55 protein-coding genes and 5 pseudogenes (1 of these 60 only partly in view) are annotated in these 55059 nt (G+C 70.5%); 30 read left to right on the forward strand and 30 right to left on the reverse strand.

All coding sequences use genetic code 11. The features are described 5' to 3' along the window. Window positions 1-89 precede the first annotated feature (89 nt). The gene (locus LJ657_RS38765; RefSeq protein WP_232654321.1) at window positions 90-380 is read right to left on the reverse strand and encodes a transposase; all 291 of its coding nucleotides are present in this window, start codon (window positions 378-380) and stop codon (window positions 90-92) included. Between the two features lie 37 nt (window positions 381-417). Here LJ657_RS38765 and LJ657_RS38770 point away from each other — a divergent pair, with 37 nt between their 5' ends. Next, window positions 418-609 (forward strand): hypothetical protein, encoded by a 192-nt coding sequence (locus LJ657_RS38770; protein ID WP_232654323.1) that lies wholly within the window; start codon window positions 418-420, stop codon window positions 607-609. Between the two features lie 60 nt (window positions 610-669). On the opposite strand, the gene LJ657_RS38775 is transcribed toward LJ657_RS38770, so the two are convergent. The 3 genes from LJ657_RS38775 to LJ657_RS38785 form a co-directional block, all read right to left on the reverse strand. Continuing rightward, entirely contained in the window at window positions 670-1032 is a 363-nt protein-coding gene (locus tag LJ657_RS38775) for a hypothetical protein (protein ID WP_232654334.1), read from the reverse strand. Between the two features lie 68 nt (window positions 1033-1100). Further along, on the reverse strand, window positions 1101-1499 hold the full coding sequence (locus LJ657_RS38780) for a hypothetical protein (RefSeq protein ID WP_232654336.1): 399 nt from the start codon (window positions 1497-1499) through the stop codon (window positions 1101-1103). Continuing rightward, on the reverse strand, window positions 1496-2350 hold the full coding sequence (locus LJ657_RS38785) for an IS5 family transposase (protein WP_269787443.1): 855 nt from the start codon (window positions 2348-2350) through the stop codon (window positions 1496-1498). The genes LJ657_RS38780 and LJ657_RS38785 overlap by 4 nt, the downstream gene beginning before the upstream one ends. Window positions 2351-2543: 193 nt before the next feature. Here LJ657_RS38785 and LJ657_RS38790 point away from each other — a divergent pair, with 193 nt between their 5' ends. The 7 genes and pseudogenes from LJ657_RS38790 (at window position 2544) to LJ657_RS38830 (ending at window position 7318) form a co-directional block, all read left to right on the forward strand. Continuing rightward, the gene (locus LJ657_RS38790) at window positions 2544-2681 is read left to right on the forward strand and encodes a DnaJ C-terminal domain-containing protein (protein ID WP_232654492.1); all 138 of its coding nucleotides are present in this window, start codon (window positions 2544-2546) and stop codon (window positions 2679-2681) included. A gap of 576 nt (window positions 2682-3257) precedes the next feature. Next, window positions 3258-4153 (forward strand): annotated as a pseudogene (locus tag LJ657_RS38795) (alpha/beta fold hydrolase). Window positions 4154-4518: 365 nt separating this feature from the next. After that, window positions 4519-4689: pseudogene (locus tag LJ657_RS48375) on the forward strand (recombinase family protein); the annotation flags it as partial. Between the two features lie 130 nt (window positions 4690-4819). Continuing rightward, entirely contained in the window at window positions 4820-5122 is a 303-nt protein-coding gene (locus tag LJ657_RS38805) for a helix-turn-helix domain-containing protein (protein ID WP_269787444.1), read from the forward strand. A gap of 320 nt (window positions 5123-5442) precedes the next feature. Next, window positions 5443-5823: a hypothetical protein gene (locus LJ657_RS38810; protein WP_232654340.1), complete on the forward strand. Its 381-nt coding sequence runs from the start codon at window positions 5443-5445 to the stop codon at window positions 5821-5823. Further along, window positions 5807-6739, forward strand: a complete 933-nt coding sequence (locus tag LJ657_RS38815) for a pentapeptide repeat-containing protein (RefSeq protein ID WP_232654342.1) — start codon at window positions 5807-5809, stop codon at window positions 6737-6739. Before LJ657_RS38810 ends, LJ657_RS38815 begins: the two co-directional genes overlap by 17 nt. A 402-nt stretch (window positions 6740-7141) precedes the next feature. Further along, window positions 7142-7318, forward strand: coding sequence for a class II aldolase/adducin head domain-containing protein (locus tag LJ657_RS38830; RefSeq protein WP_232654496.1), 177 nt, complete (start codon window positions 7142-7144; stop codon window positions 7316-7318). Window positions 7319-7449: 131 nt separating this feature from the next. Here the strand turns inward: LJ657_RS38830 and LJ657_RS38835 are convergent, their stop codons facing one another. Continuing rightward, a complete protein-coding gene (locus LJ657_RS38835) occupies window positions 7450-8040 on the reverse strand; it encodes a TetR/AcrR family transcriptional regulator (protein ID WP_232654344.1) in 591 nt (196 codons plus the stop codon). 536 nt (window positions 8041-8576) lie between these two features. Here LJ657_RS38835 and LJ657_RS38840 point away from each other — a divergent pair. Beyond that, window positions 8577-11939: a galactose-binding domain-containing protein gene (locus LJ657_RS38840; protein ID WP_232654346.1), complete on the forward strand. Its 3363-nt coding sequence runs from the start codon at window positions 8577-8579 to the stop codon at window positions 11937-11939. Window positions 11940-12176: 237 nt separating this feature from the next. Here LJ657_RS38840 and LJ657_RS38845 read toward each other — a convergent pair. Both LJ657_RS38845 and LJ657_RS38850 read right to left on the reverse strand, forming a co-directional pair. After that, window positions 12177-12278: pseudogene (locus LJ657_RS38845) on the reverse strand (substrate-binding domain-containing protein); the annotation flags it as partial. Between the two features lie 245 nt (window positions 12279-12523). Beyond that, on the reverse strand, window positions 12524-13489 hold the full coding sequence (locus LJ657_RS38850) for a pirin family protein (RefSeq protein WP_232654348.1): 966 nt from the start codon (window positions 13487-13489) through the stop codon (window positions 12524-12526). A gap of 128 nt (window positions 13490-13617) precedes the next feature. On the opposite strand from LJ657_RS38850, the gene LJ657_RS38855 reads away from it, so the two are divergent. From LJ657_RS38855 to LJ657_RS38865, 3 genes are all read left to right on the forward strand, one after another. Continuing rightward, window positions 13618-14106 carry a MarR family winged helix-turn-helix transcriptional regulator gene (locus tag LJ657_RS38855; protein WP_232654350.1) on the forward strand — a complete coding sequence of 163 codons (489 nt, stop codon included), beginning with the start codon at window positions 13618-13620 and terminating at the stop codon, window positions 14104-14106. Continuing rightward, window positions 14103-14546, forward strand: coding sequence for a winged helix DNA-binding protein (locus LJ657_RS38860; RefSeq protein WP_232654352.1), 444 nt, complete (start codon window positions 14103-14105; stop codon window positions 14544-14546). The genes LJ657_RS38855 and LJ657_RS38860 overlap by 4 nt, the downstream gene beginning before the upstream one ends. A gap of 69 nt (window positions 14547-14615) precedes the next feature. Then, window positions 14616-14963, forward strand: a complete 348-nt coding sequence (locus tag LJ657_RS38865) for a tetratricopeptide repeat protein (RefSeq protein ID WP_232654354.1) — start codon at window positions 14616-14618, stop codon at window positions 14961-14963. An 86-nt stretch (window positions 14964-15049) separates the two neighbouring features. On the opposite strand, the gene LJ657_RS38870 is transcribed toward LJ657_RS38865, so the two are convergent. Next, the gene (locus tag LJ657_RS38870; RefSeq protein WP_232654356.1) at window positions 15050-16459 is read right to left on the reverse strand and encodes a PepSY-associated TM helix domain-containing protein; all 1410 of its coding nucleotides are present in this window, start codon (window positions 16457-16459) and stop codon (window positions 15050-15052) included. Between the two features lie 146 nt (window positions 16460-16605). Between LJ657_RS38870 and LJ657_RS38875 the strand changes: the two genes are divergently transcribed. Then, window positions 16606-17250, forward strand: coding sequence for a peptide deformylase (locus tag LJ657_RS38875; protein WP_232654358.1), 645 nt, complete (start codon window positions 16606-16608; stop codon window positions 17248-17250). A gap of 166 nt (window positions 17251-17416) precedes the next feature. After that, complete coding sequence (locus tag LJ657_RS38880; protein ID WP_232654369.1) at window positions 17417-19003, forward strand: ABC-F family ATP-binding cassette domain-containing protein; 1587 nt, start codon at window positions 17417-17419, stop codon at window positions 19001-19003. Between the two features lie 18 nt (window positions 19004-19021). Here LJ657_RS38880 and LJ657_RS38885 read toward each other — a convergent pair whose 3' ends face one another. Then, window positions 19022-20455 carry a dihydrolipoyl dehydrogenase family protein gene (locus LJ657_RS38885; RefSeq protein ID WP_232654371.1) on the reverse strand — a complete coding sequence of 478 codons (1434 nt, stop codon included), beginning with the start codon at window positions 20453-20455 and terminating at the stop codon, window positions 19022-19024. A 53-nt stretch (window positions 20456-20508) separates the two neighbouring features. On the opposite strand from LJ657_RS38885, the gene trxA reads away from it, so the two are divergent. Beyond that, window positions 20509-20964: a thioredoxin gene (trxA, locus tag LJ657_RS38890; protein ID WP_308117118.1), complete on the forward strand. Its 456-nt coding sequence runs from the start codon at window positions 20509-20511 to the stop codon at window positions 20962-20964. 6 nt (window positions 20965-20970) lie between these two features. Here trxA and LJ657_RS38895 read toward each other — a convergent pair whose 3' ends face one another. The 4 genes from LJ657_RS38895 to LJ657_RS38910 all read right to left on the reverse strand — a co-directional run bounded on the left by LJ657_RS38895 (window position 20971) and on the right by LJ657_RS38910 (window position 25424). Continuing rightward, the gene (locus tag LJ657_RS38895) at window positions 20971-22407 is read right to left on the reverse strand and encodes a benzaldehyde dehydrogenase (RefSeq protein ID WP_232654373.1); all 1437 of its coding nucleotides are present in this window, start codon (window positions 22405-22407) and stop codon (window positions 20971-20973) included. Between the two features lie 30 nt (window positions 22408-22437). Next, complete coding sequence (locus tag LJ657_RS38900) at window positions 22438-23616, reverse strand: 4-hydroxybenzoate 3-monooxygenase (RefSeq protein ID WP_232654375.1); 1179 nt, start codon at window positions 23614-23616, stop codon at window positions 22438-22440. 16 nt (window positions 23617-23632) lie between these two features. Continuing rightward, entirely contained in the window at window positions 23633-24682 is a 1050-nt protein-coding gene (locus tag LJ657_RS38905; RefSeq protein WP_232654377.1) for a LacI family DNA-binding transcriptional regulator, read from the reverse strand. A gap of 61 nt (window positions 24683-24743) precedes the next feature. Beyond that, window positions 24744-25424 carry a TetR/AcrR family transcriptional regulator gene (locus tag LJ657_RS38910; RefSeq protein ID WP_232654379.1) on the reverse strand — a complete coding sequence of 227 codons (681 nt, stop codon included), beginning with the start codon at window positions 25422-25424 and terminating at the stop codon, window positions 24744-24746. A gap of 102 nt (window positions 25425-25526) precedes the next feature. On the opposite strand from LJ657_RS38910, the gene LJ657_RS38915 reads away from it, so the two are divergent. Then, entirely contained in the window at window positions 25527-26090 is a 564-nt protein-coding gene (locus LJ657_RS38915; RefSeq protein WP_232654381.1) for an NAD(P)H-dependent oxidoreductase, read from the forward strand. An 80-nt stretch (window positions 26091-26170) separates the two neighbouring features. Here LJ657_RS38915 and LJ657_RS38920 read toward each other — a convergent pair whose 3' ends face one another. Next, on the reverse strand, window positions 26171-27103 hold the full coding sequence (locus tag LJ657_RS38920) for a LysR family transcriptional regulator (RefSeq protein WP_232654383.1): 933 nt from the start codon (window positions 27101-27103) through the stop codon (window positions 26171-26173). Between the two features lie 114 nt (window positions 27104-27217). Here LJ657_RS38920 and LJ657_RS38925 point away from each other — a divergent pair, with 114 nt between their 5' ends. Beyond that, entirely contained in the window at window positions 27218-27436 is a 219-nt protein-coding gene (locus LJ657_RS38925) for a hypothetical protein (RefSeq protein ID WP_232654385.1), read from the forward strand. Window positions 27437-27529: 93 nt separating this feature from the next. On the opposite strand, the gene LJ657_RS38930 is transcribed toward LJ657_RS38925, so the two are convergent. Beyond that, entirely contained in the window at window positions 27530-28525 is a 996-nt protein-coding gene (locus LJ657_RS38930) for a TerC family protein (protein WP_232654387.1), read from the reverse strand. Between the two features lie 214 nt (window positions 28526-28739). Between LJ657_RS38930 and LJ657_RS38935 the strand changes: the two genes are divergently transcribed. Further along, window positions 28740-29714, forward strand: coding sequence for an alpha/beta hydrolase (locus LJ657_RS38935; RefSeq protein ID WP_232654389.1), 975 nt, complete (start codon window positions 28740-28742; stop codon window positions 29712-29714). 16 nt (window positions 29715-29730) lie between these two features. Here LJ657_RS38935 and LJ657_RS38940 read toward each other — a convergent pair whose 3' ends face one another. After that, a complete protein-coding gene (locus LJ657_RS38940; RefSeq protein ID WP_232654391.1) occupies window positions 29731-30048 on the reverse strand; it encodes a hypothetical protein in 318 nt (105 codons plus the stop codon). 108 nt (window positions 30049-30156) lie between these two features. Here LJ657_RS38940 and LJ657_RS38945 point away from each other — a divergent pair, with 108 nt between their 5' ends. Further along, window positions 30157-31179, forward strand: coding sequence for a helix-turn-helix domain-containing protein (locus LJ657_RS38945; protein ID WP_232654395.1), 1023 nt, complete (start codon window positions 30157-30159; stop codon window positions 31177-31179). An 18-nt stretch (window positions 31180-31197) separates the two neighbouring features. Here LJ657_RS38945 and LJ657_RS38950 read toward each other — a convergent pair. Both LJ657_RS38950 and LJ657_RS38955 read right to left on the reverse strand, forming a co-directional pair. Next, window positions 31198-31526, reverse strand: a pseudogene (locus LJ657_RS38950) (hypothetical protein). Between the two features lie 144 nt (window positions 31527-31670). Then, complete coding sequence (locus LJ657_RS38955) at window positions 31671-32204, reverse strand: 2'-5' RNA ligase family protein (protein ID WP_232654397.1); 534 nt, start codon at window positions 32202-32204, stop codon at window positions 31671-31673. Between the two features lie 135 nt (window positions 32205-32339). Here LJ657_RS38955 and LJ657_RS38960 point away from each other — a divergent pair, with 135 nt between their 5' ends. Together LJ657_RS38960 and LJ657_RS38965 are read left to right on the forward strand one after the other, a co-directional pair. Next, a complete protein-coding gene (locus LJ657_RS38960; RefSeq protein ID WP_232654408.1) occupies window positions 32340-32798 on the forward strand; it encodes a MarR family winged helix-turn-helix transcriptional regulator in 459 nt (152 codons plus the stop codon). A 172-nt stretch (window positions 32799-32970) separates the two neighbouring features. Next, window positions 32971-34182, forward strand: coding sequence for an MFS transporter (locus LJ657_RS38965; protein ID WP_232654410.1), 1212 nt, complete (start codon window positions 32971-32973; stop codon window positions 34180-34182). A gap of 329 nt (window positions 34183-34511) precedes the next feature. Here the strand turns inward: LJ657_RS38965 and LJ657_RS38975 are convergent, their stop codons facing one another. Further along, complete coding sequence (locus LJ657_RS38975) at window positions 34512-35432, reverse strand: LysR family transcriptional regulator (RefSeq protein WP_232654412.1); 921 nt, start codon at window positions 35430-35432, stop codon at window positions 34512-34514. Window positions 35433-35597: 165 nt separating this feature from the next. Between LJ657_RS38975 and LJ657_RS38980 the strand changes: the two genes are divergently transcribed. From LJ657_RS38980 to LJ657_RS39000, 5 genes and pseudogenes are all read left to right on the forward strand, one after another. Next, complete coding sequence (locus LJ657_RS38980) at window positions 35598-36839, forward strand: MFS transporter (RefSeq protein ID WP_232654414.1); 1242 nt, start codon at window positions 35598-35600, stop codon at window positions 36837-36839. 144 nt (window positions 36840-36983) lie between these two features. Next, on the forward strand, window positions 36984-37280 hold the full coding sequence (locus LJ657_RS38985; protein ID WP_232654417.1) for a hypothetical protein: 297 nt from the start codon (window positions 36984-36986) through the stop codon (window positions 37278-37280). Window positions 37281-37387: 107 nt separating this feature from the next. Beyond that, window positions 37388-38572 carry a CaiB/BaiF CoA transferase family protein gene (locus LJ657_RS38990; protein WP_232654419.1) on the forward strand — a complete coding sequence of 395 codons (1185 nt, stop codon included), beginning with the start codon at window positions 37388-37390 and terminating at the stop codon, window positions 38570-38572. Window positions 38573-38598: 26 nt separating this feature from the next. Continuing rightward, a pseudogene (locus LJ657_RS38995) lies at window positions 38599-39381 on the forward strand (acyl-CoA dehydrogenase family protein); the annotation flags it as partial. 22 nt (window positions 39382-39403) lie between these two features. Further along, window positions 39404-39724, forward strand: coding sequence for a UTRA domain-containing protein (locus tag LJ657_RS39000; protein ID WP_232654494.1), 321 nt, complete (start codon window positions 39404-39406; stop codon window positions 39722-39724). On the opposite strand, the gene LJ657_RS39005 is transcribed toward LJ657_RS39000, so the two are convergent. After that, window positions 39702-40409, reverse strand: coding sequence for an SDR family NAD(P)-dependent oxidoreductase (locus LJ657_RS39005; protein WP_232654421.1), 708 nt, complete (start codon window positions 40407-40409; stop codon window positions 39702-39704). The genes LJ657_RS39000 and LJ657_RS39005 overlap by 23 nt on opposite strands. Before the next feature lie 101 nt (window positions 40410-40510). On the opposite strand from LJ657_RS39005, the gene LJ657_RS39010 reads away from it, so the two are divergent. After that, a complete protein-coding gene (locus LJ657_RS39010) occupies window positions 40511-41356 on the forward strand; it encodes a helix-turn-helix transcriptional regulator (protein ID WP_232654424.1) in 846 nt (281 codons plus the stop codon). A 159-nt stretch (window positions 41357-41515) separates the two neighbouring features. On the opposite strand, the gene LJ657_RS39015 is transcribed toward LJ657_RS39010, so the two are convergent. From LJ657_RS39015 to LJ657_RS39025, 3 genes are all read right to left on the reverse strand, one after another. Beyond that, window positions 41516-42475: a class I SAM-dependent methyltransferase gene (locus LJ657_RS39015; protein ID WP_232654426.1), complete on the reverse strand. Its 960-nt coding sequence runs from the start codon at window positions 42473-42475 to the stop codon at window positions 41516-41518. 75 nt (window positions 42476-42550) lie between these two features. Beyond that, the gene (locus LJ657_RS39020) at window positions 42551-43339 is read right to left on the reverse strand and encodes a hypothetical protein (RefSeq protein ID WP_232654428.1); all 789 of its coding nucleotides are present in this window, start codon (window positions 43337-43339) and stop codon (window positions 42551-42553) included. A 309-nt stretch (window positions 43340-43648) separates the two neighbouring features. Next, window positions 43649-44341: a type 1 glutamine amidotransferase domain-containing protein gene (locus LJ657_RS39025; protein WP_232654430.1), complete on the reverse strand. Its 693-nt coding sequence runs from the start codon at window positions 44339-44341 to the stop codon at window positions 43649-43651. Window positions 44342-44424: 83 nt separating this feature from the next. Here LJ657_RS39025 and LJ657_RS39030 point away from each other — a divergent pair, with 83 nt between their 5' ends. After that, a complete protein-coding gene (locus LJ657_RS39030; protein WP_232654431.1) occupies window positions 44425-45384 on the forward strand; it encodes a LysR family transcriptional regulator in 960 nt (319 codons plus the stop codon). Between the two features lie 88 nt (window positions 45385-45472). Here the strand turns inward: LJ657_RS39030 and LJ657_RS39035 are convergent, their stop codons facing one another. The 4 genes from LJ657_RS39035 to LJ657_RS39050 form a co-directional block, all read right to left on the reverse strand. Next, complete coding sequence (locus tag LJ657_RS39035) at window positions 45473-45973, reverse strand: (2Fe-2S)-binding protein (RefSeq protein ID WP_232654432.1); 501 nt, start codon at window positions 45971-45973, stop codon at window positions 45473-45475. A gap of 18 nt (window positions 45974-45991) precedes the next feature. Next, window positions 45992-48328, reverse strand: coding sequence for a molybdopterin cofactor-binding domain-containing protein (locus LJ657_RS39040; protein WP_232654433.1), 2337 nt, complete (start codon window positions 48326-48328; stop codon window positions 45992-45994). A 582-nt stretch (window positions 48329-48910) separates the two neighbouring features. Continuing rightward, window positions 48911-49813, reverse strand: a complete 903-nt coding sequence (locus tag LJ657_RS39045; RefSeq protein WP_232654434.1) for a fructosamine kinase family protein — start codon at window positions 49811-49813, stop codon at window positions 48911-48913. A gap of 52 nt (window positions 49814-49865) precedes the next feature. Continuing rightward, window positions 49866-50957, reverse strand: a complete 1092-nt coding sequence (locus LJ657_RS39050) for a hypothetical protein (RefSeq protein ID WP_232654435.1) — start codon at window positions 50955-50957, stop codon at window positions 49866-49868. A 108-nt stretch (window positions 50958-51065) separates the two neighbouring features. On the opposite strand from LJ657_RS39050, the gene argG reads away from it, so the two are divergent. Then, a complete protein-coding gene (gene argG, locus LJ657_RS39055) occupies window positions 51066-52520 on the forward strand; it encodes an argininosuccinate synthase (protein WP_232654436.1) in 1455 nt (484 codons plus the stop codon). Between the two features lie 105 nt (window positions 52521-52625). Here argG and LJ657_RS39060 read toward each other — a convergent pair whose 3' ends face one another. Together LJ657_RS39060 and LJ657_RS39065 are read right to left on the reverse strand one after the other, a co-directional pair. Continuing rightward, window positions 52626-53273 (reverse strand): phosphoribosyltransferase, encoded by a 648-nt coding sequence (locus LJ657_RS39060; protein ID WP_232654437.1) that lies wholly within the window; start codon window positions 53271-53273, stop codon window positions 52626-52628. Between the two features lie 124 nt (window positions 53274-53397). Beyond that, a complete protein-coding gene (locus LJ657_RS39065) occupies window positions 53398-54069 on the reverse strand; it encodes a dienelactone hydrolase family protein (protein WP_232654495.1) in 672 nt (223 codons plus the stop codon). Between the two features lie 105 nt (window positions 54070-54174). Between LJ657_RS39065 and LJ657_RS39070 the strand changes: the two genes are divergently transcribed. Further along, window positions 54175-54483, forward strand: coding sequence for a hypothetical protein (locus tag LJ657_RS39070; protein ID WP_232654438.1), 309 nt, complete (start codon window positions 54175-54177; stop codon window positions 54481-54483). A gap of 6 nt (window positions 54484-54489) precedes the next feature. Here LJ657_RS39070 and LJ657_RS39075 read toward each other — a convergent pair whose 3' ends face one another. Then, a protein-coding gene (locus LJ657_RS39075; RefSeq protein WP_232654439.1) for a hypothetical protein crosses the window boundary here: on the reverse strand, window positions 54490-55059 show its 3' portion. The gene runs 192 nt beyond the window's last position; only the last 570 of its 762 coding nucleotides appear in the window; its start codon lies off the right edge, out of view; its stop codon occupies window positions 54490-54492.

Raw genomic sequence — 55059 nt, forward strand, 5'->3', positions numbered from 1 at the left:
GACGCCGAGTCGGCCGCACATGAACTCGACGCTGTATGCGTACTTCTCGGTGCCGAGCCGCATCTCGTCGATGAACTCGTACTTGCTTGCTACCGCGGATCCTTCGCGAAGTACGCTGCGGCTTTTTTCAGGAAGGTAACTTCCATCTCCAGCTCGCGGTTGCGTCGTTCGAGTTCCTTCAGGCGCGCCCGCTCGTTCACCGTCAGTTCCGCATCGGGGGCCGGTTCCTGCTGCTTCTGGTACTTTTTCACCCAGCCGCGTAGTGTCTCTGAGTTCAGCTCAAGTTCCCGGGCGACTTCGGAGATCGTCTTGCTTGACCTCAATGCGATCTGGACGGCTTCCTCACGGAACTCCGGCGAGTACTTACTGGGTGGCGCCACTTCTTCCTCGTTTCCTTGTCCAAGACAACCCTATTGGGTGCCTGTCCGGAAACTTGGTGGCCCCTCATACGTCCTGGACGGCACCCAGCCGCACCTGATCAGGCCGCGACGCCGCAACGGCGTGCTCCGGTTCGTGGTCGACGGGCAGGTGGTGTACTCCGCCTACGCCAGACATCCCGGCACACGCCCCAACAACTTCCTGGCGAGGGCCCTGCGCCTGGGGCGCTGAGAAAGAGGGACGATGGCCGATGTGCAGCCGCGCCCCTCTTCACAGCTCCGTTGACGCCACTCAGCAGTTCCTCACCCAGTGGACCCAGTACCAGGGCGCGTCGCGGTCATAGCTGTAGGCACCTGCGTCGTGCCAGCGCGAGACGCCACCGTCGTCCAGGAAGTTGGCAACGGTGCCTCTGGTTTGGTTGTTGATCCACGACCCGTCATCCGTCCACGGGATCGGGTAGCGGGCGCAGCTGTACATGGGGATCGACGTGCCCAAGAAGCCCTTTTCGCTGAAGGCGCAGAAGTATCCGTAGGGAATAACATCGTCGCAGACGTTATCCAGCGCCCCCTTGGTCATGTCGCGGGGGTGAGCTTCGCCAGGGACAGCCACGAACATGAGGTTCTTGCCGCCCAGGTCGATCACGTTGGCGGCCACTTGCTTTCCGCCCATCTGGGCGAGATACCGGTCCACTTCGTGCTGGAGTGCCGAAGTCTGAGTGGACGTTAAGTCCGTTTCTGGTAGCGGCCTCGTCCGGGCTGGGTGAGGAAGCCTTGATGGAGGAGGCGTCCGAGGCGAGCGCGGGTGACGTTGACCGATGCCTCGTCGGTGGGCATGCCGAGGAGTTCGTGCAGCTCACGGGCTCGGAACTCCTGGTCGGGGTGCTGGTTGAAGGCGTTCACTATGGCCTGGTAAGCGCTGTTCGTCTCGGGCGCTTCGGAGTCTTCTTGGGTCGGTGCGAGTTCGGCGATGACTTTCCGGGTGGTCGCCAGGTCCGCCAGTCGTGCTTCGAGCTCAGCCAAGGCGGCGCTCAAGTGCTCTATCTGGTCGCGTAGTTCACCGGCCCGGGCCGTGGCCTTCTCGTGCTGCGTCTGGAGGTCTGCCAGGAGCTCGAGGATGTTCACGCAGCCAGCTCGAGGGTGTCGCGCCAGGCCGGACTCGGGGTGGTGAGGCGGCGGGTCATGTTCGCGATGGAGGCCCAGTAGACGCGCGAGGCAGAGGTGTCGGGCCGGTGGTCGTACTCACGGGCCAGACGCCGGTGCAGCATCAACGTGCCGTTGACCTGCTCCACGATCCACCTTTTCGGTTGCGGGACGAAGCCTTTGCCCTGGTCATCGGGGTTGCGGCGGACGATCTCGACGTCGATGTCCAACAACGCGCCATGGATGAGGACTTCGTCCTTGAAGCCCTGATCCACCAGGGCCTTCTCCAGCCGCGTCCCGCACCGCTCGGCGGCCTGGTCGAGCAGGGCGGTGCCGGCGGTGTTGTCGTGGGCGGATGCGGCCAGCACCACGACGCCGATGATCAGCCCCAGCACGTCCACGGCCAGTCCCCGCTTGCGGCCCGACACATTCTTGTTGGCGTCCAGCCCCGTCGTGGTCTTCGGGACACCCGCGGCCGCGCGCACGGACTGGGTATCGAGGATCACGAGGGACGGGTCCTCTAATCGGCGGGCCTTCTCCCGTACCTGGCAGCGCAGGAGTTCCTGGATCCGCTGGTCCAGGCCGTACTGGCGCCACAGGCCGAAGTAGTAGAAGACCGCCGACCAGGACGGCAGATCATGCGGGAGGTAGCGCCACTGGCAGCCCGTCCGGTTCTGGTAAAAGATCGCGTTCACGACCTCCCGCAGATCACAGGCCCCGGGGTCGCCGGTCGCCGACCGGGCCACCCGGTCCTGCTTCCACGCCGTGATCATCGGCTCGATCAACATCCACTGCTCGTCCGATAAGTCGCTGGGGTATGGCTCTCGCTCCATGCCCGCATCACAGCATGGACATGCCCACCGCGTGGTCGACCTGGCGATCAGTACCACGATCGAGCGATCACGAACCGAGGAAGATCGGACTTAACGTCCACTGAGAAGGTCAGAAGTCCTCAGAGTCACCCTATGGTCAGGCCCACGGAGCCTGTCGATGATGTAGGTCGGGCAGCCCTGCGCCTACCTGGTGATGGAGCCCACCTACAAGGTCCGCATCCCCGCACGCCTCAAGGACGGCCAGGAGGTCCGGATCCGCGAACTCGGCGGCCCCGGCCAGAACGGCGGTGCGCCCGGAGACCTGTACGTCACCGTCCACATCGACGGCTGAACTGCCTTCGGTCGGGACCATCCCCGCGGGCGCGGGGAGCAGGTGAGCATGAGCGGACCGATGACGGGGGTCTCGGGACCATCCCCGCGCCCGCGGGGATGGTCCCACGATCGTGCCCGGGCTGGGCATACAGATCCGGCTGTAGACCGACGAGACCTGACGCGTCGTGGAGTAGTGATCCGTGGTTTTGGTATGGTCCTCGGCATGTCCTACATGTTCGTTCGCCTCCGTACCGCCTAAGACGTCTGCCGCCGCAGTCGCTCAGCGACCGGCGCCAGCCGAGGAACCCGCAGAAGACCATCGTGTCTCACGGCACAGCCCTGCGGGTGCCGCTCGGCCCTGACCGTCGACGCGCACTCTTGCCGGTGAGCCCATCCACGTCGTGTGCTGCCCCTGACCAGGCGGCTGACGCTGGTTGATCGCTGCCGTCGGCCTCCGTGCGCCCGGCCACTGAACCGTGCTGCGCCTGGCGACAGGCGTGCCCGTTTCTCTCTTCGACTTCGGCGGCGCACCGCGTCGGCATCAGCCCTTCAGGCATGCCCGCTGCGCCGCCCACCGGACATAGGACTGACCCGAATGACATCTGTCTCCAGTAACTCTCCCCGTCCGCGCCAGGCCCGCGAGGCCAATGCGACGTTCGTGCTCGTGCACGGCGTGTGCACCAGCTCGTTCATGTGGGCTCCCATCCAGCGCGAGCTGGCGCTGCTCGGGCACCGCAGCTTCGCCGTGGACCTGCCGGGGCACGGCTTCGACGCGCAGTACTCCGCCGCCTACCAGGCCCCGCAGGACCTTGACGCGTGGGCGGCCGAACCGTCCGAACTGGCCGGGGTCACCCTTCAGGACAACGTCGACATGGTCGTCGACGTCGTCCGGCGGGTGGCCGAGCACGGTCCGGTGGTCCTGGTGCGTGCCAGCCTCGGTGGAACCACCATCACCGGGGTGGGGAACACGATTCCCGACCTGGGGACCGGCTCGTCTACATCTCCGGCTGGTCGTGCGTGGAACGCTCCAACCCCATCGCATACATGCAGGAGCCCGAGTTCGCCGACAACCTGATGGCCCCGCTGGCCGCGCTGAACGTCGGCGATCCCGCCGAACTCGGCGTCGGCCGGGCGAACTACCGCACCGCCGACCCGGTCATGCTGGCCGGGCTCAAAGCGGCGATGATGGCGGACAGCACCGATGACCAGTTCCGGGCTTTCCTCAACATCCTGCAGCCGGACGAGTCCCTGGCGGTGATGATGTCCGACGCTCGCGGCCACGCGGACACCTGGGGCACCATCGCCCGCTCCTACATCCTTCTCACCGAAGACCGGTCGCTTCCCGTGGCCATGCAGGGCCGCCTGATCGCCGAAGCCGACGCACTGACGCCCTGCAACCCGTACGACGTGCACACCCTGGCCACCAGCCACGTCGGGTTCCTGCTCAAGCCGGCGGAAGTGGCCGGCATCCTCGACCAACTGACCGTCTGACCCCAAAGGGCAAACCGCTACCTAGCGCATTGGATGGGGCAGCCCGCGGCTGCCCGCATCCAATGAACGCCGCAGGCAAGCCCTACAAACTCGCCAACGGATCAGGAGTTGGCCTCCGAAGCCCCGGCTGCCGCGCGGTAGGCGGAGCTGCGACAGCGGGCAAAGAGGCCGCCAGGGGCCGACGAGTGGCGCGGAGGAGGCGGCATCCGTGCCGCGCCGCTCGCGGACCCCGCCCCGGTCGGAGTGTCGGCAAACGATCGTCTGCCGACACTCGGCGCAGTGATCACGAACCCGCAGGCGGGAAGTGTCGGAAACTTGCGTCGACAATCAACGTCGGAGAACGGTTCTTCGGGTCGTTTCCGACGATGCTCATTGGCTGTGCCCGCACATCGACGGCCGGCCAGAACCCCGATCATCAGATCGACGCACTACTCCGCCACGGCGTCGACCGCGACAACATCCACGTCGACGTCGCCAGCGGCGCGAAGGCATCCCGCCCGAAGCTCGACCTCGTCATGCAACTGCTCCGCGAGGGCGACACGTTGAAGGTGACCCGGCTCGACCGGCTCTCCCGCTCCGTGCTGCACCTGGTGACCCCTCGGTGCCGAGCTGCGCGAGGGAAGTATTGGGCTGCACGTCATCGAGCAGGGCATCGACACCGCCACGATGGAGGGGCGGGCGATGTTCGGGATGCTGTCCGTACTGGCGGAGCTCCAGCGAGAGCTGATCGTGGCGAACACGAACGACGGGCTCGCCTCCGCGCGGGTCCGTGGCCGGGTGGGCGGACGCCGGCCGAAGCTCACCGAGGACCAGGCCGCGCTCGCCCAACGACTCTACGACGAACGGGAGAAGACGGTCCAACAGATCGCCGACATGTTCAGCGTGCCGAGGTCGACGGTGTACGGGCACCTCGACAGAGCCAAGACCGTCCCCCGTCAGCCGAAGAAGACCAAAGTCACGAAGCCCTGAAAGCTACCGGCTGGTTACTTGTCACCTGGTTTGCCGCTCGTTAACGGCACCCCCCGTTCCGCCGTTCCCCAGAGCCAGTTGAGACGCGCGCAGCGGGTGTGGGGCCGGCCCCGGCCGGACCACCGGACCAGCAGTGCTGCATCCACCACGCAATGCCAGCAGCGACGGGTCCGGAGCCTGACGCCCAGCAAGTACCTCGCACCGGGCTAAAGAGCGCGGCTCGCCCCAGCTGACGGACGGCGAACTCTTTGTTGGCTGCACCGGCCCCAGATCTCCAACTTGTCCTGTGAATAGCTCCGTTGGGTGGCTATCGTCACAAGATGACGTGGTGGCAGGCGGCGCTGTGGGGTTTGGCCGGAGGCGGAGCGGCCTCGGTGCTTTCCTTGTCCGCGGCTGTCGTATCGGGCGGATACACCTGGCCGTGGCGCAAGGAGGGCGAGCTGTGGCCGCGACTGTTCGTGCTGGCCGCCGGGCTCGTACTGGGATCCCTGGTGGCCACCGCCGCGCATGATCAGATCAGTGGGCCCTGGCCCGCCTTTATCTTCGGCATTGGTGCTCCCGCCACGATCCGGGGAATCCTCTCCGGCGTGGAAGTCGGACCGCGGCCCATCACTGAGCCAACTCAGGGCCGTCGGGCGGGCGCAGTTCCGCCGCTGTTGTCTGCACCGGAGGAGGGAGGGATCCGTGAAGACGCGCCCTGACACCCTCCTTGGCCTCCTTGCTGTGGCGGCCCGCTCTCCCCGCCCCTGGCTGCACTTTTCGACCTCCAACTGGTGGACCCGGGTACTCCTGGCTGGCGGCGCTCGACGTCGCCCCCTGACCCAGGCTTATCTGGCTGGCGCGGACCTGCGCAACGCTTATCTGGCCGGTGCAGACCTGGGCCGCGCGGACCTGACCTACGCGGACCTGCGCCGCGCGGACCTGCGCCGCGCGGACCTGCGCCGCGCGGACCTGACCGACGCGAACCTGACCGACGCGGACCTGACCTACGCGGACCTGCGCCTAACGAACCTGCGCCGCGCGGACCTGACCGACGCGAACCTGCGCCGCGCGGACCTGACCGACGCGAACCTTACCGACGCGAACCTGCGTCGCGCGGACCTGACCGACGCGGACCTGCGCCACGCGAACCTGACCGACGCGCACCTGGCCGACGCGCACTTGACTGACGCGAACCTGACCGACGCGGACCTGCGCCGCGCGAACCTGACCGGCTCGAACCTGCGCCGCGCGGACCTGACCGACGCGCACCTGCGCGACGCGCACCTGACTGACGCGCACTTGACCGGCGCGAACCTGACTGACGCGAACCTGACCGACGCGCACCTGACCGGCGCGAACCTGACCGGCGCGAACCTGCTCCGCGCGAACCTGACCTACGCGGACCTGACCGACGCCGATCTGACCGACGCACTGGGCTTCGAGTACCTGACCGGCTCGTTTCTGCGCGGCGCGGATCTGGGGGACGCGACATGGTCGGAGTCGACTCGTTGGCCTGGTGCCGTTGCCTCGGTGATGCGGGAGCGGTCCGTATCGATCGGCGGTGGGAAGTATCGCGTGCAGGGTTCCGGGAACACCGGGGCGGATCTGTCAGTACCTCAGGTCCCCGTGCCCTGACTGAAGCCCCGGACTTACCCTGGCGGGTGACACCCAGCAAGATCACCGCGGTTTGCGGCTGGTGACAGCGTTCTTACCGGTACTTGACATCGTGCGGCTCGCCGCGGCCTGGGCCAGTCGGTGCCTCTACCTGGACGCGATGGAGCGCGAGGCATACACCAACGACCTGGACGATCCGCGCGCTTATCGCGGTGTCCGCCGCCTCCAACCGGTCCAAGGCCGACCAGGATCCCTCCGCAGGGATGCCGCCGTCGGCCGGCACTGCCCGACGTCCTCATCACGGTCACCATCGCCCACTGAACTCACACAGGCCGGGCCCCGGAAAGGCCGTCAGCCTTTCAGAACCACGGCCTGCTCACGGTCGGCGCGTCCGTCGCCGAAGCCGCGTGGCACTTCATCACCATGGAACGCTCCAGCCAGGCCCAGCTCCTCGCCATGGCCGCCGGAACTCCGAAGACCATCGACGCAGGCACAGCACGGATGGTCCGTTCCCAGATCTCCCGCGCACTGGCCGGCTGGTTCCAGTTCCGGCCGCTGTGGGAGCAGATCACCGTGGAACAGCCTGACCTGTACCGCTGAAACAGCGACGGGATTCCACCGGCCGATTGCTGGCAGCGCCCGCCGCCGGCACGGTCGGGAACGAGGCGGCGGCGCTCACCGGTAGTGGTGCGGACAGGAACCAGCCGCCACCAGGAACTCCGGGCCCGCAGCTATTCCTTCTTTTCGGCGAAGGTCAGAAGATGATCGCCGACCAGACGGAGCACCCCGCGACTGTCCTCGCTGTTACGGTCGACCAGCCAGCACAGCGTGAGTCCTTCCAGGACCGCGTTGAGATAGCGGGCGAGGACCGGAACAGGAACAGTCCAACGAATCCCCTCGCTCTCGGTGGCCTCCGTGAGGAGCGTCTGGTGGACTTCCAGATAACTCTCATACTGCCGACGAGCCAGTTCTTCGAAGCCGGCCTGCCGCAACGCATAATGTGTGAGCTCATAAGTCACCTGATGCTCTCCCGGACTGAGCTCCACACCGTCCCAGAAAGTGCCCAGACTCTTGCACACCCTTGCGCTCAGGTCACCCTCCTCCTGGAATGCCTTTCGCGCCGCTTCGGCACTCCTGTCCGTAAAGCGGGTAAGGACCTCTTGAAGGAGCTCTTCCCGAGAGTTGAAGCAATAGTGGAAAACACCCAGTGGCATTTTCGCTTCATTGACGATTGCGCGCGTTGTCGCTTTCGTGACTCCCTCGCGGACCATGACTCTGAACGCCGCCGCGATCAGCTCTTCCCGTCGGTCCTTCGCCGCCATGCGAGACATGCAGTCCGCTTTCCCCTGTGAGATCGAGTTGTGAGATCGAGATGGGTTTTCACATTGTATCCCAGCGTCTTGGACGGTCGACCAACACCTGACCGAAGATGCGACGGTTCCGTCGAGGCGGGTCCGAGTGCGTCCGGCGCCGAGCCCACTCAAGTCACCACACCTGCCGACGCCATGCGGACGAGGCGGCAGCGGAATCAGGTGCGGCTTCACGGGACGACAGGCCGAGCCCGCCCTGGGTCCACCCGACCCACACAGCGCCGGAACGGCCCGATGAGGCCCGACGGCACCTCGACGAGACCGGTGGACAGACCATGAACCGCACTTGGAGCCACAGGAGACCTCCCCTGCCAGATACCGACCGCACGGGCCTTGACACTCTCTCGCACGACGACGAAGAATTCCCGCTGCAAACACACTTCTGAAACGATTCAAATCCCGTCCCAACGCGCGGACGCCCCTGTCCATCTCGGTATCCAGGACGCCCTCCTCTCCACCATCACCGCACATCGACAGCAGGAGCCCGCATGTCCTCAGCAACGCGTCGGTCTTTCCTGCGCTCGGCGATAGCCGTCGCGCTCACGCCCACTCTCGGATCAGTGCTTCTGCCGACGCTCGCTCCCGCGGCGTCGGCCGCCGTCTCCTGGACCGCGAAGTGGATCTGGGCTCCGTCCAGCTCGACGAACCAGTGGGTGGCGTTCCGCAGATCGTTCACTCTGGGCTCCGCGCCGTCGAAGGCGTTGACGCAGATCGCGGCGGACTCAAAGTACTGGCTGTGGGTCAACGGCACGCTTGTCGTCTTCGACGGGCAGCTCAAGCGCGGCCCGAACCGCACCGGCACCTATTACGACGAGATCGACCTCGCCCCGTACCTGACGAGCGGCCGAAACACGGTGGCGCTTCTGGTGTGGTACTTCGGGAAGCAGGGGTTCTCGCACAGCAGCAGCGGCAGCGGTGGTCTGCTGTTCCAGTCCGACGTCACGACCGGTTCCACCACCACCCGGGTCGTCAGCGACACCAGCTGGAAGCACACCGTCCACCCGGGCTACTCCAACAACACCAGCGGCACCCAGGTCAACTTCCGTCTGCCCGAGTCGAACATCTACTACGACGCCCGCAGCGCCACCGCCATGACCGCCTGGGAGTCGGCCGGCTTCGACGACAGCGCGTGGAGTGTCCCCACCGACTTCGGAGCCGCCGGTGCCGCGCCCTGGAACGATCTCGTCCAGCGGCCGGTCCCGCAGTTCCGGTACTCAGGCCTGAAGTCCTACGGCAACGCGGCATCGCTGCCATCCACAGGACAGGGCGCCACTGCCATCACGGCCTCCTTGCCGTCGAACCTCCAGGTCACGCCGTATCTGAAGGTGGACGCCCCGGCCGGCACGGTGATCGGCATGCAGACAGACCACTACGCCGACGGCGACGGCCTGACCGGCCTCACACCCGGGGCGGAGAACAACGTCCGTGCCACCTACGTCTGCGAGGGCGGGGTCCAGGAGTTCGAGGCGCTGGCCTGGATGAGCGGCACGGCGGTGAAGTACACGATCCCCGCAGGCGTCACCATCCTGGATCTGAAGTACCGGGAGTCCGGCTACGACACCGACTTCGCCGGATCGTTCAGCAGCAGCGAGGCCTTCTTCGACACCCTGTGGGGCAAGGCTGCACGCACGATGTACGTCAACATGCGCGACAACTACATGGATTGCCCCACCCGCGAACGCGCCCAGTGGTGGGGCGATGTGGTCAACCAGCTCAAAGAAGGCTTCTACACCTTCGACACCCGCTCCCACGCCCTCGGCGCCAAGGCCATCGCCCAGCTGACCGCCTGGCAGAAGCCCAGCGGTGTGCTCTACGCGCCGATCCCGTCCACCATCTGGACCGCTGAACTGCCCGTCCAGATGCTCGCCTCGGTGTGGGCCTTCGGCACGTACCACCTCTACACCGGCAACTCCGACGCCGTCTCGGGCACCTACCCGGCGGTGAAGGCGTACCTCAACCTGTGGAGCCTGGACTCCGCGGGGCTGGTCAGTCACCGCGCCGGAGACTGGGACTGGGAGGACTGGGGCACCAACATCGACGCCCGCGTCCTGGACAACTGCTGGTACTACCTGGCCCTCGAGACGGCCATCACGCTCGCCGGCCTGAGCGGCAACAGCGGCGACGTCGCCGCCTGGCAGGCCAAGCGCGACAGCATCAAGGCCAACTTCGACCGCGTGCTGTGGGACACCTCCAAGAACGAGTACCGCTCACCCGGCTACACCAAGGACACCGACGACCGTGCCAACGGTCTCGCCGTGGTCGCCGGCCTCGCGCCCGCCTCCCGCTACCGGGGGATCACCGAGGTACTGCGCACCCACCTCAACGCCAGCCCCTACATGGAGTTCTACGTCCTGGAGGCGCTCTATCTGATGGGAGCGGCCACCGTCGCCGAGGAGCGGATGCGCAACCGCTACGCCGCCCAGGTCGCCGACCCCACCTGCTACACCCTGTGGGAGATATGGAACAAGTCGGGTGGAACGGACAACCATGCCTGGAACGGCGGCCCCCTGTACACCATGTCCGCCTATGCCGCCGGTATCCGCCCCACCAAGCCCGGCTGGACGACGTACGACGTCATCCCGCAGACCGGCACCCTCACGAAGATCAACACGGTCACGCCGACCGTCAAGGGCGACATCCGCTTCGGCATCACGCACGACGGCGACCAGGCCACCCTGACCCTCACCTCCCCCAGCGCAACCACCGCGCGGGTGGGTGTTCCGACGTACGGCGGTTCCTCACCGGTCATCAAGGCCAACGGAAGCACCGTCTTCACGGGCGGAGCCGCCACCGGCAGTGTCCCGGGCCTCAGCTACACGAGCAAGGACGGCTCGTACGTCTACTTCACCCTCCAGCCGGGCAGCTGGACGTTCAATGTCACCGGCGCCGGCCGTCTGGACAACCTCGCCCTCGGCCGACCGGTCACCAGCAACAGCAGCCTCGAGAACAGCGACTGGGGCAAGAACCGGCTCACCGACGGCAAGCTCACCAGCGTGACCGGAGCCAAGGGCTACACCAGCATCGACTTCCCCTCCGCCGACGTCAGCGCGAACCCCGTCTGGGTGGAGATCGACCTCGGCAAAGACACGGACCTCGATGCTGTACGGCTCTTCCCGCGTACCGATACTGCGGCAGTCGGCGGCGGCACGGCGGGCTTCCCCGTCGACTTCACGATCCAGACCCGGCCCGACGGGGCGAGCACCTACACCACCGCCCGCACGATCACCGCCGAGCCCAACCCGGGCGGGCTCGTGCAGACGTACGGCTTCAAAACCACGACCGCCCGCTACGTACGCCTGCAAGCCACCAAGCTCGGTACGCCTCCCGTCGACGAGACCACCAAGTACCGCCTCCAACTCGCCGAACTCACCGTCCCCACCGCCACGACCGCCGTCACCGCCAACTACACACTGGAGAACGGCGACTGGGGCAAGACCCGGATCCTGGACGGCACCACGACCAGCGTGACCGGCTCCAAGGGCTTCACCAGCATTGATTTCCCCTCCGCCGACGTCACCGCCAACCCTGTCTGGATCGAGCTCGACCTCGGCGCCGACCGGACCATCGGCTCCGTCACCCTCCACCCCCGCACCGACACCGGCGCAGCCGGGGGCGGCACCGCGGGCTTCCCCGCCGACTTCACCATCCAGACCCGCCCCGATGGAGCCGGCACCTACACCACCGCCCGCACTGTCACCGCCGAACCCGACCCGGGCGGAGCCGCTCAGACCTACGCACTCGCGTCCGCCACCGGCCGCTACGTACGCCTGGAGGTCTCGAAGCTCGGCAAGCCCGCCTCGGACGAGGCCACCAAGTACCGCCTCCAACTCGCCGAGATCCGTATCAAGTAGCAGGCCATCCCGAATGGGGCGGCGGTGCAGGTCCTTCACCACGATCTCGCCACCGGGGCGCCCAGAAAGTGCGACGACATCGGCCACGGCGGTGACAAGCAGCGTTCTCCGCCGCCCCCACCACCTGCGCTCGCCCCGAGATACGGAGGATATTGAGAGAGGGCCAGCTTGCAACAGCGCCAGCCCGGTGGCGGCCACTGTCGTCTCGGCCAGGGGCAGGTGAATCGTTGTCAGGGGCGGCTCGACCCGGGCCACGGCCGGTACGCCGTCGGACCCCGCCACACTCAGGTCGTCGGGGACACGCAGACCGAGCTCCCGTGCAGCCTGGTATACGCCCATGGTCTGCGTGCCGTGCGTGGTGAAGACGGCCGTGCGGCGATCACACCGGAGAGCAGGCGCGTGCGGCCGTCCTCGTGGGTGAGCCAGGTCTTCACCGCCAGGGCTGGGTCCACCGGAAGGCCGGCCTCGACAAGAGCGCAGGAACTGCCGGCCTGGCGCGCACGACAGAAAGCAGGTGGAAGACAGTGGCAATCACCCGACCACCTTCCGCCACGCGGTCACCAACGGTGACGCGTCTCCGCAGGTCAGCGCACCCTCCCCCGCGGCTTCAACGGCACCGGCGGCAGTTCCGGCGCGGGCAGTGGAGCACCGTCGTACCCCTTCACCTCCCCGAACCGCGACCCTTCCATCCAGTCCCGGCGCGCCTGCACGATCTCCTCCTGGGACCGTCCGATCCAGTTCCAGAACATGACGAGCTCCTCCTCGAAGGGCTCGCCGCCCAGGAGCATCAGGCCGGCGTCCGACTCGGCGCGCAGCGGGAGTTCGGTGCGGCCGCAGCCGAGGTAGAGCATCGAACCCGGCAGGACCGGCACCCCGTCGACGTGGGCCTCGCCGGACATGGACAGCACGGCGTACTCGAAGTCCGGCTCCAGTGGCAGGCGTACGTCCGCGCCGCGGACGAGAGTCAGGTCGGCGCCGACGATCGGGGTGTACGTCGTTCCGGGCGAGGTCGCGCCGTCGAGGGCGCCGAGGATCAGCGTGGCCTTGAGGCCGGGGGCGGTGACGACCGGCAGTTCGGCGTGGTGCTCGAAGTGGGGGTCGGTGTGGCGGTGGCCGTCCGGGAGGGCGACCCACAGCTGAGCGCCGTGCAGGAAACGGGCGTGCGGCCGGGGGCTCTCCTCGGAGTGGCTGATGGCCCGGCCGGAGGTCATGAGTCCCAGTTCGCGGGGGCGGATCGTCTGCAGGCTGCCGGTGGAGTCGCGGTGCAGTACTTCGCCGGCGTGCAGCCAGCTCACCGTCTGCAGGCCCATGTGCGGATGCGGCGGCACCTGCATACCGGGCTCGTCGGCGATGTCGTCGGGGCCGTAGTGATCGACGAAGCACCAGGCGCCGACCATGCGGCGGCCCAGGTTGGGCAGCAGGCGACGGACTTCGGTCGACTCGCCGAGCTGGACGCGGCGAGGGCTGAGGAGTTCACGCACAGGCTCCGCCACCACGAATCCACGGCCGCCGCACACGGCGGGAACCGGCTCGCGATCAAGATTGCTCATGGCGCCAACTTAGCCCTGCCGGAGGCGTCCCGTCAGTCCGTCACTCGGGCGTTCTCGCCTGCCCGCCGAGAAATAGCAGCCATGAGCATAGTAGCCATGGATATAGTAGCCATGTACTGTATCTGCGCATGAGCTCTGGTTCCGAGAAGGCCACGCCCGGGTCCCTGGTGTGGCGTCTGTCGATGAAGTGGCGGGTGGCCGTCGACCGGGCGGTGGCCCCGCTCGGGCTCACCCACGCGCAGTACTCGCTGGTGGCCTCGCTGTACGGCATGCAGCGCGGCGGAGAGCGTCCCAGCCAGCGCCGCCTCGCCGACGTCACGGGGCTCGAACCGCTCTACGTGTCCAAGCTGGCCCGGGCCCTGGAAGCGTCCGGCCTCATCGAGCGCAATCGGGACCCCAAGGACCCGCGCGCCGTACAGCTGGCCCTCACCGAGCAGGGCCGTGAGGTCACCGGACGCGCCATCAAGGTCGTGGCGAAACTCCTGCAGCAGTTGCTGGAGCCGCTCGGCGGCCTCGACAGCCCGCGCGCACGGGAGTTCACCCGTGACCTGGCGATCCTGCTCGACGCACCTCTTGATCCATTCAGCGAGAACGAGAACGAGACGGAGCAGTCATGACCACCACCGCACCCACCGTCAACGGCCGCGTCATCGGCCTGGCCCACTACGCCGGCCGCGCCGTCCTGGAGCGCGTCCTGGCCCGGCATGGCGCCACCTTCCAGCAGCAGATCACCCTGAGGCCGCTCGCCGCGGCCCAAGGGCCGGTCGGGCGCAAGGCCCTCGTCGTGCAGGTCGCCGGCGACCTCAAGGTCGGCGTGGCAGACGTGGAGGGGGTCGTCGAGGAACTGATCACCAAGGGGCTGGCGGCGTCCGACGCCTCCGAGGTCTGGGTCACCGACCCCGGACGGGACTTCCACACCCAGGTGAGCGCCGAGACCGGGGAGATCTCCGCCCGGATCTACGCCGGAATCCCGGCGGAGGAGCTGGCGGCGGCCGGTCGCGTGCTGGCCCAGGTGACCGAGCGGGCGGACAGGGAGCTGGCCGCGCTGCCGGCCTGAGGCCCCTCCCTCCACGTACTGGAATGTTCAACCATCTGTCGTTGTTCAGTGGTCCGAAGGAGGTCAGGAGTGGACACGACGTACTACGACCACGGAACACCGGCCGAGCGCTGGGAGCGCGCGCAGATGTTCTTCGACGCCAAGGACTACGCCGCCGCGGCGCGCGTGCTGGGCGGGCTGGTCGAGGAGGTGCCGGAGCAGACCGGACCGCGGCTGATGCTGGCGCGGGCCTACTACCACTCGGCCCAACTGCACCGCGCGGAGCACGAGTTGCGCGCCATCGTCGAGCGCGACCCGGTGGAGCACTACGCCCGGCTGATGCTCGGCCGCACCCTGGAACGGCAGGGTCGTGCCGGCGAGGCCGAGTCACACCTGCGGATCGCCTCCGCGCTGGCGGGCGACTTCGAGCAGGCCTGAGCGCCGACGCCGTACGACAGGACGGCCGGGGCCTGGTTCCGTGCGGGAGCCGGGCCCCGGCCATGTCACCGTCCTCCACCAATGCGCTACCGCACGGCCGGGGCGGCTTCGGATGTGCGTCGCCGCCGGTGAGCGATTTCGCCGAGCACGACGTCCACTGCGATGAACGCGGCCAGCGGAATGCCGAGCAGCGGAACGAAGTAGCCGAGGACGGCGACGACGGTGACAGCCGGGACGAGGATCTGCGCGGGCACCTGCTGCCAGGCGCCGCGCGGGACCGGCCGGCCGAAGGTGGAGCCGCGGCCGCGCAGCCACCACATACGGTAGCCCCAGACGATCAGCAGGATGAGGCAGAGCGCCAGCAGCATCAGGGCGATCTGGTTGACCAGGCCGAACAGAATGCCGGTGTGCAGGTCGATGCCCCAGCGGGTCAGCTTGGCGAGCAGCGGGTAGTCGTCGAAGCGCACTTCGTCGGTGACCTCGCCGGTGGCCGGGTCGACCGCGACCGAGTCCTGCTTCTCGGGCCAGCCGCGCTGGACCTGCCTGACGACGTACGCGGAGCTCGCGTCGGCGGGTGGCACGATCTCCACCGGGTCGGTCAGGCCCTTGGCACGGGCCGCCGCCAGCACCGTGTCGAGACCGACACCGTGCTCGCCGGCCCCCGCGGCGGCGGAGGAACCGTGGCCCGCGTGCTCCCCGCCGGCCGTCGCGGAGACGGACGGGGTGGCCTGGCCGAGCGAGGTGCGCAGCGTGTCGATGTTCGCCCCGGCATAGGTCGACCAGGTCAGACCGGTCGCCGACAGGAAGATGAACCCGGCGGCGGCCCAGACGCCGACGGTGCCGTGCAGACCGAGCGTACGCCGCCGCCCCCTGGTGCCGCGCACCTTGCGCAGGGCCCGGCGGCGGGAGAACCACAGCACCAGACCACCACCGGCGATCACCCACAGCCAGCTCGCGGCGAACTCGCTGTAGACCCGGCCGTTGTCGCCGAGGTGCAGGTCCCGGTGGAACTCGTCGATCCAGGTACGCAGCGGCAACGCCCCCGTCGAGCCGTACTGTTCGAGGGCGCCGCGAACCTTGCCGGTGTACGGGTCGACGAACACGGCCAGGGTGTGATCCGGGTCGACGCCCTTGACTCCGGACAGCATGACGCGCGTGGTGGCGTCGGCCTCCGGGGAGGGCCGTACGGCCGAGACGGTGCCCTGGGGGTGCGCCTTGCGTGCCGCGGCGACCTGCTCGGATAGCGGCACCTTGGTGCCGCCGGCCTTAGCGACCGTCAGCTCGTGGGCGTACACGAGCTTCTCGGCCTGGAACGCGCCGGCGTAGAGGAAGCCGGTGACGGCGGCGACGAGCAGGAAGGGCGCGACGACAATGCCGGCGTAGAAGTGCAGTCGCAGCACCAGCGGGCGAAGCGGCGCCAGGCGGCTGGAGGACGGGGGCGGGGCGGCGGCCGGTTGCGGGGCCTCGTCCTTGGTGGTCGAGGGAGCGGTGGACATCGGCGGGCTTCTCCGGGGGACGGGGACGTGAGGTGGCGTAGCGGTCCAGAAGTCGGGGGCGCAGGACGCCGAGTTCCCGTCGGCACAAGTGGCGTGCGTCACGCACCGGGCACGGCGGTGACCGTAGTCCATGGCATCCTGGCCCGATGGCGACTCCCCGTGGTCACGCGCCCCTTGCCGAGCAGGTAGAGGAACTCCTCGCCACCGGCGGCCCGTTGCCCATCGTGGCGGCCGGTGACCCGGTCCTGAGGCGCGGCACCGAGCGCTTCGAGGGCCAGCTCGGCCCCGGGCTGCTGGCCCGCTTCGTCGAGGCGCTGCGCGTCACCATGCGCGAGGCGCCGGGCGTGGGCCTTGCCGCACCGCAGGTGGGTGTGCCGCTGCGGATCGCGGTGATCGAGGATCCGGCGCCGGTGCCGGAGGAGGTGCGTCTGGTGCGTGGCCGGGTGCCGCAGCCGTTCCGGGTGCTGGTCAATCCGGCGTACGAGCGGATCGGCGCGGTTCGGGCCGCGTTCTTCGAGGGCTGTCTGAGCATGCCGGGCTGGCAGGCGGTGGTGGCACGGGCCGCGGAGGTGCGGCTGAGGGGTGAGGACGAGTTCGGGCGCCCGGTGGACGAGGTCTTCAGCGGCTGGCCCGCTCGGATCGTGCAGCACGAGACCGACCATCTCGACGGTGTCCTGTACCTCGACCGGGCGGAAGTGCGCTCGCTGTCCTCCAACCAGGCGATGGCGGAGCGGTGGACGCAGCCGACGCCGGAGCAGGCCGCCGAGGCTCTCGGCTTCGAACTGCCGTAGCAGCTCGCTCTGCGGTGGCGCCGAGCCTCATGCCGTCGTAATCCAGAGGCGCGCAACGCCGCGCCCCAGCTAACCTGAGCGCATGTCCACGCCCCGAATCTCCTAGCTCGAGGACCCGCTTCCACGCCACCCGTGTGTCCTCTTCGCTTGCTTCGGAGCGTTTTTCATGATCACCCTTCGTGGTGTCGACGTGCGCGTCGGCGCGCGTCTGCTGCTGTCCGGCATCTCCTTCCACATCTCCCCCGGCGACCGCATCGGCCTGGTGGGCCGCAACGGCGCGGGAAAGACCACCCTGCTCAACACCCTGGCGGGCGCGGTACGTCCGGCCGCCGGCACCGTCACGCGCACCGGTGCGGTCGGCCACCTGCCGCAGGACTCGCGGGCGGCCGACCCGGCGGTCACGGTCACCGACCGCATCCTGTCCGCGCGCGGTCTCGACCGGGCCGTACGCGAGCTGCGCCGCGCCGAGGCGGCCATGGCCGACGGCTCGGAGCGGGCGATGGACGCCTATGCGCGCGCGGAGGCCGAGTTCCAGGCCCGCGGCGGGTACGCGGCAGAGGCCCAGGCGGCTCGGATCGCCTCCGGGCTCGGCCTGCCCGACGGCCTCCTCGGTCGGCCGCTCGGTGCGCTGTCGGGTGGGCAACGCCGCCGGGTGGAACTGGCCCGCATCCTGTTCGCGGATCACGGCACACTGCTGCTCGACGAGCCGACCAACCACCTGGACGTGAGCGCGATCGTTTGGCTGCGGGCGTTCTTGACGAACCATCAGGCCGGAATGGTTCTCATCAGCCATGACACCTCCCTGCTCGCCGACACCGTCAACCGGGTCTTCCACCTCGACCCGCAGCGCGCCGCGATCGACGTCCACAACACCGGCTGGGACACCTACCTCACCCAGCGCGCGGCCGACGACCGGCGCCGGGCGCGGGAGCGGGCGAGCGCGGAGCGCAAGGCGGCGTCGCTGCATGCGCAGGCGGACAGGATGCGCGCCCGCGTGTCGACGGCGGTGGCCGCGAAGAACATGGCCCGCCGCGCCGACCGCCTGCTCGCCGACCTCGAGCCGACACGGCGCACCGACAAGGTGGCCCGGATCCGGCTGCCCGAGCCGGCGCCCTGCGGACGGGTCCCTCTGGGAGCGATCAGTCTGACGAAGGCGTACGGTGACCATCACGTGCTGGGCGGGGTGGATCTGGCCGTCGACCGGGGCAGCCGTCTGGTGGTCCTCGGTCCCAACGGGGCAGGGAAGACGACTTTGTTGCGGATCCTGGCCGGCCGGGCGGAGCCCGACGGCGGCAGGGTGGTGCACGGTCACGGGCTGCGTCTTGGCTACTTCGCCCAGGAACACGACACGCTGCGGCCGGAGTTGACGGTCGCGGAGCATCTCGCGTCCACCGCGCCCCATCTCACGGACGGTGAAGTGCGGCGCGTGCTGGGCTCGTTCCTGTTCGGCGGCGACGACGCCGACAAGCGCGTCGGGGTGCTCTCCGGCGGGGAGAAGACCCGCCTCACCCTGGCGGGTCTGGTCCACTCCGGCGCGAACGTGCTGCTCCTGGACGAGCCCACCAACAACCTGGACCCTGCTTCCCGCGCCGAGGTCCTCGCCGCAGTGGGCACGTATCCGGGCGCGATCGTCATGGTCACCCACGACGAGGGCGCCGTCGCGGCGCTGCGCCCGGACCGGGTGCTGCTGCTGCCGGAGTCCGAGGAGGATCTGTGGAGCGAGGACTATCTGGAGCTGGTGGTGCCCGCGTGAAGTCCCGCTCCACGCCGGTCAGTTGTCGCGATACGCCTCCAGCAGCCGCAGCCACACCTCGCTGATCGTCGGGAACGACGGCACCGCGTGCCAGAGCCTGCTGATCGGGACCTGGCCGGCGACCGCGATGGTCGCCGAGTGGATGAGTTCGCTGACACCGGCTCCCACGAAGGTGACTCCTCGCAGGATCTCCTCGTTCAGGTCCACGACCATGCGCGCGCGGCCGCGGTAGCCGTCGGCGTACAGGCCGGCGCCGGATGCGGAGGTCATGTCGACGTCCACGGCCCGTACCCGGTATCCGGCCTGTTCCGCCTCGGTGAGGGAGAGGCCGACGGCGGCCGCCTCCGGGTCGGTGAAGACGACCTGGGGGACGGCGTGGTGGTCGGCGGTCGCGGCGTGGGCGCCCCAGAGGTCCGACTCCGGGAGCGGGACGCCGGAGGCGCGGGCGGCGATGGCGGCACCGGCGATGCGGGCCTGGTACTTGCCCTGGTGGGTGAGGAGTGCACGGTGGTTGACGTCGCCGACCGCGTACAGCCAGTCGCTGCCGGTTACGCGCAGGCTGTCGTCGACGGGGAGCCAGCTGCCCGGCTCCAGGCCGACCGTCTCCAGGCCGATGTCGCCGGTCTTCGGGCGGCGGCCGGTGGCGAAGAGGATCTCGTCGGCCTCGATGCGGTCGCCCTGGCCGGTGACGACCACGACGGTGCCGTTCTCTCGGGTGACCGACTCGACCGAGGTGCCGGTGCGGACGTCGGCGCCGGCCTCGGTGAGGGCCTCGGCGACCAGTTCACCGGCGAAGGGTTCCATGCGGCCCAGCAGGCCCTTGCCGCGGACCAGGACCGTGACCTGGGAGCCGAGGGCCTGCCAGGCGGTGGCCATCTCGGTGGCGACCACTCCCCCGCCGACCACGACGAGACGGCCGGGCACCTCCTGGGCGCTGGTGGCGTTCCTGCTGGTCCACGGCTTGACGTCGGCCAGGCCCGGCAGGTCGGGCAGCACGGCGTCGGTGCCGGTGCAGACGGCGACGGCGTGCCGGGCGGTGAGCACCTTCTGCCCGCCGTCGGAGCCGGTGACGGTCACCGTGCGCGGGCCGGTCAGGCGGCCGTGGCCGCGGTGGAGGTCGGCGCCGATGCCCTCCAGCCACCCGGCCGCGCCGTCGTCGTGCCAGTCGGAGGTGTAGTAGTTGCGGTGCGCGAGGACCGCGGCGGCGTCGAGGGGCCCTTGCGCCGACTGGCGCAGGCCGGGCACGCGGCGGGCGTCCGCGCGGGCGATGACCGGGCGCAGCAGGGCCTTGCTGGGGATGCAGGCCCAGTACGAGCACTCGCCGCCGACCAGCTCGCTCTCCACGACCGCGGTGGACAGGCCGGCCGCGCGGGTGCGGTCGGCGACGTTCTCCCCCACGGGCCCGGCCCCGAGCACCACGACGTCGTACGCGATGGTTTCCGTTTCCGTCATGGGGTCAGTCTGGTGGGTGGTGTGGCGTCAGGCCACACGGGTAGGGGCGCGGAATACGCGACCGGCCGGCCGCGTTTGCGACGACGGCTTCGCCCCGACAGCAGGAAGAGGGATTTCAGGTCATGAGCAGCACCGTGGAGCTCACCAAGGAGAACTTCGACCAGACGGTCACGGACAACGAGTTCGTCCTGATCGACTTCTGGGCGTCGTGGTGCGGGCCGTGCCGTCAGTTCGCACCGGTCTACGAGAAGGCGGCCGAGGACAACCCGGACCTGGTGTTCGGCAAGATCGACACCGAGGCGCAGCCGGAACTGGCCGCGGCCTTCGGTATCCAGTCGATCCCGACGCTGATGATCGTCCGCGACCAGGTCGCCGTGTTCGCGCAGCCGGGCGCCCTGCCCGAGGCCGCCCTGACGGATGTCATCGGCCAGGCCCGCAAGCTGGACATGGACGAGGTCCGCAAGGCGGTCGCGGAGCAGCAGGCGCAGGCCGAGCAGAACGGCCAGTAGCCCTCTCTAGAAGGGATACGGCGCCACGTCACCGCGCACCGTCGTCCAGCGCACGTCGGTGAAGGCCTCCAGGTTGGCCTCACCGCCGAAGCGGGCGCCGGTGCCGGACGCGGCGATGCCGCCGAAGGGGGCCACGGCCTCGTCGTTCACCGTCTGGTCGTTGATGTGGACGATGCCGGTCGGGATGCGCTCGGCGAGGTCGAGGCCGCGGGCCGCGTCGCGGGTGACGATGCCGAGGGACAGGCCGTACTCGCCCGCCGACGCGAGGGCCACGGCCTCGTCGACGGTGGCGAAGGACCGTACCGGCGCGACGGGGCCGAAGACCTCCTCGGCATAGGCGGGGCTGTGATCGTCGACGCCGGCGAGGACCGTCGGCCGGTAGAAGAGGCGGTCGTGGGTGCCACCCGCGGCGAGCTTGGCGCCGCGTGACGTGCTGGCCTCGACCAGGCCGTGCACCTTGGTGAGCTGGCCGTCGTCGATGATCGGGCCGAGGTGGACCTGCTCGCGGTGCGGGTCGCCGACAGCCAGCGAGTCGGCCTTGGCCGCGAGGCGCTCGACGTACTCCTCGTACACGGACTGGTGGACGAGGTGTCGGCCGGTCGTCATGCAGATCTGGCCCTGGTGGAAGAACGAGCCCCAGGCGGCCGTGGAGATCACCGCGTCGAGGTCTGCGTCCTCGAGGACGACCATGGCCGAGTTGCCGCCGAGTTCCAGGTGGACGCGCTTGAGGTGGCGGCCGCCTGCCTCGCCGACCGCGCGGCCCGCCGCCGTGGAGCCGGTGAAGGAGATGACGGGGATCTTCGGGTCGGCGACCAGGGCCTGGCCGACGTCGGGGCCGCCGGGCAGGACGTGCAGCAGGTTCTCGGGCAGGCCGGCCTCGGCGAAGACGGCGGCGAGGGAGATCCCGCCGCATACCGCCGTGCGCGGGTCCGGCTTCAGCACGACCGCGTTGCCGAGGGCCAGCGCGGGGGCGACCGAGCGGATCGAGAGGATCAGCGGGGCGTTGAACGGGGAGATCACGCCCACCACGCCGACCGGGACACGGCGGGTGTACGACAGCCGGGGCGCCTCGCTGGGCAGGATCTGTCCGGCCGGGCGGGAGGCGAGGGCGGCGGCCTCGTAGCACTCCTGGGCGGCGACGTGCAGTTCGAATTCCGCCTTGCCGGGGATTGAGCCGGACTCGCGGACGAGCCATTCGCGCAGCTCGTCGGCGTGCGCGGCGAACAGGTCGCCGGCCTTGCGCAGGACGCCGGCGCGGACGAAGTGCGGGACGCGCGCCCACTCGGCCTGGGCGGTGCGGGCGGCTTCGCCGGCCGGGCCGACGTCCTCGGCCGAGGCGAGGGCGACGGTCGCGAGGGTGTCCCCGGTGGCGGGCTCCGTAACGGCGTACTCCGGTCCCGACAGGGGGCGGGGCTGCCAGGTCTTCGGGTCGAGCAACGGCATGACGGCTCTCCGTTTCGTCACCGGCGGGACTCAGGTCATGAGCGGAAGTCCCGTGTAGTTGGCGGCCAGTTCGGCGGCCGCGTGGCGGGATGCGGCGATCCGGCGCAGTCGTGTCAACTGCAGGCGGTTCTCGAACACATCCCCATCTGGTTGAGCATGCAACATCTTAGTCATGTCGTACGAGAAGCGCGTGGCCTGCCACACCCGCGCGAGACATATCTCCGAATAGGCGTCGAGGAGTTGCTCGGATCCGGTGCGGTGCAGTTCGGCGAAGGCGCGGGCGAGGACGCGGACGTCGGAGACGGCGAGGTTGAGGCCCTTGGCCCCGGTCGGCGGCACGATGTGGGCGGCGTCGCCGGCCAGCAGCAGCCGGCCGTGCCGCATCGGTTCGTGGACGTGGCTGCGCATCGAGGTCACGGACTTGGCGGTGATCGGGCCGCGGTTCAGGGCCCAGTCGGCGTCGACGGCGAAGCGGGCGGCGAGTTCGTCCCAGATGCGGTCGTCGGGCCAGTCGTCGGGGTCGGTGTGGTTCGGGACCTGGAGGTAGAGGCGGGAGAGGTGCGGGGAGCGCATGCTGTGCAGGGCGAAACCGCTCTCGCCGCGCGCGTAGATCAGCTCCTCGCAGGAGGGCGCCACGTCGGCGAGGATCCCGAGCCAGGAGTACGGGTAGTCGTGCGCGTACGAGAGGCTGCTCGCGGCCGGGAAGGTGTCGCGGGAGATGCCGTGGAAGCCGTCGCAGCCGATCACCCAGTCACAGGTCAGCGTCTGCTCGCGGCCCTCGTGCAGGAAACGCACGACGGGTGAGGCGCTCTCCGGCTCCAAGATCGCCAGGGCCTCCGCCTCGAACAACAGCGGTGGGCCGTCGGCCAGTTGGAGCGCGACGAGGTCCTTCACGATCTCGGTCTGGGCATAGATGGTGACGGTGCGACCGCCGGTGAGGGCCGGGAAGTCGATGTGGTGGCGTTCCCGGTCGAAACGCAGCTCGATGCCCTGGTGGACCAGGCCCTCGGCGTTCAGGCGCTCGGCGGCGCCGGCCTCGCGCAGGGCGTCGACCGTGCCCTGCTCCAGCATTCCGGCCCGCTGGCGGTGCTCGACGTACTCGCGGTTCCTGGCCTCCAGGACGACGCAGTCGATGCCCGTGCGGTGCAGCAGCCTGGCCAGGAGCAGCCCGGCGGGGCCGCCGCCGATGATGCCGACCGTCGTGCGCATGGGCGCCTCCCTGGGTTCAGCTGGACTCGCGGTGCACCACCGTGGCCCCCAGCACCTTGTGCGTCTCGGGCGCGGCACCGGGGTTGCGGACCGCGCGGTCGACCAGTTCGGCGAGGTCGCGGCCGGACGGCAGCTCGATGTGGACCGTGCTCAGCCGGGGCCTGAGCAACCGGCCGAGCATGAGGTCGTCGGCGCCGATGACGGCCGTGTCCTCCGGGACGCGCACTCCCCCGTCCTGCAGGGCGCGCATCAGCAGCATCGCGTACTCGTCGTTGTACGCGAACACGGCGTCGAGGTCGAGCTCACGCCAGCGGGCGGCCAGGCGCGCGGCGGATTCCTCCTCGTAGGCGAGGGGCAGCTCGGTGACGGTGGCGTCGCTGCCGTGCAGGGCGCGGCGCACGCCGTCGAGGCGGGGCAGGGAGAAGGACTCCAGGCCCTCCTCCTCGGGTACGACCACGCCGATGCGGCGGCGGCCGCGGTCGAACAGATGGCTGCCGGCGCAGTGGCCCACGGCCCCGTGGTCCATCAGCAGGGCGTGGGCGCCCTCGACTGAGTGGGGGCCGAGGGTGACGACCGCCCGGGCGCCGGAACGCTTGAGCACCGTCACGCCCTGCGGGCCGAGGGAGCCGGGGCCGGGCACCAGGACCGCGACCGGGCGAAGCTCGGCCCAGGCGCGGGCGGCCTCGTCGCCGTGCACGCCGACGGAGCCGTACTGCACGACCGTGTAGTCGAGGCGGCCGAGCGCCCACTGCAGCTCGCTGATGAACTGGCTGTAGAGGGGGCCGACCGGGAAGCTCGGCGCGGGCATCAGGACCATGCGGCTGTGTCCGGCACGCAGACTGCGGGCGGCCGCGTGCGGCACGTACCCGAGCTCCTTGGCGGCCTCGTGGACGCGGCGGCGCGTGGGCTCGCTGATCCGAACGGCACTGGCGTTGTTGAGGACGTAGGAGACGGTCGCGCGCGAGACGCCGGCCAGGCGGGCCACATCGGCGCTCGTGGGCACTGAGCGCGGTGCGGGTGACGAGGGCGCGGGCGTTTTCGGTATCTGCACCATGACGTACGGCATCTTTGCAGAACCTGTGGCCGACGCCACAAGCGGGGCTTCTCCGGCCACGGCCGAGCGGGGCTCAGCGGGGCGGTCCGCCGTGGGTGACCCGGTCGACCAGGTCGATCCAGCCCGCCTCCAGGCGCTCCAGCGGCATATCGCACTGCCTGGTCAGATGGTGGATCAGGGCGGGGTCGAGATAGCCCATCAGGGTCTGGGTGAGGAGTTCGCAGTCGGCGTCCGGCACGATCTGCCGCAAAAGGATCGTGACGTGCGTGTGCAGCGCCCGGAGCGAAGGGTGGGCGAAGCGTCGGGTCGGTTCCGGCTGGGCGGCCAGCTGCAGATCCAGGTGTTCGGCCGAGCGATACAGCACCGCCACGCCGAACGCACGCAGCCGCTCCGCCGGTGGCGCCCCGGGGCCCAGCGGCGGCGGCCCGCCGAGGAAGTCGGCCTGCAGTTTCCTCGACGAATGGTCCAGCAGCGCCGTCAGCAGCCCGGTGCGGTCGCCGAAGCGCCGGAAGACGGTCCCCTTGCCCACGTGGGCCGCCGCGGCGACCGCCTCCATGGTGACCCCGGCCACCCCGTGCTCTGCGATCAGCCGCGCGGCCGCCTCCAGCAGCCGGGCCCGGTTGCGGGCGGCGTCGGCGCGCAGGCACGGCTCGTCCTCGGCGGAGCCGAGCTGCAGCAACTCGGGCTCGCCGACGGGCTCTTGAGGCCTCGGGAACGGCGGCAGCGTGGCGGACATGAAGACAGCGTAAAGCATCGGGAACAAAACTGGACCGCGGTCCGGTTAGGATGCTAGAAAGCATAAACGGACCTCGGTCCGGATCGTAACGGCAATGTTTCAGCACCCCGGGAGTACCGCATGTCTGTTCGCATCCTTGCGCTCGTCGGCAGCCTTCGTGCCGGTTCGCACAACCGCCAGCTCGCCGAAGCGGCCGTCAAGCTCGCCCCCGAGGGCGCGGACGTCGTGCTGTACGAGGGCCTTGCCGAGATCCCCTTCTACAACGAGGACATCGACGTCGAGGGCAGCGTCCCGGCCGCCGCCGCGAAGCTGCGCGAGGCCGCGCAGGCCGCCGACGCGTTCCTGCTCTTCTCCCCCGAGTACAACGGCACCATCCCGGCCGTCCTGAAGAACGCCATCGACTGGCTGTCCCGTCCCTACGGCGCCGGCGCCTTCGGCGGCAAGCCGGTCGCCGTGGTCGGCACCGCCTTCGGCCAGTTCGGCGGCGTGTGGGCGCAGGACGAGACCCGCAAGGCCGTGGGCATCGCCGGCGGCAAGGTGCTGGAGGACGTCAAGCTCTCCATCCCCGGCTCCGTGGTCCGCTTCGCCGAGACCCACCCGGCCGACGACGCCGAGGTCGCCGCGCAGCTGACCGAGGTCATCGCCCGCATCCACGGCCACGCGGACGAGGCCGCTGCCGCCTGACGGCGACGGCACAGCCGACAGCGGGACCCTGAGGGGCCGGAGCGGATCAGCTCCGGCCCTTCGCCGTGTCGGGACGTGTGTCATGTCCGTGCAAGCGGGTCCGCCTGCCAGGCCACGGCCGTCGGCGCCAGTTCGCGGAGCTCCTGGAGTGCGGCCGCGACCGCGGGCCGCTCCCGGGCGCCCCGGCGGGTGCAGGTGAGCAGCTTGCGGTGCGGGTTGCCCGTGCACGGCACCCGGGTGACGGACAGCTGAGGCGTGAGCTGGGCCAGCCGCGGGATGAGCGCGACGCCGAGCCGATGGGCGACGAGCTGGGCGGTGACGTTCCAGTCCACGGCCTGGTGCACCACCGCGGGGCTGAACCCGGCCTCCCCGCACGCGGACATGACGTGCGAACGACAGGGACTCTCCGGCATGGGCGCGATCCAGTCCTCGTGCGCCGCGTCCGAGAGGTCGACGCGCGCCCTGCCGGCCAGCGGGTGACCGCCGGGGACGACGAGGTCGAACGGGTCGTCCAGGAGGGGCTGTTGATCGAACCGCGCGTCGCTCAGCGGCGGGTTGTACGGGGTCGCCTCCACGATCGCCAGGTCGATCTCGCCCTCGAAGAGCAGGTCGAAGCTCTCCGGCACACCCGCCTCCTGGATGCGTACGGCCAGCCGCGGATGCCGCTCCTGGAGCCGGACCGCCATCGGTGCCAGGAGCACCGAGATGGCGACCGGATAGCCGCTCACCCGCAACGGCCCAGCCGGGGCGCCCTGCTCCGCGCGCAGGTCGAGCTCGGCCTGTTCCCAGCGGGCCTGGATCGCGTCCGCGTGTGCGAGCAGGCTCTCGGCGGCGGGTGTGAGCCGCACCCCGCGGCCCTGCGGTTCGAGGAGGTCGACGCCGAGGTCGCGGGCGAGCTGGCGGATCTGCTGGGAGGCCGCGGACGTGGTGAAGTGCAGGGCACGGGCGGCCGCGGTGACCGTGCCGTAGTGGGCCACCGCCCTCAGGACATGCAGTCGGCGCAGATCAATCATAAAGGCCAGGCTTCAAGGTCTGGTCCGCAAAGTCAACCTGGACGTGTACGAATTCCGCGTTGCACTCTTGCTGTGTCGCGACGGTCAACCAGTCAGGACGTACGAGGAGTTGCCATGATCAGCACGACCGGCACCCACTGCCCGCACTGCGGCTGGCCGGACGGAGCCGAGCCCTTCCAGGTGGTGTCGAGGCACAGCACCGCGGCCGGCGGCACGGTGTGGACGCGTTGCGGCTGCGGCTCGCTGCAGGTCCGGGTGGTGGACGACCGCGGGATGCGCATCGTCTCGCGCAGCGCTCCCACGGAGCCTCAGTCCAGCTCGGCCGGCCGCTGAACGGCCCGCGCCGCGAAGCTCTCGATCCATGTGAACCCGCTCCTTCCGCCCAGCCACTGCGGCCGCGGCCGCTACCGGCGGGCTGCACGGCGGCTATACGGTACGGCTCGCCTCGGCCGCGGCCCGCTGCTCCTGGGCCACCTGCTCCTCCTGCTTCTTCGAGGCCCGCAGGCTGGTGATCGTCGTGACCGTCAGGACGAGGACGATGAAGCCGAGCGAGAAGGGGATGCTGATCTCCGGGACGTGGACGCCGGACTCGTGCAGCGCGTGCAGGACCAGCTTGACGCCGATGAAGCCGAGGATGATCGACAGGCCGTAGCTGAGGTGGACCAGCTTCTTCAGCAGGCCGCCGATCAGGAAGTACAGCTGCCTGAGGCCCATCAGCGCGAAGGCGTTGGCGGTGAAGACGATGTACGGGTCCTGGGTCAGGCCGTAGATGGCGGGGATCGAGTCCAGGGCGAACAGGACGTCGGTGGAGCCGATCGCCAGCATCACGACCAGCATCGGCGTCATCACGCGCTTGCCGTTCTGCTCGACCCACAGTTTGGTTCCGTGGTAGCGGTCCGCCACGCCGAAACGCTTCTCCACCATCTTCAGCAGCTTGTTCTCCTGGTACTCCTCCTCCTGCGCCTCCTTGCGGGCGTCCTGGATCAGCTTCCACGCGGTCCAGATCAGGAAGGCACCGAAGAGGTAGAACACCCAGGAGAAGGCGGAGATGATCGCCGCTCCGGCCGCGATGAAGCCCGCGCGCAGCACCAGGGCCACCAGGACGCCGACCATCAGCACCCGCTGCTGGTACTGCGAGGGCACCGCGAACTTGCCCATGATCAGGACGAAGACGAAGAGGTTGTCGACGCTCAGCGACTTCTCCGTGATGTACCCGGCGAAGAACTCTCCGGTGGGCCCGCCGCCACCGTAGAAATACACCCCGAGACCGAAGAGACAGGCCAGCACCACCCAGACGATCGTCCAGGTCCCCGCTTCCTTGATGGACACGTCATGAGGCTTGCGCCCGACGAAGAAGTCGACGGCGACGAGCGCGCACAGGGCGGCGACGGTCAGCAGCCAAACGGTGAGGGATACGTTCACGGATGGCGCTCCTGGTACAGGTGGGGGATGTGACAGCGTTGTCGGCGGTCGTGAACTTTCCACCCTTCACAGGTGAACAGAAGGCCATGAGCAGGTATCGGGCGGCCACCCGCCGTTCGGCGGGCAGGTTCCGCCGGACGGCGGCGGTCCGCACGGCGGTCGGTGCGTGAATCATGACGGCCAGAGCCGCCGCGCCGTGTGTGAGGAGAGAGTCATGCCCCTGGTCCCGCCCCCGTTCGATCCCGAACTTGCCGCAGCACTCGAACTGATCAAGGACGTGGTGCATCCCGGTCTCACCCTCGACGAGATCGACCTGGTGCGCCAGGGTCCGGGCATCGAGATGCTCGCCCAGCTCGACCTGACCGCGGGCGGCTTCTTCGAGGTCGAGGACCGCACCGTGCCCGGCCCCGAGAACGCGCCCGACATCTCCCTGCTGATCTGCCGCCCCGCCGCCCCGTCACCCGCCGGTCCGCGGCCCGTCGTCTACCACGTCCACGGCGGCGGCCTGATCCTCGGCAACAACCGGGTCGGCGTGGACGTACCCCTGGCGTGGGCGCAGCAGCTGGACGCGGTCGTGGTGTCCGTGGAGTACCGGCTGGCACCGGAGCATCCGTATCCGGCGCAGATCGAGGACGTGTACGCCGGTCTGCTGTGGACGGCGGAGCACGCCGGGGAGATCGGCGCCGACCCGGAGCGGATCGTGCTCGCGGGCGCCAGCGCGGGCGGCGGGCTGAGTGCGGCGCTGGCCCTGCTCACCCGGGACCGCAAGGGACCGCGGCCGGTCGGCCAGGTGCTGATGTGCCCGATGCTGGACGACCGCAACGACACCCCGTCCACGTACCAGATGGCGGGCCTCGGCGTCTGGGACCGCACGGCCAACGAGACCGGCTGGACGGCGCTGCTGGGTGAGGAGCGCGGCGGCCCGGACGTACCGCCGTATGCCGCGCCCGCCCGCGCCGAGGACCTGTCCGGTCTGCCTCCGGCCTTCCTGGACGTCGGTTCCGCGGAGACCTTCCGCGACGAGACCGTGGCCTACGCCTCCCGGATCTGGCAGGCCGGCGGGGTCGCCGAGCTGCATGTGTGGCCGGGCGGCTTCCACGGCTTCGACGGCTTCGCCCCGCAGGCGACGCTGTCCCAAGCGGCTCGGGCGGCGCATCTGGACTGGCTGCGCAGGCTGCTGGCGCAGTAGGCGGTGCGGGCGGCGGTCAGGAGCGTTCCTCGGCCGCCGCTCCTGTGCGGTTGCCGAGGAGGCGCAGGCCCAGCGGGGTCACGCTGTGCAGGGCCGCGGCGGGGGCACGGGCGTGGATCGTCAGCAGTCCGATCTCGGTGCGCAACCGGCTGCGCGGCGTGCTCAGCACCCGGTCGATCCCCGCTCGCACGCCGCCGGTCCGCGGGGCGGGAGGCGGCGGGGTGAGGAAATCCGGGAAGTACGGGGAGCGGGGCGGTACGAGGTCGCACAGGGCGCGGACCGTCTGGTCGATGCGCAACTGCTGACCCCCGCTGGTCGGTGCGCAACTGCTCACGCGCACCGACCACCGGCCCCACCGGTGTCCGGCCGCACCGCTTGCGCGGTGCGGCCGGAGTGCCGCGGGCGCTCCTCACGGAGTCCGCCATGGCGCATGATGGGCCGTATGAAAGAGCTGGCCGGGCGCATGACCGCGCTGGATCCCGACGCCGGTGCCGCCGTCCGGGTCATCGCCTACTTCGACCGTCTGGCCGAGACCAGGGCCGGTCTGGAGGCCCTGGTGCGCGGGGCGGCCGTGCTGGCCGGCTGTCCGGCGCGGCTCGTCGACGCCGGCCGACGTGTACGGGTGCGGGTCGAACCCGACGGCACACGCAAGGACACCGAAGCGCCGCCCGAGCCGGAGTGGCCCTGCGCGGCACTGGAGCCCGGCGGTGCGCCGGCCCTCTGGCTGGAACGGGCGGGGACCGGGCCGAGCGTGGTGGACGCGGTGATCCTGGAGCGTGCCGCCGGTGCGATACGGCTGGTGCTGGACCGCACCCGGGGCCGCGCCCCCGCCTCCCCCGCCGACGACCCGGCGCTGATCGAGACACTGCTCGACGCCACGGTGCCCGAGCCGGTCCGGTCGCACGCGGCCCGCCGCCTCGGCGTCGACCCCGCCGACCCTGCCGTACGGATCCGCGCCCTTGCCCCCGGCGACGGGCCGCCGCGCCTCCTGACAGCCCGGGCGGGCGCCCGCCCGGCCGACGCCGAACTGCCCGCCGGTCGCCTCGGTGTGGGCCCCGCCGTCCCCGTGCTCGACCTGCCGGGCTCCTGGGCCGCGGCCCGCACGGCCCTGCGGTTCACGGCCGAGGGCACACCACGGGACCCCGGCCCGCGTGTGGTGTACGCCGACGAGCTGGGCGGCGTCGCGCTGCTCGCGGACGTCGTCGTACCGGGTGCCGAGCCGCCGCCCGACGTGCGGGCCCTGGAAGCGGCGGCGGGCGCGGTGCCCGGAATGCTGGCCACGCTGCACGCCGTGGCCGCCACCGCGAGCCAGCGGGCGGCGGCCGCCGAGATCAACGTGCACCACTCCACACTCCAGGACCGCCTGACCCAGGCCGAGCACCTGCTCGGCTGGCCGTTGCGCACCCCGCAGGGCCGGCTCAGGCTGCAACTGGCGCTGACGATGCGGCACTTGGCGCGGCCGTAGCCCCTCGACGCACGGGGCTCAGCGCAACTCGTGGACCACCCTGGATCTCGCCGTCGACGTGGGGGGTTGCACTCGTCGAGTTCCTCGGCCGGCACCCACAGTCCGAGGATCGTCTCGCCGCCGGCCTGCCGCACGGGGTACCGGCCGAGGAACTCCGTGCCGGCCTCGAAACGGGTGCCGAAACCGGCGCCGTCGTGCTTGACGTTCCGATCCCGCGCGATCTTGATGGCGTGGTCCTCGTTGAGCACCGGGTAGAAGATCGGCTGCTCGGGCAACCGGGGCGGCCATGCGCGCCACTCCAGCTCACGGACCAGGTCCAGCACCTCGGGGCCGGTGGAGCACCACAGGGTCGTCGTCGGGCGGGGGCGGGTCTGGCGTTCGCTTTCCGGAGGGTTCGGCCGTCGCTGCGGCCGCTCGGGAACCGGACGATACCGGCGCGGCCGGTGCAGCGGCCAAGGGGTTTCGGGCGGCGACCGCGTGGTTCCGGGCGGCTACCGGAGGGCGAAGGACCCCCGGTGCCGCCAGTGGGTGCCGTCATGGGCCACGAGGTCGACCGTGGGCACGCGAGCCGTGAAGGGGAGGGCGGGGCGCAGGCCCGCCTCGATCTCGTCCAGGGTCACGTCGTCCTGGCCCTGGGCGACCGTCAGATGCGGGTGGGGGTCGTACTTCCCGCCGTAGGGCGGGGCTTGCGGCCAGCGGTCGACGACCGCCTCGGTGAGCCGGCGGAACGGAGCGTCGGGGGTGGGCGCGAGGAAGCACACCCCGGGAAACCGTCCGGATTCCTCGAACCGGACCTCGAAGGAGCGATGACGCCCGAAGATCTCGTCCAGGTCGGCGAAGGTCCCCGCGTCGACGACGGAGGCGGGCAGGAAGGGGAAGAGCACGGTGACATGGGCCGGGACACCGGCGCGGGCAGCGGGGTCGAAGCGGTCCCGCCAGGGCCGGACCAGGGGTTCCGCCTCGGGTACGGGCACGACCAGCGCCGTCTGCCCCGCTTTGAAACGACCGGATTCCTCGTCTGCCATGCCATGGGTCTACCAGCCGGACCCCTGCCACCGCGAGTCAGTGTACTTGTATACGCGCCATATCAGCTCTCGCTGACAATTTCACAGATGCCCTATCCTGGACCCCAGGCACTTCGGGACGGAGGACCCAGACCCATGACCGCGACGGACCCGGCGCTCACCGCGCTCGCCTCCAGCTGGTCCGCCCTGTCGGTGCTGCACGGCCGGATCGAGGCCCATATCGAGCGCGCCCTGCAGGCCGGGCACGACCTGAGCGTGCGCGAGTACTCCCTGCTGGACGTCCTGAGCCGGCAGCACGACGGAGAGGGCGGGCACCTGCAGATGAAGCAGGTCGCCGACGCGGTCGTCCTCAGCCAGAGCGCCACGACCCGGCTGGTCACCCGCCTGGAGGACCGCGGGCTGCTGACCCGGTACCTGTGCCCCACCGACCGGCGCGGCATCTACACCAACGTCACCGAGGCCGGCCTCGGGCTCCTGGAGCAGGCCCGCCCGACCAACGAGGCGGCCTTGCGCGAGGCCCTCGACGAGGCCGCCCAGAACTCGGAGCTCGCGCCGCTCGTCGAAGCGGTCGAGACGCTCCGCGTTCCCGCCTGACACCGAGACCTCCGCAGCCGGGTTCCGTCACTGCGGGGGTTTTCGTTTGCATGGATACTTGCAGACACCTACTACCCGCTCAGGCCGTTGAGTGCACTTGCACTTAACACGCGTCTGCAATTATTGTCGACGCCTGTAAGCGATACATGCAATCGCCTGGAAGGTACTTCCCATGCCTCTCGCCCTCCTGGCCCTCGCCATCGGGGCCTTCGGGATCGGCACCACGGAATTCGTGATCATGGGCGTGCTGCCCGAGGTCGCGGGTGAGTTCGGTGTCTCCATCCCCACCGCCGGCCGGCTCGTCTCCGGCTACGCCCTGGGCGTCGTGTTCGGAGCGCCCCTGCTGACGGTCCTGGGCACCAAGGTCTCCCGCAAGAAAATGCTCATGTTCCTCATGGGCCTGTTCGTGCTGGGCAACGCCCTGTCCGCGTGCGCCCCCACCTTCGGCGCCATGCTCGCCGGCCGGGTGATCGCCTCGCTGGCGCACGGCGCGTTCTTCGGTATCGGTTCGGTGGTCGCGGCCGATCTGGTCGCGCCGCAGAAGAAGGCGTCCGCGATCTCGCTGATGTTCACGGGCCTGACCGTCGCCAACATCGTGGGCGTCCCGCTGGGCACCTACGTCGGCCAGGCCGCCGGGTGGCGGGTCACCTTCACCGCCGTCGCCGCGCTCGGCATCGCGGGGTTCCTCGGGGTCGCGAAGCTGGTGCCCGAGCTGGGCCGCCCGGAGTCCGGCACCATCCGCAGCGAGTTCGCCGCCTTCCGCAACGTGCAGGTCTGGATCGCGATGGCGATGACCGTCCTGGGCTTCGGCGGGGTGTTCGCCGCGATCACCTACATCACGCCGATGACGACCGAGGTCGCCGGCTACTCGGCCGGTGCGGTGACGTGGCTGCTGGTGCTGTTCGGGGCCGGGATGTTCCTGGGGAACCTGGTGGGCGGGCGCTTCGCCGACCGTGCCCTCATGCCCATGCTGTTCACCGCGCTCGGTGCCCTGTCCCTGGCGCTGCTGCTGTTCACCGCCACCGCCCAGCACAAGGTTCTCGCCGCGCTCACCGTGACGCTGATCGGTGCGCTGGGCTTCGCCACCGTGCCTCCGCTGCAGAAGTGGGTGCTCGACCATGCCTCGGCCGCCCCGACACTGGCGTCCGCAGCCAACATCGGCGCCTTCAACCTCGGCAACGCGCTGTCAGCGTGGCTCGGCGGCGTCGTCATCTCGGCGGGGCTCGGCTACACGGCACCGAGCTGGGTCGGCGCCCTGCTCGCGGGCAGCGCGCTGCTCCTGTCCTTCCTGGCGGCCTTCCTCGACCGCCGCACCCGTCGGTCCGGCCGTGTCGTGGCCGCATCCACACCGGCCGAGCAGCTCCCGGCCCCCGTAAGGCACTGATCCATCCCGGGGGCCGATGCCACCGCCGCGGTGCGGGCCGCACTGGACGCCGGGCAGCGGTGCGTCGACACGGCCGCCGTCCACGGCAACGGGGCCGGCGTCGGCACCGCCCTCGCCTCCGGGCCTGGAGTACGTCGGCCTGTGCCTCATCCGCCAGCCCCGCTCCGGCCCGCGATCTGTACCGGGAGCCTCACTCGCCTGTATCAGCGAGGACATCGAGGTCTTCGACTCCGCGGCTTCGACTCCGTCCTCGGCGACGAGGAGATGACCGCGGTGGCCGCCCTCGACCGGGGCCCGCAGGGGCGGCTGCGGCTGCCGGTTCGAGGCCGTCACTGGGCCCATTTCGGGGTCCAGGTGTCCGCGTCCGGCCGGACCGTGCCGAGGTGTGCGCGAAGCGACGCCAGCGCCGGATGCGGGTTGTCCGTGCGCCAGACCAGCGAGTGCGGGTAGACAGGCGTGGGGTCGCGCACGGGGATGCGGCGCAGGTCGTGGTCGGCCGGCCAGACCATGCGGGTCTGTACGCCGACGAAGGTCGCGAGCAGCGAGGAGTCGGCGATGGTGTCGAGGAGCGGTTCGGTGCCGAAGTCGGGACCGGTGACCTCGATGGTGAAGCCGAAGGCCGCGGCGAGGTCGTCGTAGAAGGCGGCCCATTCGGTGCCGGCGACGTTGCCGGGCATCCAGATCCGGTGCCCGGCCAGCTGGGCCGGGGTGACCGCGCGGGCCGCGGCGAGCGCGTGCCGGGGGCCGGCCAGGAGTTCGAGGGGCTCGTCGTGGACGCGGGCCGCCTCGATGCCCTCGGGCAGCTGCCGCGTGGGGAGGGTGACGGCGCGGAAGGACGCGTCGATCGTGCCGGAGCGCACCGCGGAGATCGCCGCGTCGGCGTCGAAGAGCGTCACGACGTCGAGGGCTGCGTCGGGGTGGGAGCGGTGGAAGTCCCGTACCAGGTCCGCCGGGGCGAGCCGACGGCCGATCACGTCGACGCGCAGTGCACGGCGGCCGGGCCGTACGGAGGCCGCGGCGCGTTCCTCGGCCTGCAGGAGTTCGCGGGCGTGGGGCAGGAAGACCTGGCCGTCGACGGTGAGCTGGACCCCGCGCGCGGTCCGGGTGAAAAGCCGCGCGGCAAGGTCCTTCTCCAGCGCGGCGACCCGCTTGGACACGGCCTGCTGGGTGACGTCCAGGCCGAGAGCTGCTTCCCGGAACTGTCCGGCGTCCGCGACGGCCACGAAAGTGCGCACTGCGTCGATGTCCACGCAGCCCTTTCTACAGCGTCTGACGGTCGGCTCTATAGCGTCTGACGGTCGGCCGACCTACAACTTCGGGTTGTCGGATGACCGGCGCGTCGGTTGTTTGCCCCCACACCGTGCGACCGGCTTTGATGTCGCCGGTCGGGATTCGGGCGGGGCGGGGAGGCTGGCATGCGGGGCGGGCAGGCGCTGGGGCGGCAGTTCGGATGGCTGTGGGGGGCGTACGCCGTCAGCGCGGTCGGAACATGGCTCGCCTTCGACGCGTTCTCGCTGATCGCGGTGATCGTGCTGCATGCCGGGGCGACCGAGGTGGCGGTGCTGTCGGCGGCCGGGCTCGCGGTGGGGGCGGCGGTGGCGACGCCGCTCGGGCCGTGGATGGAGTTCCGTCGCAAGCGGCCCGTGATGATGTGCATGGATCTGGTCCGCTGTGGGATGTTGCTCACCATTCCGGTCGCGTTCGCACTCGGCTCGCTGACCTTCGTACAACTTCTGGTTGTGTCGATCGTAGTCGGCGCGGCCGACATCAGCTTCACCGCGGCAAGCGGGGCCTTCGTCAAGTCGCTGCTGCCGCCGGAGGACCTGCTCGCCGCGAACGCACGGTTCGAGGCGACCCAGTGGACCGCGACCATCCTGGGGCCGCCCCTGGGCGGGGTCGCGATGGGTGTGTTCGGGCCGGTGATGACCGTAGTGGCCAATGCGGTGAGCTTCCTGCTGTCGGCCGCCGGGATCCGGGCGATCGGCGGGACCGAGACGCATCCCGTACGGTCGGGGCCGGCGCCGGCCGGCGGTCTGCTCGAAGGATGGCGGTACATCCTGGCCCATCCGACGCTGCGGCCGATGTTCTTCAACACGGTGCTGTACAACGCTCTGATCATGGTGTCGCTTCCGCTGCTCGCCGTGCTGATGGTCGGCGATCTCGGCTTCGCGGCGTGGCAGTACGGCCTGGCCTTCTCCGTACCCAGCATCGGCGGCCTGATCGGCTCGCGGCTGGCCCGCCGGCTCGTGCCGCGGTTCGGAGAGCGGCGGGTGCTGCTCGTCTCGGGGATGCTTCGGGCGTGTTGGCCGATCGGCCTCGCCTTCGTCGGGCCCGGCACGGCGGGGCTGGTGCTCGTCATGGCCGTGGAGCTGGGGGTGATCGTGTCCTGTGCCGTCTTCAACCCGGTGTACTCCACCATTCGGCTGCGGCAGACGGACTCGGGCCGGGTGGCGCGCACGCTCTCCGCGTGGTCGGTCACGGGCAAGGCGACGGCCGCCGGGATGACCGCCTTGTGGGGCCTGCTGGCCGGCCTGACCGGCCCCCGCGCGGCGATCGCCGTCGCCGGTGTCCTTGTCCTGGCCACCCCGCTGCTGCTGCCCCGCCGTATCGCGGGCTCCCCGGAGATGGCGCTGCCGAGCGTCGACGAGGCGGCCTGAGAGACAGGGGTTCAAGGTGCCCCGATCCATCTGGTTCCGTGAGGAGTCGCCGCTCGACGCCACGGGCAAAGTGATGAAGGACCCCTTGCGACGAGGACGGACGGGAGCCGCGATCCGGCTCCCGCCGACGAACGGAGACTCCTTGTGACGACGAACCACGCGTCCGGGCTGACGGCGGACCTGTCACTCGACCGGATCGAACGCCTCGACGACGAGATCATCGCGCTCCTCGCACGCCGCCGTGCGATGGCCCAGGAACTCCCTGCCCCGGCCCGCGCCCGCGCCGCCGATCCGGCCTTCGCGGAGACCGTACGAGGCATAACGGGCCGCTACCGGAGGGAACTGGGCGGCGCGGGCGAACTCGTCGCCCGCGCGGTCATGGTGCTGTGCGATCCCAGCCGGGAGAACCGACAGCGGGAGAACCGACAGCGGGAGAGCTGAGCGTCATCGCGGTGATTCGCGGCCCGACGCATTGTCGTGTACAAAGTCTGGTCTTTGTGCGGAGGTGTGCTCCGGCACATCAAGAGAGTGTGGTAGGAGGCACGACGGTGCACCAGCTTCCCCTGTCCGGCATCACGGTGGTCAGCCTGGAGCAGGCTGTGGCGGCTCCGTATGCCACCCGGCAGCTTGCCGATCTCGGGGCCCGGGTGATCAAGGTGGAGCGGCCCGGCGAGGGAGACTTCGCGCGCCGTTACGACACGACCGTGCACGGCCACTCCAGCTATTTCGTGTGGCTCAACCGTTCCAAGGAGTCCCTCACACTGGACCTCAAGCATCCGCGCGGCATGGAGATCCTGCACCAACTCCTCGCCGGTGCCGATGTCTTCGTACAGAATCTCGCGCCCGGCGCCGCCGGCCGGCTGGGCCTCGGCGTCGATGCGCTCGCCGACCGCTACCCGCGGCTGATCCCCTGCACGATCTCCGGCTACGGGACGGCCGGGCCGTGGGCCGACCGTAAGTCGTACGATCTGCTGGTGCAGTGCCAGACCGGCCTGGTCTCGCTCACCGGAACGGCCGAGGAGACGGCGCGTGTCGGGATCTCCGTCGCCGACATCGCCGCCGGGATGTACGCCTACTCGGGCGTCCTCACCGCCCTGTACACCCGCGCCACCACCGGGCGGACGCACCCCGTGGAGGTGTCCCTGTTCGAGGCGCTGGCGGAGTGGATGGGCCAGCCCGCGAACTACACGCGGTACGGCGGCAGTCAGCCCGCCCGGCTCGGTACGCAGCACGCGACCATCGCACCGTACGGCGCCTTCCCCACGGCCGACGGCAGGCAGGTGCTGTTCTCCGTCCAGAACGAGCGCGAGTGGGCCGCCCTGTGCGCGGGCTTCCTCGGACAGCCGGTGTTGACGCATGATCCGCGTTTCGCGACGGGCTCCGACCGCGTCGCACACCGCGACGAACTCAACGCGATCGTCGCCGAGCGCTGCGCCCGCTCCGACGCCGAGGAGGTCCTGAAGGACCTGGAGGAGATCGGCATCGCCTGCGCCGGGGTCAACGACGTCGCCGCGTTCCTGGACCACCCGGTGCTGGCCGCCCGCGAGCGCTGGCGCGAGGTGGCCGTGCCCGGCGCGACGGTGCAGGCGCTGCTCCCACCGGCCGATCTCGCGGGCCTCCCCGCGCGCATGGATCCCGTGCCGGCGGTGGGCGAGCACACGGAAGCGATCCTCACCGGCCTCGGCCTCGCCGCCGACTACATCGAGGCGCTCCGCACCGACGCCGTCATCTGACCTCCGGCGATGTGGAGTTGCGCCCCATGAGCGTCCTGGACATCCTCTCGGACGACGAACGTCTCGTCGTCCGGAACGTGCGCGAGTTCGTCGACAACGACGTCAGGCCCGTCGTCCAGAAGCTGGAGCACGCCGACACCTGTCCCGAGAACCTCATCGAGCGGATGAAGGACTCGCCATCTACGGCCTGGCCATCCCGGAGGAGTACGGCGGCAACCCGGTTTCCACACCGTGCTTCGTCCTCGTCACCGAGGAACTCGCGCGCGGCTGGATGAGCCTGGCCGGAGCGATGGGCGGACACACCGTCGTCTCCAGACTCCTTCTGCTGTACGGCACGGAGGAGCAGAAGCAGCGGTATCTGCCGAGGCTGGCCACCGGGGCGGTGCGTGCCACGACGGCGCTCACCGAGCCGGGCGGCGGCTCGGACCTGCAGGCGCTGACGACCGTGGCGCGCCGCGAAGGCGGGGAGTACGTCGTCAACGGGGCGAAGACCTGGATCACCAACTCCCGCCGCGCCGGCCTGATCGCGCTGCTGTGCAAGACCGACCCGGCCGCCGACCCCCGTCATGCGGGCATCTCGGTGCCGCTGGCCGAGCCCGGCCCGGGCCTCGTCGTCTCGCGCGATCTGCCCAAGCTCGGCTACAAGGGCGTGGAGAGCTGCGAGCTGTCCTTCCAGGACGGCCCGGGAGGTCGACGCCGGGCGCCGGGTCGACATGGAGGCGGGCATGGCGAAGCTGTTCGCGTCGGAGACGGCCATGGAGATCGCGCTCAACGCCGTGCGGATCCACGGGGGTTACGGCTACTCGACAACTGCCCGAACGGTGCCAGGCGGTGGACCAGCCCCTCGGCGACGAGGTCCTGGAACGCCCGGCGCACCGATCGCCGAGGCCGGGGCTGAGCATCACCGTCGCCGACGCCACGCCGGAGACCGCCAAGCACCTGGGGTGCGAACCGGGGCGCGCCCTGCTGCGCGTCGACCGCGTCCACCGGACGGTCGCCGGACGGCTCGTCGAACTGGCCATCAGCCACTTCCTGCCCGAGCCCCACTCGTACCGTGGGCGGCTGCGGCGCGGCGGTCAGTGGTGCCGGGGGCGTTCAGGGGCTGCCCGGGGGCACGTTCTGCTGTGCCTCACCAGGGCAGCGGGCCGTTGACGTCGAAGAAGCCGCCGGTCGGACCGTCGGGCGCGACCTGCGCCATGCGCACGATGATCTCGGCGGCCTGCCCGACGGTCTGGGTGCCGGTGTTGCCGTTGAGGTCCGTCCTGGTGAAGCCGGGCTCGACGGAGTTGATCCGCATGTCCGGGAAGGCCTTCGCGAACTGCACGGTGAGCATGTTGACCGCGGTCTTGGAGGTCGGATAGGCGATGCCCGGATAGAAGTGCGCGGCGTGGTCCGGGTCGGAGAGATGCGTCAGAGAGGCCAGTCCGCTGCTGACGTTGACCACGACCGGCGCGGCCGAGCGCCGCAGCAGCGGCAGGAAGGCGTGGGTAACGCGGACGACGCCGAAGACGTTCGTCTCGAAGGTGTTGCGCATCTGGTCGGCGGTCACGGTCTCGGCGGTGGGCACGCTGTTGCCCTCGCCGCGGGTCTCGATCCCGGCGTTGTTGATCAGTACGTCGAGTCCACCGTCCGCCTCGACGGCCTTCGCCGCGGCCTCCACCGTGGCGTCGTCGGTGACGTCGAGGAGGACGAAGCGTGCGCCCAGCTCTTCGGCGGCCCGGCTTCCGCGCTCGGGGTCGCGGGCCCCCACGTATACGGTGTGACCTGCGGCGATAAGCTGGCGGGCGGTCTCGTGGCCGATGCCCTTGTTGGCTCCGGTGATCAGTGTTGTCGTCATGCGTCCAGACTCCGGCGCGACGGCGCGATCAGCCAGGAGACCCTTCTTCCTGGGACTGGCAGTACCAGGCACGGGTGCGGCCCGCGGTGTTCACTGGGGGCATGACGGCGACGGAACTCGGACGTGCGCTGCGGCGCTGGCGCGACCGCGTCGCCCCGGAGACGGCGGGGCTGCCCTCCGGCGGCCACCGGCGCGCGGCCGGTCTGCGGCGCGAGGAGCTGGCCCTGCTGGCCGGGATCTCGGTCGACTACGTCACGCGCCTCGAACAGGGCCGGGCGGCCAACCCGTCCGGGCAGGTCGTCGAGGCGCTGGCCCGGGCGCTGCGGCTGTCCGGGGACGAGCGGACGTATCTGTACGGTCTGGCGGGGCTGGTGCCACCGGGGCCCGACGTGGTGCCCGGGTTCATCACGCCCAGTGTCCAGCGGTTGCTGGACCGGCTGGTGGACACGCCCGTCGCGGTCTCCGACGCGGCCATGACGCTGCTGCTGGCCAACCCGATGTACGCGGCGCTGATGGGCGACCCGTCCGGCCTGCGCGGGTTCGAACGCAACGGCGTGTGGCGCAACTTTCTCGGCTTTCCGAGCAGGGTGCGGCACACCCCGGAGGAGTGGCGCGCCTTCCAGGTCGGCATGGTCTCCGAGCTGCGCACGACCGCCGCCCGCTATCCGGCCGACCGTCGACTGCGCAGCCTGATCGCTGAGTTGCGCGCGAAGAGCGAGAGGTTCGCGGAGCTGTGGGACGCGGGTGTCGTCGGCCGGCTGGCGGCCTCGCGCAAGACGGTCGAGCATCCGCAGGTGGGCATGGTCACGCTGGACTGCGACCTGCTCCGGGTGGAGGAGAACGACCTGCACATCCTCGTCTACTCGGCCGAACCGGGCACCGAGGCCGCCGAGAAACTGGATCTCATCTCCGTGATCGGCACGCAGAGCCTGGTCGACAAGGGCTAGCGGAGCATCTCCTCGGCCAGGGGCTCCCACAGCCACACCGCGGACGAGATCTGGGACCCCTGCACGAACGGCCTCACCGGCAGCTCAGAACCTGCGAACCGGCACCGCGGCGCACGCGGGGCAGGTTCGCAGGCTCCGATGCCTACTGCTCGCCGCTCCTCAACGCGACAGACGTGCCGCGGCACCCTGGGCGCCCGGCGCGAGAGCCCGGCGTATCGCCCGGGTGACGATCGGGGGCAGCAGGTCCACACCGATGCGGCGGACCCGGGAGCGGGGACGGCGGCGGGCGGAGACCGCAGGAGCGGCGGGCGCGGGAGCAGCGCCCGGCGTCGGGGGCTTGGGCGCCTCGGCTGCCGTGTAGTACCGGGAGCGAGGGAAGGGCGGCGGCTGCATTCCCTTCTGGGCGCGGGTGCGGACCAGGACGTGCCCCGCGGCCTTCTGGACGCTCAGGCCGACGTCCGTGCGGTCCCTGAGCATCGCCAGCAGTTCCTCCTGCACCGGCTCCGGATCACCCCAGGTGCCGTACAGCTTCTGGGTGCTGAGACAGATCGGGCGCAGTCCGCGGTTGAGCACGGCCTCCCAGGTGGCGACCGAGACGCCGGGGGTGTGCTCGGAGCGGAAGTCGTCGAGGACGACGATGCCGTCGGGCACCAGGAGGTCGTGGGCCGCGCCGATGTCGTCGCGGACGTGCTCGTACAGGTGTGAGGCGTCGATGTGGACGAGGCGACAGCTGTCCGGGGCCACTTCCTTCGAGATCACGGAGGTGGGGGCCTCGATCACCCTGGGCAGGGCGTCGTGAAAGGAGAGGTAGTTGCGCTCGAAGGCCTGGCGGGTGAGCGAGGAGTACGACTTCGCCGTCTCGGCCTGGTTGGCTCCGTCCGGAGCATCGCCGCCGAAGAGGTCGCAGACCGTGAACTCCTCGCCGTCCTGGCGGTGTTGGCCGAGCAGGATCGCACTCTTGCCCATGTAGGCGCCGAGTTCCAGCAAGTCGCCCCGGAAGCCGCGCGTCTCCTGCCGCTCGAGGAACCAGGTGAACAGCACCTGATCCAACGGCGGGAACCAGCCCGGGACGTCTTTCAGCTCGCCGGGGTTCTTGTCAGTTGCTTGTGCAGTCGCCATGAAGGGAACCTACTCACTGGAGACCGAACAAATTGTCGTCCGACTGAACGTCCAGTGAACAGCTCGGCACAGCCCTCAACGGGCGCCGGGAAAGCCGTCCCCGGCGCCGGCCGGGCGGCCCGATTCCCACACGCGCTCGAACTCTGCCTGGAAGTGCTCGTACCAGTGGCCGTCGCGCCCCGGCTTCACGGTGAAGACGGCGTCGCCGCTGGCGGAACTGTGGGAGTAGACGTCGACGTAGATGATCCCGTTCGAACGCCCGGGATCCAGGAGCATCAGCCCGTGGGCGGGCACGAAGGGCAGGAACCTGACCTCGACCCTGCCGTCCGCTCCCGGTCTCTCCACGAGTTCCTTCAGGAGGTCGATCGAGGGGCGCAACCGGTTCTCGTAGACCTCGGGCCGGTTGGCGATGGTGCTGCGCCGGGCGGCCTCCGCGGGTGCCGTCGACGTGGGGTCGATGAGTGCGACCTTGACGACTGCTCCGGCGAGGGCCCGCTGCTCCAGTAGGTCGACGAGGTTGCGCAGGGTTCTGGCGAGGGTGATGCCGACGATGCCGATGTCCCGTGCGGCGCGGACCTGCTCGACGGCCTCGGGTTTGTCGCTGCTGAAGAAGTCCACCGCGGAGACCTCCCCCGAGCGGCCCGCCCGGACCTCCGCGGCGAGGTCGGCGATCTGGCGCCGGCTGCCCAGCAGGCTCCCGGCCAGCAGCGCGAGTGTCGCCAGGGTGGCGGCGGTGAGGACCTTGCCGCCGGCCACGTCGAACACGCCGAGTACGGCGAGGGTCAGGGAGAGCAGCGCAGTGACGTAGAGCTCCAGGTTCTCTCCCGCGGAGAGATCGTCACGCAGTCGCCGTAGGAAACGCATGCCGATCATCGTCGGGATACCGGCATGTATCCGTCAACGCCACGAGAGGGACTGCCAGTGGACTCCGGCACCATCTCAGTGCGTTGGTCACGCCTCGTTCGATCTGGTCGCTGCCGCAGAAGACGGCGTCCGCGCCGGGGGCCGTGCGCAGAACGGCGTCGCGCGGACGACGGCGCGGGCCGGCGCCGAGGTCGTCGTACGGATGCCGGACTGGTGTCCGAACTTTCCCTGTGGGTGGGCGAGTTGGAGCGCCCCGTCCACCGGGGCCGGGCTCGCCGAGGACCTCGTCGAGCCGACCGGCGGTCATGGTCAGCCCAGCGACTTGAGCAGCTCCGTGGCGAGGGGGGCGGACGAGGCAGGGTTCTGGCCGGTGACGAGGTTGCGGTCGACGACGATGTGCGGCGCCCACGGCTCACCCACCTGGACCTGCACGCCGGCCTCGGTCAGCCGGTCCTGGAGCAGCCACTTGGCCTTGTCGGCGAGGCCGGACTGGGTCTCCTCGGCGTTGGTGAACGCGGCCACCCGGTATCCGGCGAAGGCGTTGACGCCGTCCTGTTCGGCGGCGAGCAGCGCGGCGGGGCCGTGGCAGACGACGCCGAGCGGTTTGCCGGACTTCAGGGCGAGGGTGAGCAGCTTGCCGGAGTCGGCGTCGACGGCGAGGTCCTCCATCGGGCCGTGGCCACCGGGGTAGTACACGGCGGCGTAGTCGTCGAGGTTCACGTCCGCCAGGCTGATGGGGTGCTGCAGCTCGGTGGCCGCGGCGAGCACGCCGGCGACGCGGTCGGCGTTCTCCTGACCGCCGTTGTACTCGGCGGCCAGGCTGCCCTTGTCCACGGTCGGCGCGACGCCGCCCGGGGTGGCGACGACGATCTGGTGACCGGCGGCCTTGAACGCCTCGTAGGGGGCGACGGCCTCCTCGGCCCAGAAGCCGGTGGGGTGGCGGGTGCCGTCGGCCAGCGTCCAGTAGTCGACGCCGGTCATCACGAAAAGGATCTTCGACATGGTGTGTCTCCGAGGGTCGTCAGCGTGGTGGTGTCCCCGACCGTAAGCCCCGCCTGCCATTGGAATCCAATAGGCTCGTCGATATGAGGGATAGGGAAACCAATGATCGGGAGGAGAGAGCGCAGGCCGGCGGCTCAGCAGCGCTTGATCTGAATCTGCTGCGCACGTTCCTCGCCGTCTACCGTACGGGCTCCTTCACGGCCGCGGCGAGGCTGCTCGGGCTGTCGCAGCCCACGGTCACGACGCAGGTGCGCGCGCTGGAGCGGCAGTTGGGCCGGGAACTGTTCCAGCGCCAGGCGCGCGGGGCCTCCCCCGCTCCGTACGCGGACGAGCTCGCTTCCCGGATCGTGCAGCCGCTGGACTCCCTCGCCACGATCAGTGGTCGGGGCGGGGCGGCCGACGAGCGGCCGCCGGAGCCGGTGCACCTTGCGGGGCCGCGCGAGTTCCTGACCCTTTCCGTCCTGCCCGGCCTCGCGCCGCTGGTGGACGGAGGTGTACGGCTGCGCATCACCCCCGGCCTGACCGAGCCGCTCCTGGACGGCCTGCGGGCGGGCCGCCACGACTTGGTGATCGCGACGTTCCGGCCGCGCGGCCGGGCCCTGGCCGCGGTGCCCCTCGGGGACGAGGAGTTCGTGCTGGTCGCCGCCCCCTCCTGGGCCGAGCGCATCGGCGGGCCGGCCCGGATCTCCGCCGTCGGGCCCGCCGCTCTCCACGGCGTGCCCTTGGTCGCCTACGCCGAGGACCTGCCGATCGTGCGCCGCTACTGGCGTCATGTCTTCGGCAGGCGTCTGGTCTGTCAGCCGGCCGTCACCATGCCCGACCTGAACGCGGTCAGGGCCGCGGTCCTCGGCGGTACGGGCTTCACGGTGCTCCCCCGCTACCTGTGCACCGCCGAACTGACCTCGGGCGCCCTGGTGTTGCTGCACGACCCGGACGACCCGCCCATCAACACCGCTTTCCTCGTCCAGCGCCCCGGCGCCGCCGTCAACCCGCACGTCGCCCTGGTCCGCGACCACCTGCTGCGGGCCGGGCAGGGCTACTGAGCGGGGCGGGCGAAGTCCGCTGCGGCTCGGCCGCGGCCCGAAGGGGCACGCGGAACTGCGCGACCAGCCACAACGGCACCGCAGACAATCAACTCCCCGTCCCGGCCCCACCAGCGGAGCGCTTCGCACCCGCCATGATCGCCTCCCGGATGCGGTGGTACGTACCGCACCGGCAGACGTTGCGGATCTCGTCGAGGTCGGCCTCGCTGATGTCGCGGCCCTCCTCGCGGGCCTGGCGGACCTTGGCGACCGCGGTCATGATCTGGCCGGGCTGGCAGTAGCCGCACTGTGCGACGTCGTACTCCAGCCAGGCCTCCTGCATCGGGTGGAGGTCCTTGCCGACGGTGGCGGGCAGCCCCTCGATGGTCGTCACCTCGTCGGTGGGGGCGAGGTCCTTCACGGGGACGCTGCAGGGGTTGAACGCCTTGCCGTTGATGTGGCTCGTACAGGCCTGGCACACGCCGAGCCCGCACCCGTACTTCGGTCCGGTGACGCCCAGGACGTCCCGCAGCACCCACAGCAGCCGTACGTCGTCCTCGATGTCCACGGTCACCGGTGTGCCGTTGAGGATGAAGGTGTGTTCGGGCACGAAGGGCCTCCTGGGCTCCTAGTAGGCGCGGTTCAGGCCGTCGGTGGGGGACGCCGGGACCGGCGGGGTCGTGGGCAGCGGCTCGAAGCCGAGGGGGCCGTCGTGGTTGATCGGGAAGGTGGTCGGCATGGTGCCGGTCGCGCGCCCGTACGCGCAGGCCACGGCCGCCATCGCGCCCGCGACGGCCAGCTCGCCCGCGCCGCCGGGCTTGCCGGTGGTCGGCGGCATGACGACGATCTCCAGCTCCGGCGGGGTGTTCCACTGCCGGGTGTAGAAGTAGTTGTCCCAACTGCCTTCCAGGAAGCGCCCGCCCGCGAGGTGCAGTCCGGAGCTGAGGGTGATCGCGATGCCGTCCATGATGCCGCCCATCATCTGGGCCTGGAGGCCGCGCGGGTTGACGGCCAGCCCGGCGTCGACCGCGCACACGACCTTGGTGACCCGTGGCCCGGTGTACGCGTCGGGGACCTTGCGGCCGGTGGTCCCCGGGCGGCAGTCGATCTCGGCGAGGACGGCGACGTGGGCGTGGTACTCGGGGTGCAGGGCGATGCCCTGGGCCGTGCCGGCCGGCATGCTCCGCCCCCACTCCCCCACCTCGGCGACCTTGTCCAGGACGGCCCGGGCCCGCTCGTCCTTCAGGAACGCGCGGCGGAACCGATAGGGGTCCTGGCCCATCCGCCTGGCCAGCTCGTCCACGATCAGCTCCTGTGCGCACCGCACGTTGGGTGAGTAGATGTTGCGCATGGAGCCGGTGTGGAAGCCCTTGGCGGTCTCGCTGAGGAGCTGGGTGACCACGCCGAAGTTGTACGGGGTCTGCTGCGTGAGCGTGAAGATCGTCTCGGAGAAGGTGAGGTCACCGACCGGGAGCCGGGCCGCTTCGGAGGTGATGATCTCGCCGACGCCGTGGCCGAAGTCGGTGGCCACGGAGGTGTGGCGCTGGTCGTAGCTGAGCACCTGGCCCAGCGCATACGTGGCGCGCACCCGTGAGGTGGACATGGGGTGGGTGCGGCCCTGGCGGAAGTCGTCGGTGCGGTGCCACATCAGCCGGACCGGCTTGCCCGTCGCCTTGGAGATCTCGGCCGCCTCGGCGGCACCGTCGTGGAAGAGCTTGCGTCCGAAGGAACCGCCGCCCTGGGTGACATGGACCTTCACCGCGCTCGCCGGCAGTCCGAGGGTGAGGGCGATCTGCTCCTGGGCGGTGATCGGGGACTTCAGGCTGGCCCAGATCTCGGCCGAGTCCTCGCGTACGTCGGCGACGGCGCAGTTGGTCTCCAGCGCGCTGTTGCTCGCGAAGTGGAAGGTGAAGCGGGCGTCGACCGCCTTGGTCAGCAGGTCGAGGGCGGGCAGCGGGAGCTCGGCCTTGCGGAGTTCAGCGCGGATGGTGTCGTCGGAGGCGCCTTCCACGGTGCCGGGGCCCCACGTGACCTTCAGTGCGCGCACCGCGTCGATGCACTGCCCGAAGGTGCGGCCGCGGACGGCGACGCCCGTGGAGATCCGTACGACGTCGGTGATGCCGGGCATGGCCCGCACCTCGTCGAGGTTGTCGACGGAGCGGACCGTGCCGTTGATCGTGGGCGGACGGCACACCATGGCCGGCAGCGCGCCCGGCACCTGCACGTCCATCGCGAACTTCTTGCGGCCGGTGACGGCCTCCAGCGCGTCGACGCGGCGCTGCGCGGTGCCGATGACCTTGAACTCGGAGGGCTCCTTGAGCGTGACCGACACCTGCCTGGTCGTCACTCCTGCTGCCTTCTCGGCCAGTTCGCCATAGCCGAGGCTCCTGCCGGTCGCAGTGGAGGTGATGACGCCGAGCTTCGCCGTGAGGGTGTCGACGGCCTCGCCCAGTTCGAGGGAAGCGGCTTCGAGGAGCCGACCGCGGGCGACGGCGGCCGCCACCCGGATCGGGGTGAAGGTGGAGATGGTGGTGTTGGATCCGCCGGTGAGCTGGTTGAAGAGGAGCTCGGGGCGGGCGTCGGCGAGGGTGACCCGGACCCTGTCCAGCGGCAGGTCCAGCTCCTCGGCGACGAGCATCGCACTGGAGGTGGTGATGCCCTGCCCGACCTCGGCCCGGGGCAGGGCGAAGGAGGCGGTGCCGTCGGGGTCGACCCGGATGGTGATCAGGTTCGCCGTGGGCAGGGTGGCGTGGGTGAGCATGTCGTTGAGGTCGTAGATCTCGGCCGGTCCGGGCACGGAGGGGACGACCGCCGCGGCCCGGGTGGGCGCGAGGACGGCCTCGCCGAGCTCGGCGGCGACAGTCAGCGTCGAGGCGGCCAGGACGTATCCCAGGAAGCGTCTGCGCCCGATGCCGTCCGGAGCGGGGACGGCATCCGGCGGCTGCGGGTGTTCATGGGCTCCCATCAGCTGTCCTCCAAGCGCGCGGCACTCGCCTCGATGGCGGCTCCTGACTGTGCACGTCAGGCGCCTTGCGCGAAAGATCTCCGAGCCCCTTCCACACGGAAACGCCATAAGTCGCGGGACGTGTGAAGCGGGCCGGGCCGGCGGTCGGGCAAGAGCCCAATGGGTCGGCAGGCGGGGTTCTGCGAGCCCTTCCGGAACGTCCCACCGCCTGGAACCACTGGTCATCCGGCACGTCTGGCGGGACTGCCGGAGGGCACGGTCGTCGACGGCCGTTCGAGCCCGCCACGGTGCGCATGAAGTCGGAGCCGTGCGGTCCCGGCCGGATCGCGCTGCCGCTGGTGTTCAGGCGTGGGCGGGACGGCAGTTGGACGGCCGGGCGGCTGCACCTGCATATGAGGGCCGCTCCCCGGGCCGACCATGTCGAGGGCCACCGGATCACGGTGGAGGCGCTGCTGCGCGGCACCGTCGGGCGCGACCACATCAGCGTCCGGTACGTCACTGGTCTGATGGCCGACGCCGGACGGACTGCACCCGGACTCCCGGATCATCACCCCGCACTTCACACCAGGCCCTCACGTCCCGTCACGCGAGGGCCCTTCGTGCTGCCGCGAGGGCCTGTTCGGCGTATCCGCGCCCGAAGAGCACCGCGTGCACCAGCAGCGGAAAGAGCTGATGCAGCGCTACCCGGTCCGCCCACCCGTCGGCCGGCGGGGCCGCCTGCTGATAGCCGTCGAGTACGTCCGCCAGGTGCGGGCAGCCGAAGAGCTGCAGCATCGCCAGGTCGGTCTCCCGGTGCCCGCCGTGTGCGGCCGGGTCGATCAGCCAGGCATCTCCGTCGGCCCCCCACAGCACGTTGCCGTTCCACAGGTCGCCGTGCAGCCGGGCGGGCGGTTCGGCGGGTCCCGCCAGTTCGGGCAGCCGCTCGCAGACGCGCTCGATCACGGCCGTCTCGGCGGGACGGATCGTGCCCCGGTCGACAGCCTCGCGCAGGTACGGCAGCACGCGGTGCTCGGCGTACCAGCGGGGCCAGTCGGTGCCGGGGGCGTTGCGCATCGGGGCGAGTCCGATGTACGCGTCCACGGGGCCGCCCGGCGGCGGCGAGCCGAACGCGGGGGTGCCCGTGGCGTGCAGGGCGGCCAGGCCGCGCCCGAACCGCACCGCGGCCCGGGCCGTCGGCGGGCCCTGCGCGACCACGTCGGTCACCAGCCAGCGCCGGTCGTGCCCATGTACGTCGGGAACGCGGACCGTGCCGGCGTCGGCCAGCCAGCGCAGGCCGGCCGCCTCGGCCTGCGTCGCGCCCGGATCGTCACCGCGCTTGACCATCACCGACTGCCCGCCGTCGAGGCCCACTTCGGCCACGGACTCGGACAACCGGCGCTCGCCGCGGACCGTACGCCCGGTGATCCTGGCCGCGGCCGCGCCCGGTCCGTCGCTGTCGACGCCGTCGCCGTCGCCGTCGCCGTCGTAAGGGAAACCGGTGTGCACGGACACCAGGGTAGGACCGCCGTGCGCCGGCGGGAGTCGGTCCGGGGGCGGGTCAGTCCAGGGGCTCCCCGTCGTCGTCGCCGTCGTCGTTGGCGGCGTAGGGATGGACGTACCGCTCCTCGCCGAAGGGGATGAACCAGTCCTGCACGGCGCCCTTGGCGATGCCGTCCGTGGTCGGGGTGTACAGCCACTCGTGGTCCATGTCCTCGAAGACGCTGTCGGCGAAGACCTGCAGGGCGGTTTCGACCTCGTCGCTCAGCAGCTCGTACAGGTCGGCCGTCACCTCGGCCTGGGCGAGCAGGAACTTCAGCAGCAGTTCCTCGGCCACGCAGCTGGGCCCGCCGAAGTGCGGCTGGGTGAGGCGGCCGGTCATGGTCACGGCGGTGACCGTCAGGCGGCGGACGAACAGCACCGTGTACTGGAGGGCGAACCGCGGGGGCAGATCGTCGAGGACCATGAACGGCGCGTCGGTCTCCGCGACGGTGGGCCCGTCCTCCTCCAGCCCGGCCAGGTCCGTGAAGAGTTCGTCGACCAGCAGATCGATGGCGTACACGACGGCGCCGGCCGCGACCTCCGCCGCTTCACGGCCGACGATCCGCTCCTCCTCGTCCTCGCGGTGCCCGAAGGCCTCGAGCGGGAAGGCCCGCAGTGTCGGTGCGAGAGCACGGAGTGTTCGCCGCATGGCGTCGACTTCGGCGCGGTCGAGACGGCCCGACCCGGTGGAGGGCTCGGCCGCCGCGTGCCGGCGTGCGCGTTCAGCGGGATCCGCGGGCGGTGCGTCCGGACCGTCGGCCGCGTCGAGGCTCTCCTGCAGCAGTTCGGGGTGCAGGTCCACCCCGCATCTGGTGATCTCCCAGTCGGAGAGGGGTTCGCTGCGCTCCAGCAGCTCCGCGACGACCTCACGCGCGGCGTCCTCGGCGAATTCCAGTGCCGGGGCGTCGACGAAGAGCTTCAGCAGTACTCCGGCGGGATGGACGGCGATGGCGTCGTCCACCAGGTCGACCTCCATCCCGTCGGGTCCCTCGATCGCCGCGATCGAATCGAGCCCCTTGCGCAGCAGGAAGCCGACGCCCTCCCGCTGAAGAACGTCGAGCTCCGGGGCGCCTTCGGGGAGGTCCACGTCCACAGTCACCGCGTATGTCACACGATCATGGTGCCTGAGCCGCGGCATCCCGTGGGCGGGAACCTGCAGGAATCGGCGGCACACAGAACCCCCTTTGCATGACCATGCGAGATGATGCATACTCTTCCTATGTCCAAGGTCCTCACCTCCCTTCCCGCCGGCGAGCGCGTCGGCATCGCCTTCTCGGGCGGTCTCGACACCTCCGTCGCGGTCGCGTGGATGCGCGACAAGGGTGCCGTCCCGTGCACCTACACCGCCGACATCGGTCAGTACGACGAGCCCGACATCGCCTCGGTGCCCGGCCGTGCGAAGACCTACGGTGCCGAGATCGCACGTCTCGTCGACTGCCGTGCGGCACTGGTCGAGGAGGGCCTGGCCGCGCTGACCTGCGGGGCGTTCCACATCCGCTCCGGCGGGCGCGCCTACTTCAACACCACCCCGCTGGGCCGCGCCGTGACGGGCACCCTCCTGGTCCGGGCGATGCTCGAGGACAACGTCCAGATCTGGGGCGACGGCTCGACCTTCAAGGGCAACGACATCGAGCGGTTCTACCGCTACGGCCTGCTCGCCAACCCGCACCTGCGGATCTACAAGCCCTGGCTGGACGCGAACTTCGTGACCGAGCTCGGCGGCCGCAAGGAAATGTCGGAGTGGCTGCTCGCCCACGGCCTGCCCTACCGGGACAGCACGGAGAAGGCGTACTCCACCGACGCCAACATCTGGGGCGCCACCCACGAGGCCAAGACGCTGGAGCACCTGGACACGGGCGTCGAGACCGTCGAGCCGATCATGGGCGTGCGGTTCTGGGACCCCGAGGTGGAGATCGTCGCCGAGGACGTGACGATCGGCTTCGACCAGGGCCGCCCTGTGACGATCAACGGCAAGGAGTTCGCCTGCCCGGTCGACCTGGTCATGGAGGCCAACGCCATCGGCGGCCGGCACGGCCTGGGCATGTCCGACCAGATCGAGAACCGGATCATCGAGGCCAAGAGCCGCGGTATCTATGAGGCGCCGGGCATGGCCCTGCTGCACGCCGCGTACGAGCGCCTGGTCAACGCGATCCACAACGAGGACACCCTCGCCCAGTACCACAACGAGGGCCGTCGTCTGGGCCGGCTGATGTACGAGGGCCGCTGGCTGGACCCGCAGGCGCTGATGATCCGTGAGTCGCTGCAGCGCTGGGTCGGCGCAGCCGTCACCGGCGAGGTGACGCTGCGGCTGCGGCGCGGTGAGGACTACTCGGTCCTCGACACCACGGGCCCGGCGTTCAGCTACCACCCGGACAAGCTGTCGATGGAGCGCACCGAGGACTCGGCGTTCGGCCCGGTGGACCGGATCGGCCAGCTCACCATGCGCAACCTGGACATCGCCGACTCGCGCGCCAAGCTGGAGCAGTACGTCGGCCTGGGCCTGATCGGCACCGGCAGCCCCACCATCGGCGCCTCGCAGGCGGCCGCGACCGGCCTGATCGGCACCATGCCGGAACTGCCGGAGGGCGGGGCGGAGGTCATCGCCTCGCGCGGTGAGGTCTCGGAGGCCGACGAGCTGCTGGACCGCGCCGCGATGGAGTTCGGCACGGACTGACCAGCGGACTCGTCCGCGCAAGGAGAAGGCCGGCGCGACGCCCCTGGTGTCGGGCCGGCCTTTCCGTTGGACCATCGCCGGTCCCGCTGTCCGGAGCGCGCGGGCTCAGCCTGCCGCCGTGTGCAGGGCCCTCAGCACGTCCTCGTCCGTCAGCTGCTCGAACCGCTCGTAGCAGAGGCCCACAGCCATGAAGGACGCCGGCCGCCGAAGGCAGACCACCTCGTCGGCCTCGGCGCGCATCTCGTCCGCCGCGCGCGGTGAGCCGACCGGCACAGCGAGTACGACGCGCTCGGGGGCCTGACGCCGTACGTACCGCAGTGCGGCGCGGGCCGTCGATCCGGTGGCGAGCCCGTCGTCGACGACGATGGCGGTGCGGCCCGTGAGGTCGGGGGCGGGGCGGCCCTGACGGTAGAGGCGTTCGCGGCGGTGGAGTTCCTTTCGTTCGCGTTCGACCACCGGGGCGAGCATGGTCTCGGTCAGGTCCAGTTGACGGAGGGCGTCCTCGTCGAGGAGGGGATCGTCGTCGCCGACGATCGCTCCGACGCCGAGTTCCTCCTGGAAGGGGGCGCCGATCTTCCGTACGACCAGTACGTCGAGTGGGGCGTCCAGCGCCCGCGCCACCTCCCGGGCCACGGCGACTCCCCCGCGCGGAAGGGCCAGGACGAGGGGGTGCGGCAGGACGCCCTTCTCCTGCTGGATCCGCAGCCGCTCGGCCAGTTCCCGCCCGGCCTCGGTGCGGTCATGGAACTGCATCGCGGTCGCCACTCCTTCCCACACGGAGACGGCCCCCTCGGTCCGGTTCCCCGCGTACCCCGCGCGCGCCGGTCGAAGCACACGCCCCGGCCGTCCCTCCGTCTCGCGCGCGGCCCGTCGCCCCTCACTGCTCCGCTACGGCCTCACCTGCGGTCTTGAGGCGGTCGTCGCACCAGTGGCGCACCATCTCCGCGACCTGCTCCAGCGCTCCGGGCTCCTCGAACAGGTGCGTGGCGCCGGGCACCACACGCAGCGAGTGCGGACCGCTCAGCTCCCGGGCCGCCGCCTGGTTCAGCCGCAGCACCTCCGGGTCCATGCCGCCGACGATCAGGAGCACGGGGGCCCGTACGCCGGGGAGGACGTCGCCGGCCAGGTCGGGGCGCCCGCCCCGCGACACGACGGTCAGGGTGCGCAGTGGCCGCTCCGCGGCGGCCACCAGGGCCGCTGCCGCCCCGGTGCTGGCCCCGAACAGGACGACCGGAAGCTTCCCTGTGTCGGGCTGTGTTTCCAGCCAGTCGACCACGGCGACCACGCGGCGGCCCAGGAGAGGTATGTCGAAGCGGTACTCCGCCGTCGATGCGTCCCGGCGGTCCTCCTCCTCGGTGAGCAGGTCCATCAGGGCGGTACCCAGCCCGGCGGTGCGCAGTTCGGCAGCGACCGCGCGGTTGCGGGGGCTGTGCCGGGAGCTGCCGCTGCCGTGGGCGAACACCACGACCGCGCGGGCCGAGTCGGGCAGGACCAGATCGCCCGGGAGCGCCACGCCATCGGCGGGAACCGTGATCAGCTGGGAGATCATCGCCATCATCTTCTTCCTCGTGGCCGGCCCGGCGGGGCCTCGTATGGCCTGCCGGGTCACGGGTACCCGTACTGCCGAAGTACTTCTTTCGAGGAGATGACTCGGATGCTGCTCATCGGACTGCTTCTCCTCGGGGCGACAGGCGCCTTCACCGCCCTGGCGATCGCCGGCAACCTGTCCGGGGGCCCCGAATACACCGTCTCGGTGCTCGATCACCGGATCGCCACCATGAACACGCTGGCCGTCTTCAGCTCCGGCCTCGCGCTGGCGCTCATCTTCTGCCTGGCGCTGGCCACGGCGGTGAGCGGCGCGTCGCACCGCCCGACGCATCGCCGCCATCGCAGGGTGCGGACGCGCGGCAACGGCGGGACCACCCGTATCGACGACATGACGGGGCCGGACCAGCGGGCCTGAGGTGTCTCACCGGTGCCGCAGCCGCACGAGGTGGTACAGCACCGGCATCACGGTCGTGCGGTTCTCCTTCAGCGTGGGCTGCAGGAAGCGGTAGAAGCTCGGCTTGGTGAACTGGCGCAGGGCGACGGCGGCCAGGCTCAGGTTCCAGTGGGCGTGGCCGACGAAGCAGTAGTCGGAGGTCGTGCCGTCGAGAGGCTGCAGCAGCAGCGAGTTGTCGAGGCCGGTTTCGGCGGCGTACCAGCCCGCGAGGTGCTCCCAGAGTTCTGCGATGAGTTCGGGATCATCACCGACGAAGTAGCTGAACTGGAACAGGCCCTCCTGGCTGCGGCCCACGTCGGCGACGCACTTGCCGCAGCGGGCCGCCATCACATGGACGTCGCCGGCGGCCTGCTCCAGCCGTCGGCGCAGTTGACGGTAGGCGGGGGTGTCCTGCACCAGCTCGATGTCCTGCGGCGTCCTGGTCTCGACGAGGACGACCACGTCGTAGCGGGCCGGGTGGACGGTGTCCGACGGGTGCCGGCCGACGGTCGGTGCCACGGCGGCGGCCTGGTACACGCTCGCTCGTTTCACCTCGCC

It is taken from the genome of Streptomyces guryensis (genome assembly GCF_021261325.1).
Lineage (GTDB): Bacteria > Actinomycetota > Actinomycetes > Streptomycetales > Streptomycetaceae > Streptomyces > Streptomyces guryensis.

Excerpts from the sequence above, each read along its gene's own strand:
- LJ657_RS38785 (WP_269787443.1), bottom strand. The coding sequence starts at position 2,350 with ATGGAGCGAGAGCCATACCCCAGCGACTTATCGGACGAGCAGTGGATG.
- LJ657_RS38790 (WP_232654492.1), top strand. The coding sequence starts at position 2,544 with ATGGAGCCCACCTACAAGGTCCGCATCCCCGCACGCCTCAAGGACGGC.
- LJ657_RS38805 (WP_269787444.1), top strand. The coding sequence starts at position 4,820 with ATGGAGGGGCGGGCGATGTTCGGGATGCTGTCCGTACTGGCGGAGCTC.
- LJ657_RS38810 (WP_232654340.1), top strand. The coding sequence starts at position 5,443 with ATGACGTGGTGGCAGGCGGCGCTGTGGGGTTTGGCCGGAGGCGGAGCG.
- LJ657_RS38830 (WP_232654496.1), top strand. The coding sequence starts at position 7,142 with ATGGAACGCTCCAGCCAGGCCCAGCTCCTCGCCATGGCCGCCGGAACT.
- LJ657_RS38835 (WP_232654344.1), bottom strand. The coding sequence starts at position 8,040 with ATGGCGGCGAAGGACCGACGGGAAGAGCTGATCGCGGCGGCGTTCAGA.
- LJ657_RS38840 (WP_232654346.1), top strand. The coding sequence starts at position 8,577 with ATGTCCTCAGCAACGCGTCGGTCTTTCCTGCGCTCGGCGATAGCCGTC.
- LJ657_RS38850 (WP_232654348.1), bottom strand. The coding sequence starts at position 13,489 with ATGAGCAATCTTGATCGCGAGCCGGTTCCCGCCGTGTGCGGCGGCCGT.
- LJ657_RS38855 (WP_232654350.1), top strand. The coding sequence starts at position 13,618 with ATGAGCTCTGGTTCCGAGAAGGCCACGCCCGGGTCCCTGGTGTGGCGT.
- LJ657_RS38860 (WP_232654352.1), top strand. The coding sequence starts at position 14,103 with ATGACCACCACCGCACCCACCGTCAACGGCCGCGTCATCGGCCTGGCC.
- LJ657_RS38870 (WP_232654356.1), bottom strand. The coding sequence starts at position 16,459 with ATGTCCACCGCTCCCTCGACCACCAAGGACGAGGCCCCGCAACCGGCC.
- LJ657_RS38875 (WP_232654358.1), top strand. The coding sequence starts at position 16,606 with ATGGCGACTCCCCGTGGTCACGCGCCCCTTGCCGAGCAGGTAGAGGAA.
- LJ657_RS38880 (WP_232654369.1), top strand. The coding sequence starts at position 17,417 with ATGATCACCCTTCGTGGTGTCGACGTGCGCGTCGGCGCGCGTCTGCTG.
- LJ657_RS38885 (WP_232654371.1), bottom strand. The coding sequence starts at position 20,455 with ATGACGGAAACGGAAACCATCGCGTACGACGTCGTGGTGCTCGGGGCC.
- LJ657_RS38895 (WP_232654373.1), bottom strand. The coding sequence starts at position 22,407 with ATGCCGTTGCTCGACCCGAAGACCTGGCAGCCCCGCCCCCTGTCGGGA.
- LJ657_RS38900 (WP_232654375.1), bottom strand. The coding sequence starts at position 23,616 with ATGCGCACGACGGTCGGCATCATCGGCGGCGGCCCCGCCGGGCTGCTC.
- LJ657_RS38905 (WP_232654377.1), bottom strand. The coding sequence starts at position 24,682 with ATGCCGTACGTCATGGTGCAGATACCGAAAACGCCCGCGCCCTCGTCA.
- LJ657_RS38910 (WP_232654379.1), bottom strand. The coding sequence starts at position 25,424 with ATGCTTTACGCTGTCTTCATGTCCGCCACGCTGCCGCCGTTCCCGAGG.
- LJ657_RS38915 (WP_232654381.1), top strand. The coding sequence starts at position 25,527 with ATGTCTGTTCGCATCCTTGCGCTCGTCGGCAGCCTTCGTGCCGGTTCG.
- LJ657_RS38920 (WP_232654383.1), bottom strand. The coding sequence starts at position 27,103 with ATGATTGATCTGCGCCGACTGCATGTCCTGAGGGCGGTGGCCCACTAC.
- LJ657_RS38925 (WP_232654385.1), top strand. The coding sequence starts at position 27,218 with ATGATCAGCACGACCGGCACCCACTGCCCGCACTGCGGCTGGCCGGAC.
- LJ657_RS38935 (WP_232654389.1), top strand. The coding sequence starts at position 28,740 with ATGCCCCTGGTCCCGCCCCCGTTCGATCCCGAACTTGCCGCAGCACTC.
- LJ657_RS38945 (WP_232654395.1), top strand. The coding sequence starts at position 30,157 with ATGAAAGAGCTGGCCGGGCGCATGACCGCGCTGGATCCCGACGCCGGT.
- LJ657_RS38955 (WP_232654397.1), bottom strand. The coding sequence starts at position 32,204 with ATGGCAGACGAGGAATCCGGTCGTTTCAAAGCGGGGCAGACGGCGCTG.
- LJ657_RS38960 (WP_232654408.1), top strand. The coding sequence starts at position 32,340 with ATGACCGCGACGGACCCGGCGCTCACCGCGCTCGCCTCCAGCTGGTCC.
- LJ657_RS38965 (WP_232654410.1), top strand. The coding sequence starts at position 32,971 with ATGCCTCTCGCCCTCCTGGCCCTCGCCATCGGGGCCTTCGGGATCGGC.
- LJ657_RS38980 (WP_232654414.1), top strand. The coding sequence starts at position 35,598 with ATGCGGGGCGGGCAGGCGCTGGGGCGGCAGTTCGGATGGCTGTGGGGG.
- LJ657_RS39005 (WP_232654421.1), bottom strand. The coding sequence starts at position 40,409 with ATGACGACAACACTGATCACCGGAGCCAACAAGGGCATCGGCCACGAG.
- LJ657_RS39010 (WP_232654424.1), top strand. The coding sequence starts at position 40,511 with ATGACGGCGACGGAACTCGGACGTGCGCTGCGGCGCTGGCGCGACCGC.
- LJ657_RS39015 (WP_232654426.1), bottom strand. The coding sequence starts at position 42,475 with ATGGCGACTGCACAAGCAACTGACAAGAACCCCGGCGAGCTGAAAGAC.
- LJ657_RS39020 (WP_232654428.1), bottom strand. The coding sequence starts at position 43,339 with ATGCGTTTCCTACGGCGACTGCGTGACGATCTCTCCGCGGGAGAGAAC.
- LJ657_RS39025 (WP_232654430.1), bottom strand. The coding sequence starts at position 44,341 with ATGTCGAAGATCCTTTTCGTGATGACCGGCGTCGACTACTGGACGCTG.
- LJ657_RS39030 (WP_232654431.1), top strand. The coding sequence starts at position 44,425 with ATGAGGGATAGGGAAACCAATGATCGGGAGGAGAGAGCGCAGGCCGGC.
- LJ657_RS39040 (WP_232654433.1), bottom strand. The coding sequence starts at position 48,328 with ATGGGAGCCCATGAACACCCGCAGCCGCCGGATGCCGTCCCCGCTCCG.
- argG (WP_232654436.1), top strand. The coding sequence starts at position 51,066 with ATGTCCAAGGTCCTCACCTCCCTTCCCGCCGGCGAGCGCGTCGGCATC.
- LJ657_RS39060 (WP_232654437.1), bottom strand. The coding sequence starts at position 53,273 with ATGCAGTTCCATGACCGCACCGAGGCCGGGCGGGAACTGGCCGAGCGG.
- LJ657_RS39065 (WP_232654495.1), bottom strand. The coding sequence starts at position 54,069 with ATGATCTCCCAGCTGATCACGGTTCCCGCCGATGGCGTGGCGCTCCCG.
- LJ657_RS39070 (WP_232654438.1), top strand. The coding sequence starts at position 54,175 with ATGCTGCTCATCGGACTGCTTCTCCTCGGGGCGACAGGCGCCTTCACC.